Raw genomic sequence first — 57,067 nt, forward strand, 5'->3', positions numbered from 1 at the left:
CCGCAGCGCCGAGGCCAGCGGCCGGCCATCGGTCTGCAGGCGCCGCACCAGGGCCGTGATGGTGTCGACATGGGGGATGCCGGGCGGCAACAGCGAGCGCTCGGTGTCGTAGCGGCGGCGCACGCGCTGGACGAAGCGGCTGTGCTCGGCGGCGGCCGTGGGCAAGGGGGTCACAGCTTGTAAGGAACCCATCGGGCAGTCATGGGGTCTGTGCTAGATTGAAATGAGCAGGCCAGCGCGTCCGCCGGGCGTCTGGGCAGCGTACGCCGGGCGGTTGGAAGTGGTCTGGTGAGTTGATGTCAGCGTCCCCCTCCGTCCCGTCGCCGTCTGGTGTGCATGTCAGCCCCCCCGCCTGGAAGCGGTGGCTGGGCCGTGGCCTGCGTGTCCTACTGTACGCCGTGCTGGCGCTGTGGGGCGTGCTGCTGCTGGCGTGGCTGACTCTGCACTGGGGGATATTGCCGCGCATCGGCGACTGGCGGCCGCAGATCGAGCAGGCCGCCAGCCGCGCGCTGGGGTTGCCGGTGCGCATCGGCGCGCTGCAAGTGGCGTCCAACAGCTGGGTGCCGGTGCTGGAGCTGCGCGAGGTCGAGCTGCACGACGCGCGCGGCCAGCGCGCGCTGCGCCTGCCGCGGGTGGTGGCCGCGGTCTCGCCCAGCTCGCTGCTGACCTGGCAGCTGCGCCTGAGCCAGCTGCATCTGGACGGGCCGGAGGCCGTGGTGCGGCGCGACGCCCAGGGTCGCTGGCATGTCGCCGGCCAAGGCCTGGACGACGGGCCGGCGCTGCAGGGCGAGGCCGCCGCCGACTGGCTGTTCGAGCAGCCCGAGGTGGTCATCCAGCACGGCCGGCTGCAGCTGATCGACGAGCTGCGCGGCACACCACCGCTGGTGCTGGACCAACTCAGCGCCGTGCTGCGCAACGGCCTGCGCGACCACCAGTGGCGCATCGACGCCCTGCCCCCGGCCCACTGGGGCGAGCAGATCAGCCTGCGCGGGCGCTTCCAGCAGCCGCTGCTGGCCCGCGCCGGTGACTGGAAACGCTGGAGCGGCACGCTCTACGCCCAGGGGCCGCGCATCGAGGGCGCGGTGGTGCTGGCCGACCTGCGCGTGCCGCTGGCGCTGCAGGGCGGCTCGGGCCACTGGCGGGCCTGGCTGGAGGCCCGCCAGGGCCAGTGGCAGCAGGCCACGCTGGACGTGGCACTGGGCGCCACCTCGGTGCCGCTGCAGGCCCAAGGCGCGCCGCTGGCGCTGGCCCGCCTGGAGACCCGGCTGCAGCTGGAACACCGCGACGACGGCTGGCGCCTGGGGCTGGAGGGCCTGCGCTTTGACACCGCCGACGGTCTGCACTGGCCCGCCAGCCGCCTGGCCCTGCACTGGCGGCCCCGCAGCGGCCAACCCGACCTGGCCAGCCTCGACCTGGGCACCCCCGGCGCCGGCGAGCTCGACGGCGACCGCCTCGATCTGGGCGCGCTGGCCACGCTGGCCGAGCACCTGCCGCTGTCCGCCGCCTGGCGCCAGAGCCTGGCCGAGCTGGAGCCGCGCGGCCAGGTGCTGGGCCTGCAGGCGCGCTGGAGCGGCCCGCTGCAGCAACCCGAGCATTACCGCGTCAAGGCGCGGCTGACCGACCTGGCGATCGCCTCGCGCGCCTCGCCCGAGGCCGGCGGCGTGGGCCGACCCGGCTGGCGCGGCGTCGGCCTGACCCTGGATGCCGACGAGCGTGGCGGCCAGGCCCAGCTGAACCTGCGCCAGGGCGCGCTGCTGCTGCCGGGCATCTTCGAGGACCCGTCGCTGGCGCTGGACGAGTTCGACGCCCGGCTGGTCTGGAGCGTGCAGCCGCGGCGCCAGGGCGGGCCGCCTCAGATCGAGCTGCGCGTGCAGGACGGCCGCTTCGCCAACGCCGATGCGCGCGGCGAGCTGCAGCTGCGCTGGCGCACCGGCGACGGCGCAGCCGGCACCCCGGGCCGCGGCCAGCGCTACCCGGGCACGCTGGAGCTCAGCGGCCAGCTGGTGCAGGCGCGCGCCGCCGCGGTGGCGCGCTACCTGCCACTGGGGGTGGCGGCGTCGGCTCGGCGCTATGTCGAGGCGGCCGTGCGCGAGGGCGCGGTGCCGCGCGCCAGCTTCCGCGTGCGCGGCGACCTGTGGGACTTCCCCTTCGCCGGCCGCAGCGACGGCGAATTCCACGTCGCCGCCCAGGTCGAGCGCGCGGTGCTGGACTACGCGCCCGCCGCGCTGGTCGGGCCCGGCCCGGGCTGGCCGGCTTTCACCGACGTGGCCGGCGAGCTGGTGTTCGATCGTGGCTCGATGGCCATCCGCCGCGCCAAGGCGCGGCTGTGGGGCGTGGCGCTGCACGACGTGAATGGCCGCATCGACGACCTGATCGAGCGGCCGCGCCTGCGCATCGACGGCGCCGGCCGCGGCCCGCTGACCGATGCGCTGCGCTTTGTCGACGCCTCGCCGGTGGCCGGCTGGACCCGCCACGCGCTGGGCCAGGCGGTGGGCAGCGGTGCGGCCGACCTGACGCTGGCGCTGGACATCCCGCTGGACGACGCCAGCCGCGCCAGCGTCCAGGGCAGCGTGCTGCTGGGCGGCAACGACGTGCGGCTGCGGCGCGACCTGCCGCTGCTGCGCCAGGCGCGCGCGCGCATCGACTTCAGCGACAGCGGTTTCTCGATCAGCGGTGGCCAGGCCCAGGCGCTGGGCGGCGAGGCCCGCTTTGAAGCCGCCAGCCAGCCCGACGGCCGCGTGCAGGTCAAGGTGCAGGGCCAGGCCAGCGCCGAGGGCCTGCGCCAGGCCAGCGAGCTGGGCGCGCTGGCCCGCCTGGGCCAGTTGGCCAGCGGCAGCACGCCCTACCAGCTGCAGCTGGGTTTCACCGGTGAGCGCACCGAGGCGCTGTTCACCAGCCCCTTGAGCGGCCTGGCGATCGAGCTGCCGGCGCCACTGCGCAAGCCGGCCGCCGAGAGCTGGCCGCTGCGCGTGCAGCTGAGCCCGCTGGACAACCGCGGTGGCCCGCCGCGCGAGACGCTGCGCGTCGACCTGGGCCCGGTGCTGCACGCCGAGTACCAGCGCGAGCTGGCGGCCGATGGCGCGCGCGTGCTGCGCGGCAGCCTGGGCCTGGGCGAGGCCGCGCCGCCGCTGCCCGCCAGCGGCGTGCTGGCCAGCCTGAAACTGGGCCGCGTGGATGCCGACGAATGGTGGGCCTGGGCCCGCACCCAGGCCGGCGAGGCCGGCGTCGGTGGCGCCGCCAGCGGCCTGCTGCCCACCGAGCTGCGCGCCAGCGCGCAGGCCTTGCACAACGCCGCACTGCCGCTCAGCCAGGTGCAGCTGTCGGGCAGCCGCCGGCCCACCGACGGCCCCTGGCAGTGGCGCCTGCAGTCCGACCAGGCGCAGGGCCAGCTCGAGTGGCGCGCCGGCACACCCGCGCTGCCCGGCGGCCAGATCGTCGCTCGCCTGAACCGGCTGGCGGTGCCCGACAGCCCCGCGGCCGAGGCCCGCCCGGGCCCGGCCCCCGAGCCGGTGCGCAGCGCTGGTGGCCTGCCGGCGCTGGACCTGACCGTGGCCGAGCTGGACTGGAAGGGCAAGCGCCTGGGCCGGCTGGAGCTGGAGAGCCCGGCCACCGCACCCGACGCGCGCGAGTGGCCGATCACCCGGCTGCTGCTGCAGCGGCCCGAGGCGCGCCTGCAGGCCCAGGGCCGCTGGAGCGCCCAGCCCCAACCCGGCACGCGCCTGGACCTGACGCTGCAACTGGCCGACAGCGGCGCACTGCTCGAGCAATGGGGCCTGGGCCGTGTGCTCAAGGGCGGCAAGGGCGAGATCAGCGGCCAGCTGCGCTGGCCCGGCGGCCCGATGGAGCCACCGGGTGCGCTGCTCAGCGGCGAGCTGAAGCTGGCGCTGGGCGAGGGCCAGATCCTCAAGGTCGAGCCCGGCGCCGGCCGGCTGCTGGGCATCCTCAGCCTGCAGTCGCTGCCGCGCCGGCTGACGCTGGACTTCCGCGACATCTTCCAGGAGGGCTTCTCCTTCGACGACATCAGCGGCGACATCCGCCTGGCCGACGGCGTGGCACGCACCAGCAACCTGCGCCTGCGCGGCCTGCAGGCCGCGGTGCTGGTGGAGGGCAGCGCCGACATGCGCAAGGAAACCCAGGACCTGCACATGCTGGTGGTGCCCGAGCTCAATGCCGGTGCCGCGTCACTGGCCTATGCGGCGGTGAACCCGGCGATCGCACTGGGCACCTTCATCGCCCAGTACCTGCTGCGCGAGCCGCTGCAGCAGGCCGGCACGCGCGAGTTCCGGGTGCGCGGCAGCTGGGACCAGCCGCAGGTCGAGGCCATCGAGCGCGCGGCCGCAGCCGCATCCGCCCCGGGCCAGACGGCCCAGCGCTGAGGACTATGCTTGCGGTCATGAAGATCGCCGCGCTGCAGACCGTTGCCACGCCCGACGTGGCCCGCAACCTCGCCACCGCCGAGCGGCTGCTGGCCGACGCCGCCGCCCAGGGCGTGCGCCTGGCCGCGCTGCCCGAGTACTTTTGCCTGATGGGCCGGCGCGACGAGGACAAGCTGGCCATCGCCGAAGACGACGGCGCCGGCCCGATCCAGGACTTCCTGGCCGCGCAGGCGCGCCGCCACGGCCTGTGGATCATCGGCGGCACGCTGCCGATCAAGGCAGCCACGCCGGGCCGCGTGCGCAACGCCTGCTGCGCCTGGAACCCGTTGGGTGAGCGCGTGGCGCGCTACGACAAGATCCACCTGTTCGCCTTCGACAACGGCGGCGAGCGCTACGACGAGGCCCGCGTGCTGGAGGCCGGCGACACCCCCGTGGCCTTCGAGGCCGAGGGCTGGCGCATCGGCCTGTCGGTCTGCTATGACCTGCGCTTTCCCGAGCTCTACCGCGCGCTGATGCAGCCGCCCTGTGACCTGCTGGTGGTGCCGGCGGCCTTCACTCACACCACCGGCCAGGCGCACTGGGACCTGCTGCTGCGCGCCCGCGCGGTCGAGAACCAGTGCTTCGTGCTGGCCCCCGCCCAGGGCGGCCGCCACGAGAACGGCCGCCGCACCTGGGGCCACAGCCAGGTCATCGACCCCTGGGGCCAGGTGCTGGCCTGCCAGGACGAGGGCGAGGCGGTGGTGGCCGCCGAGGCCGAGCCCGCCGTGCGCGACCGCGTGCGTCAGCAGCTGCCGGCGCTGGCGCACCGGCGGCTGTGACGCGGCCCGCTCAGGGCTGGTCGATGCCGAAGCCGAAGAAGCGGGCCTTGGCGGGGTCGCTGCTTTCCCAGCCGAAGACGCTGAAGCCCAGGCCGGTGCCCAGCGCGTGGACCGCATTGAGGTTCACCGTCTGGCCGGTGCAGTTGGTGCCGGTGCCCTTCTCCCGGTAGGTCACGCCGGCGTGGCCCTGGTTGATGAACCAGGTCTGCTGCACGCAGCTGTCGAGCGAGCGGCGCACGAAGCTCTGGCTGACCGCATCCACCGACACCACCTCGCGGTGCTCGAAGTTCAGCGCGCTGGTCGTGCCCTGCGGGTTCTGCGACAGGCTCCAGTTGTTGGGCAGCGGGCCCACCGCCGGCAGTGTGCGAGCCAGCGCCGGCGTGGCGACATGGATCTGGTCCTGCCCCACCACCACAGCCACCAGGCCGTCCCGGTTCTTGAAGGCAAACAGGCGCTCGGTGTAGCTGCTGTCCTTGAAGGCCATGTCGAAGCCGCCCGCCGGGTTGGGCGTCAGGGTAGCGAACAGCTTGTCCGTCGGACCGCAGGCGCCGATGCCGCCGTCGCCACAGCCGGCCGAGCGCACGCGGCCGCGCCGGTCGATCGAGATCTGGCCGGCATCGGTGTGCATCAAGCCATCTTCCTGCTTGCCGGCGCCCAGGAAGTTGTGCAGCCCGACCAGGGCCTTCAGGTCGAGGGCCATCTCGGGCAGGCCCAGGGCCATGGCGCCGTTGGTCGCATCGCGCACCACCAGGATGCCGCTGCGCGACACCACCAACTGGACGTTGCCGCCGTCGCCGGAGTAGGCGCACTTCTCGGCCGCGGGGGTGAGCGTGAAGGTCCCGCCGGTGAAGTCGGTAAAGGTCAGGCTGGCAGCATCGAACTGCATGACGTGGTGGCGCCAGTCCGGGTCCGCCTCGCGGTGGTTGATCAGGCGGTAGTCACCGCTTTTGAGACTGGCACAGTTGGGTGCTGCATGGGCGCCCAGGCAGGCGCAGGCCAGCAGGCCGAGAATGGCGGGGCGGAAAAAACGGGACATCGGTACTCCACAGGTATCGGGCAATCTGGCCCGAGTCTATCCAGCCGGGGCAGTGACGGGCATCGTCCAGATGGGCGATGGCGCGGTCACCTTGCGCTGCAACAGGCTGGTGTCAGCCAGGGCTGACCACAATCAAGCTTCCGCCACCGCCGCGAGCGCCTCTGTGCCCAACGCCTTCAACTTCGGCATCTCGCCCTTTGACTGCCTCGGCAACGACGAGCGGCAGTTGGTGCGCGACCACCTGGACATTGCCTACTTCCGCGCCGGTGACACGGTGCTGGACCCGGCCACCGCGCCCACCCACCTGTTCATCGTGATCAAGGGCACGGTCGAGCAGCGCGACGGCGACGAGCTGGTCGATCGCTACGGCCCCGAGGACAGCTTTGATGGCCGCGCGCTGGTGGCCGGCAAGGTGTCCAGCCGCTTCGTCGCGGCCGAAGAGGTGCTGGCCTACCAGCTGGCGCGCCAGGCGGTGGCCGAGCTGATCTCGCGCAACGCCACCTTCGGCGCGCTGCTGTTTGCAGACCTGTCGAAGAAGCTCTCGGCGCTGTCGGCGCGCGGCAGCCAGCACGAGATGCAGTCGCTCAGCATGGCCCGCGTCGGCCAGGCCAGCGTGCGGCCGGTGCAGACGGTGGACGCCGGCACCGACATCGTCTCGGTGGTGCGCGTCTTCAGCGACAGCCGCACCGACCACGTGCTGGTGCGCGACACGCTGAGCACGCCGCCGCGCCTGGGCATCTTCACCACCACCGGCCTGCAGCGCGCCATCCTGCACGGCACGCCGCTGGACCAGCTGCCAGTGCGCGAGCTGGCCACCTTCAAGCTGGTCAGTGTCTCGCCCGACGACTACCTGTTCGACGCCCAGGCGGTGATGATCCGCCACAAGGTGCGCCGGGTGGTGGTGGCCCATCGCCACGAGTCCGGCGACGAGGCCGGCAGCGAGATCATCCTGGGCACACTGGACCAGCTCGACCTGCTGAGCTTCCTGTCCAACCACAGCTACCTGATCACCCGGCAGATCCTGGAAGCCACCGACCTGGACGGCCTGAAGACCGCCGCCGGCCAGATCAACGGCCTGATCAGCCTGCTCTACCGCGGCGGCACGCCGGTGGCACTGGTGGCGCGGGTGGTGCAGGAGCTCAATGCGCAGCTGTTCGAGCGCGCCTGGCGCCTGATCGCACCGGACGAGCTGGTCGACAACAGCTGCCTGTTCGTCATGGGCAGCGAGGGCCGCGGCGAGCAGTTGCTGAAGACCGACCAGGACAACGCGCTGATCCTGCGCGACGGCTACGCGCCGCCGGCGGACCTGGCGGACATCTGCCAGCGCTTTTCCGAGGCGCTGACCGACTTCGGCTACCCCGAATGCCCGGGCCGCATCATGCTGAGCAACCCCGAGTGGCGCCACTCGGCCAGCGAGTTCGGCCAGACCGTGCGCCGCTGGCTGGTGATGCCCACGCCCGAGAGCCTGATGGCACTGGCCATCTTCATCGACGCCCACGCCGTGTGTGGCGATGCCCACCTGCTCGAGGACGTGCGCGCCGAGGTCTTCAAGCTGGTCACCGACAACGACGCGCTGATGGCCCGCTTTGCCGCCGCGATCAACGCCTTCGAGTCCAGCCAGGGCTGGTGGAACCGCCTGCTGGCGCTGGGCGACGAGGACCAGCTGCTCGACCTGAAGAAGGCCGGCACCTTCCCGCTGGTGCACGGCGTGCGCGCGCTGGCGCTGGCCCACCGCATCCCGGCCACCGGCACCGTGGCGCGCATCGAGGCCCTGGCCGCCGACAGCCGCCTGCCGCCCGACCTGGCCACCAGCCTGGTCGACAGCCTGCACTTCTTCATGGGCCTGAAGCTCAAGACGGGGCTGGAGGCACTGGAGCGCGGCGAGCGCGCCGGCGGCATCCCGCTGAACCAGCTCAGCAGCCTGGACCGCGACCTGCTGAAGGACGCACTGGGCGTGGTCAAGCGCTTCCGCACCATGCTGCACCAGCGCTTCCGCCTGGACATGGTCTGACAGACATGGTGCCCCCACGCTTCCTGCCGGTCGCGCCTTGCAGGCCGCGACCGATCTTCCGATCGGTCTCCTCGACAGGCCTGGGCCGTCCACTGGACGCCCCAGGTCCGGCCTCAGCCCCCCAAGGGGGCTCTGGCAGCGGACCGGCGAAGCCGGATCCGCGCCAGCGGCTTGGTCATCTCTGCATTGCCACTCTGGTTCCATGAGTTCTGCACCAAGTAAGGCGCTGCCTCAGGCGCCGACGATCTGGAACCTGCCGTGGCTGAAGCTCAAGCGCGAGTGGATGCTCTACCACCTGGGCGACCAGCGTTTTCGCTTCATCTATGACGAGCCGCCACCCGACGAGTGGGTGTCGGTGGACTGCGAGACCACCGGCCTGAACCCAGCCAAGGACGACATCATCTCGATCGGCGCGGTGCGCATTGCCGGCAACCGCGTGATGACCAGCGAGAAGCTGCAGCTGCTGGTCAAGCCCAGCAAGGCGGTGTCGGCCGAGGCGATCAAGGTACACGGCCTGCGCGAGCAGGATGTGGCGCAAGGCCTGGACATTGACGACGCGATGCACCAGTTGCTGCGCTTCATCGGCCCGCGGCCGCTGGTGGGCTACTACCTGGAGTTTGACGCGGCGCTGATCAACCGCGCGATCTTCCCGATGCTGGGCGTGCGGCTGCCGCAAGCGCAGGTCGAGATCTCGGCGCTCTACTACGACTGGAAGCAGCGCACGCTGCCGCCGTACCAGCACGGCGCCAGCATCGACCTGCGCCTGGCGACGATGATGGCCGACCTGGACCTGCCCACTCGCCACGCGCACGACGCAGTGAACGACGCCATCATGGCCGCGCTGGCCTTTCTCAAGCTCAAGGCCCTGCTGCAGGCCGACTGAGCCCGGCGCGCGCTACAGTGCAGCGCATGTCGTCCCTGTCCCGCGCACGCTTCATCGGCCTGCTGCTGGCATGGGTCAGCGCCGCCCAGGGCCAGCAGTTGGACCGCTACCTGGCGCCGATCGACGAGCGCCGCCTGGACGATGGCCGACAGGCGGTGGCCTGGATCCGCCGGGCCGCCCACCCGATCGCCGAGCTCGCGCCGCTGGCCGCCCGCCTGGCCGAGGCCGAGGTCATCGGCCTTGGCGAGATCACCCACGGCAGCCAGGAGGACATGGCGCTGAAGGCCCAGCTGCTGCGCCTGCTGGTGGAGCGCCACGGCCTGCGCCTGATCGCGCTGGAAGCCAACCGCGCGGTGGGCCTGCGCCTGCAGCGCTTCATTGACGCCGGCAGCACCGAGACCGACGTGGCCGCGGCCCTGCGCGATTCGGGCATCTTCAGCGTCTACCGCTGCGAGGCCCTGGGCGCGCTGCTGCTGTGGCTGCGCGACTGGAACCGCGAGCACACGCCGGCCGTGCGCCTGGTGGGCATCGACGTGCAAGACCCCGGCCGCGACGCCCAGGCCGCGATGCAGGCGCTGCGCCGCCTGGACCCCGCCCGCGCCGCCGCGCTGGAGGCGCCGCTGGCCGAGCTGCTGGCCGAGCGCGTGCCGCATGTGTCGGTGCTGTTTCCCAACGCCCGGCGGCCACAGTGGCAGCGCTGGAGCAGCGCGGCCGCGGCACTGGAGAACGCGCTGCGCGACCGGCCCGATGCCGACGAGGCACAGGAGGCCGCCTGGTCACTGCGCATGGCGCTGCAGACCTTTGAGTTCGACGTGGGCACGGCCGGCGCCCCGGTGGACCTGCCGCCCGAGGCCTTCTCGCGCCGCGACACCGCCATGGCCGAGCGCCTGCTGCGCGCGCGCCGCGGCAACGAACGCGCCGCGCTGTGGGCCCACGACACCCATGTGGCCGCCAATGGCTACGACATGTTCTCGCCCTCCGCGCCCACCGTGGGCAAGGTGCTGCGCGAGCGGCTGGGCGCCGACGGCTATCTGGCGCTGAACTTCAGCTTCCGCCATGCCAGCTTCCATGCGCACGGCGTGGCCGCCGACGGCAGCGTGGACCTGCGCGGCGCGTTCAAGGTCTGGCGCATCACCGCCGGTCCGGGCGCGCTGGGCCATGCGCTGGCCAGCACCGGCCTGCACAGCTTCTGGGTCGACCTGCGCGAGCTGCCCGGCGAGCGCTGGGCGCTGGCGTTCCGTCAGGAGCCGTGGCGGCGCTTGGCTTTCGGTGACGGCGTCGCGCCCGAGCAGCTGGCCGCCGCCGATGTGGGCTGGCCGCTGGCCTGGGGCACCGATCTGCTGGTGCACCTGGACACGCTGACCCCCTCGCGCCTGTACGGCCCGGCTCAGCCGCCGGCCACGCCGGCCAGCAACCCCACCACGCCGGCCAGCACGAAGTAGGCGAGCGACACGCCCACCGCAATCAGCAGCACCCGGCCCCAGGCGCGGCGCACATAGGCGTTGCCATGGCGCGCGCGCACCAGGCGGACCTGCTCCAGGCCCGGGCCCAGGTACCAGGCCAGCAGGTACGCAAAGCCGGTGGCCGAGCTGACGCGGCCGGCGATCAGCTCATCGCGCCAGGTCAACTGCACCACCACGTAGAACACGCCGATCGCCAGGCCCACCAGCATCCAGCGCGCCGAGCGGCGCTGTCGGGCCGGGTCGCCCAGCGCGCGCCAGTTCAGCGCATGCAGCCAGGCGCCAAAGACCGGCGAAAACAGCAGGCTCCACAGCGCGGCAGCCTGCGGGTTCCACAGCGCTGGTGCGCTGCCGGGTACAGCAGAGGGTTCAAGCAGCTCGTCGCTCATGGCGGGACGCTCCATGAATAAAGCCGGGCGCGGGCCCGGCTTGTCGTGTCGGGGGGCGAGCCGCAGCCCGCCCCGGCCGGGTCGGTCAGTGGCCCGAGGCGCCAGCGGCACCCAGGCCGGTCTCCGAGCGCACCTGCTGCGCTTCGAAGTCGGCACGCTCCTTCTTGGCCTGGTCGCTGTTGTCCAGGATGGAGAACAGCCACACGCCAACGAAGCCGATGGTCATCGAGAACAGCGCGGGCGAGCTGTACTGGAACCAGGCCGAGCCCTTCGGGTAGCCCAGCGTGGCTTCCCACACCGCGGGCGAGACGACCGTCAGGCCGACCGAGGAGATCAGGCCCAGGAAGCCACCGATCACCGCGCCCTTGGTGGTGCAGCCCTTCCACAGCATGCTCAGGAAGAGCACCGGGAAGTTGGCCGACGCGGCGATCGCGAAGGCCAGCGCCACCATGAAGGCGATGTTCTGCTTCTCGAAGGCAATGCCCAGGGCCACCGCGACGACGCCCAGCGCCAGCGTGGTGATGCGCGAGACGCGCAGCTCGGCCGTGCTGTCGGCCTTGCCCTTCTTGAACACCGTGGCGTACAGGTCGTGCGACACCGCCGATGCGCCCGACAGCGTCAGGCCGGCCACCACCGCCAGGATGGTCGCGAAGGCCACCGCCGAGATGAAGCCGAAGAACACGTCGCCGCCCACCACCTTGGCCACCAGCACGGCCGCCATGTTGGCGCCACCGGCCTTGATCGTGCCCTTGGCCACGTCCGCGTACTCGGGGTTGGTCAGCACCAGGGTGATCGCGCCGAAGCCGATGATGAAGATCAGCACGTAGAAGTAGCCGATCCAGGTGGTCGCCCAGAACACGCTCTTGCGGGCTTCCTTGGCATCAGGCACCGTGAAGAAGCGCATCAGGATGTGCGGCAGGCCGGCGGTACCGAACATCAGCGCCATGCCGAAGCTGATCGCCGAGATCGGGTCCTTGATGAAGCCGCCCGGGCCCATGATGGCCAGGCCCACCTTGGCGGGGTCGATGGCTTCGGCCTTGGCCAGCGCGGCAGCCGCGCTGGCGGCCGCTTCCGGCGAAGACGCCGCCGAGGCCGCCGCAGCGAACTTGGCGATGTCGGCGCTCTTGCCGGCCGCGGCGATCGCGGTCTTCACTTCCACGCCCTTGGCGAACAGCGCTTCCGGCGAGAAGCCGAACTGCGCCATCACCATGAAGGCCATGAAGGTCACGCCGCACAGCAGCATGATGGCCTTGATGATCTGCACCCAGGTGGTGGCGGTCATGCCACCGAAGAGCACGTAGATCATCATCAGCGCACCGACCAGCACCACCGCGACCCAGTAGTCCAGGCCGAACAGCAGCTTGATCAGCGAGCCCGCGCCCACCATCTGCGCGATCAGGTAGAAGGCCACGACGACCAGCGTGCCCGAGGCCGCGAAGGCGCGGATGGGCGTCTGCTTGAAGCGGTAGCCGGCCACGTCGGCAAAGGTGAACTTGCCCAGGTTGCGCAGACGCTCGGCCATCAAGAAGGTGATGACGGGCCAGCCGACCAGGAAGCCGATGGAGTAGATCAGGCCGTCATAGCCCGAGGCCATCACGGCGGCGGAGATGCCCAGGAACGAGGCCGCCGACATGTAGTCGCCAGCGATCGCCAGACCGTTCTGGAAACCGGTGATGCCACCGCCGGCGGTGTAGAAGTCAGCGGCGGAGCGGGTCTTGGCGGCGGCCCACTTGGTGATCCACAGCGTGGCGGCCACGAAGATCGCGAACATCACGATCGCGGTCCAGTTGGTGGCCTGCTTGGTGGTCTGACCCAGGTCAGCGCCAGCGGCCAGCGCGGTGCCGGCCACAGCGGCCAGCGCGCCGAAGGCGGCGAGTTGCTTGAGGGCGCGCATCACTTCACCTCCTCTTCGAGGATCTGTTTGGTCAGCGCGTCGAACTCGCTGTTGGCACGGCGCACGTAGATGCCCGTGATCACGATGGTGAAGATGATCACGCCCATGCCCAGCGGCACGCCCAGCGTGGTCACGCCCGCGCCCAGCGGCGTGGCCAGGAAGGGCTTGTTGAACGCGATCAGCGCGATGTAGCCGTAGTACACGACCAGCATCAGGATGGCGAGCAGCCAGCCGAAGCTGTTGCGCTTGCTCTTGAGTTCCCGGTATTTCGGGTTGGCCTGGATGCGGGCCACGACAGGATCCGTCATGGGTCTCACTCCTTGGTAGTTGAAGGGCAGGCGCACCTGGCAGGGCACCGGATTGGCGGCAGTGTGGAATTCGTCCCTGACCCTCCGCTGACCCTGGGTATTGGTGCTTACCCCGTGTTTGTCGTTGCCCATGACAATTCGACCGGCGGGGCGCCCGCCACACCGATGGTGGGCGCTTGACGAGGCTGCCGCCACAATCAAGGGACCCACCGCGTCGGCCCCATGGCATCCACGACCTGCTATTCCTTTGGCGCCTGCCAAGTCCAGCTTGAGCGCTGCCAGTTGCTGCTCGCCGGCCAACGGCAATCCGTACCTCCTCGGGTATTTGATCTGCTGGTCTATCTGATTGACCACCGTGACCGCGTTGTCACCAAGGACGAGCTGCTGGCCAAGGTCTGGCGCGGCGCCGAGGTCTCCGACAGCATGATCGCCCGCACCGTGATGAAGGCGCGCCGGGCCATTGGCGACCCCGCCGACGCGCCGGTGCTGATCCGCACGGTGCACCGCCTGGGCTATCGCTTCATCGGCGAAGTGAGCTGCAGCCAACAGCCGACCGAAGAGCGGCCGGCGCAGCGCCTGCGCCTGGGGCTGATGCCCTTTGTCAATGCCACAGGCCGCGCCGACCTCGACTGGGTGGGATTGGGCCTGGCGGCCTGGGTGGCTCGGGCACTGGACCATGACAAACGCCTGGCGGTGAACGGCCCGAGCACGCTGACGACCGCCCTGGCCAGCGTGAGCAGCGACGGTGCATCGACCTCTCGCGAGGCGACCGCCATGGCGCTGCTCGGACTGCACAGTCTGGTACACGCGGAGCTGCGAACGAGTGGTGCGCGCCTGCGGCTGGACTACCGCACCGTGGGCAGCCGGCGCCTGCGCGGCAGTCTGCAGGGCGACGACCCGGTCGCGCTGGGAGAGCGCCTGGCGCGCGCCCTGGCGGCCGGGCTGTTCCCGCGCGAGCCCTGGCCCTTGCCGCTGGCGCCGCGCCATGCCCTGGCCGCGCAGGCCTACGCCCAGGCGCTGGAGATGGAGCAACGCCTCGACTGGAACGCTGCCGCGGAACTGCTGCGCGGCGTGCTTCAGCTGGAGCCCGACAGCATGGCGGTGCGCCTGCTCTACCTGCGCATGCTGGCCAACCTGGGCGACCCCCGCGCAGTGGCCATGGGCGGCGAGCTGTTGGTCCAAGCACAAGCCCAGGCAGAGCCGCAGTTGCTGGCCATGGTGCACCACACCCTGGCCCGCGTGCACTTCCAGCGCGGTGATCCCTCCGACCTGGCGCACGCCGGCGAACACCTCGCCCAGGCCCTGCGCCTGGCCGCACCCCATGGCGACGAGGAGTGGGTGCTGCGCCTGTACCTGGAGACCGCCATCCAGCACCACGCTGCGCGCGAGCTTCAGCGCGCACGCCGCTTCTATGCGCTGGCCCGGCGCGGCAACGAGCGCAGTGGCAGCCCGATCCGCCAGGCGATCATCCTGAACAACTGGGCCGCCCTGGAACTGCACAGCGCCAACCCCATCGCGGCGCGGGAGCTGTCTGCCGACGCCCTGTCGCTGTGCAGGCAGCAGGCAATGCACGCCAGTGCGCTCAATGCGCTGGTCAACCTGGCCATGGCCGATGCCGCGCTGGGCCTGTGCGGGCGGGCCACCCGCCATCTGGAGCAAGGCGTGGGCCTGATCGCGACCCTGCCCGACAGCGCCTGGGATTCCCCGGCCTCGCTGGCCGCTGTGGCCGGCGACCTGGCGCTGGACAACCGCCAGCACGGTCCGCTGGACCAGATCCTGGAGCAGCTGGCGCTGCGCCCATCGACGGCACCGCTGCGGGCTCAGGTGGTGCTGGATTTCGCCCGCGCCTACCGCGAGCCCCGGACCGAGCAGGCAGCAGCCACGATGCGGTCATCGATCGCGGCGTTGCGGTCCCGCGGCCACATGCTGTTCGCCCATGCGCTGGCCGGCCAGTTGCTGAGGGCACAGCTGCGCTGGCAACTGTGCACCGACGAGATGGCTGCGGAGCTGGCCACCTGGCCCACCCTGGCCGATGACGACGAACTGCAGTGCGCGCTGGTCTACCTGGGCGCTGTGGCGCGCCATGCCCAGGGCCAGATCCCGGCCACCATCAAGGCCTTGCAGGAATGCCTGTCGCGGGCACCCCTGTGCCGCTGGCAGGCGCGCGCCCGGCTCGACCTGATCTGGCTGCACCTGGAGCAAGGCGATCTGGCGTCAACCCGGGTGATGGTGCGCGACGCCGGCCCGTGGCTGGCTGAGCATCCGATGGGCCGCGTGGTCGCGGCCCGCTGGGCCCTGGCCCATGGCCAGCTGGACGAAGCGGTCGACAGCCTGCAGGCCGGGCTTGACGGGCTGGACGGCCCCTGGCCGGCGGAGCTGGCTGCGCTGCTGCCGCTGTGGCAGTCCGCCCAGGCAGCGGGGCGGATGCCGCCGCAGCCGGCGCCGGCACCGAGGCTGCTCAGCCAGTGGTAGGTCGCCGGGGTCGGGGCGCAGCGCGGTCCGGCAGGTCATGATTTGGTCAGGACTTGGTGCCCGCACTTGCCTATGCTGCGTCCGTTTTGGTCTGGGGCTCCGGCGCTGCGGCGCCTCGACCGATTCGCTTTATCCCTTAGGAAGTACCCATCACCATGAACACCTGTTCCACCGTCCCCACCGCCAACCCGTCCCGCCATGGCCACTGCCGCCGGGGGGTCGCCACACTGGCCTTGAGTGCCAGCGCCCTGTTCGCTTCGCCCCTCGCGTTGGCCGGCGACAGCGGCGTTGCACTGTGGGACCAGATCAACGGCCTCACCGGCTGGACCATTGCGTCCACCGACCGTGTCATCGTCGACCTGCAGCCCTTCAGCACACAGGCGGCAGACGACCTGGCGGTGCCCGCCGGCCGGACCTGGCGAATCACTGACGTGCGGGTTCTGGGCGAGTTCCTGGGGCGAGGCATCGGCACCTTCGCGATCACCGTCTGGAAGGACCGGCCGTTTCACAAGTCCACCCAGGTGGCCTTCTATGACCGTCAGTTCACCACCTCCCAGACCGGCTCGATGACGCTGACCCTGCCCACCCCGCTTGAACTGCCGGCGGGCCGGTACTGGATCTCGGTGCAGTCGCAGAGCTTCGAGTCCGTCTGGCAGTGGTCGACGAGCAAGCACCGCCACGGCGCGTCTGCCCGCTGGGTCAACCCGGGCGACGGCTACCAGACCGGCTGCACACGGCCCAGCCGCGTGGTGGACTGCACGGACGTCCCGACGCCTGGCCGGGACTTGGCCTTCGCGCTGTACGGCACCGAGCAGTAAGGGCGCGCCGCGGCCGGGTGGACCCGCACAGTGTGCGGGTGGCGGCGGGCGGGCTGGCTATGATGCGCCGCCTCGCCCAGGAAGCCCATGTCCGCACCCGCACCGTCCACGCTCAACCCCGCCCAGATGGAGGCCGTTCACCATCTGGCCGGGCCCTGTCTGGTGCTGGCCGGCGCCGGCTCGGGCAAGACGCGCGTGATCACGCACAAGATCGCGCGGCTGCTGCAGGTGGGCATGGCTTCGAAGCGCATTGCGGCCATCACCTTCACCAACAAGGCCGCGCTGGAAATGCGCGAACGCGCCCGCGCGCTGGTGGGCCCCAAGGCCGCCAAGGACCTGGTGATCAGCACCTTCCACTCGCTGGGCGTGCGCCTGCTGCGCGAGGACGGCGGCCTGCTGGGCCTGAAGCCGCAGTTCAGCATCCTGGACGCCGACGACGTGCTGGGCGTGCTGCGCGACGCCGGCAGCTGCAGCGACAACAAGATCGCCCGCCAGTGGCAATGGACCATCAGCCTGTGGAAGAACCAGGGCCTGAACAGCAGCACCGCGCTGGCCGCCGCCAGCAATGACGAAGAGCTGCTGGCCGCCAAGGTGATGCGCCTGTACGAAGAGCGCCTGATCGCCTACCAGGCGGTGGACTTTGATGACCTGATCGGCCTGCCGCTGAAGCTGCTGAGCACCCGCGAGGAAGCGCGCAGCAAGTGGCAGAAGGCCTTTGGCCATGTGCTGGTGGACGAGTACCAGGACACCAACGCCGTGCAGTACGAACTGCTCAAGGCCCTGGTGGGCCCGGCCGACCACCCGGCGCGCGTGCCCTTCACCGCGGTGGGTGACGACGACCAGAGCATCTACGGCTGGCGCGGCGCCACGATTGAAAACCTCAAGCGCCTGCCCGAGGACTTCCCCGACCTCAAGGTCATCCCGCTGGAGCAGAACTACCGCTCCACCGGCGCCATCCTGCGCGCCGCCAACGCGGTGATCGCCGGCAACCCCAAGCTCTTCGAGAAGAAGCTGTGGTCCGACCTGGGCGACGGCGAGCCGGTGCGCGTGATCGAGTGCGACGGCGAAGACCACGAGGCCGAGCGCGCCGTGGCCTTCATCCAGGGCCTGCGCGCGCAGGGCGCCAGCGGCGGCACCGACTTCGCCCACTTCGCCATCCTCTACCGCACCAACTTTCAGTCCAAGGTGCTGGAGCACAAGCTGCGCGCGGCGCAGATCCCGTACAAGGTGAGCGGCGGCCAGAGCTTCTTCGACAAGGCCGAGATCAAGGACCTGTGCGCCTGGCTGCGCCTGCTGGTGAACCAGGACGACGACCCCGCCTTCCTGCGCGCCGCCACCACGCCCAAGCGCGGCATCGGCCACACCACGCTGGGCAAGCTGGGCGAGTTCTCGGCGCAGTGGAAGGTCAGCATGTTCGAGGCCCTGTTCGCCGAGAGCCTGGCCGCCGCACTGGGCGCCAAGGCGATTGCCACGCTGCATGAGTTCGGCCGCGCGGTGAATGAGCTGGAATACAAGGCCCGCAGCACCGTGGGCCATGACGATGCCCGCGCACTGCTGATGGGCTGGCTGACCGACATCGGCTACGAGCAGCACCTCTACGACAACGAGGACTCCGAGAAGGTGGCCGCCGCGCGCTGGAACAACGTGATCGACTTTGTCGACTGGGTCTCCAGGCGCTGCGGCGGCGAGATCCGCAACGAGGGCGGCATCGTCGAGGAAACCGAGAAGCAGAGCGTGCTGGACGTGGCGCAGACCATCAGCGTGATCCTCAGCCTGGCCGAGCGCGGCGAGGAGACCGACCAGGTCACCCTCACCACGCTGCACGCCAGCAAGGGCCTGGAGTGGCCGCACGTGATGCTGGCCGGCGTGAACGAAGGCATCCTGCCCTTCAAGAGCGACGGCGAGGACATGACGCCTGAGCGTCTGGAGGAAGAGCGCCGCCTGATGTACGTGGGCATCACCCGCGCCCAGCGCACGCTGGTGGTCAGCACGCTGCGCCGCCGCAAGAAGGGCCGCGACACCGTGCAGGGCGTGCCCAGCCGCTTCATCGCCGAGATGAAGCTCTCCGAAGCCGGCAGTGGCGAAGACCCCAAGGAGCGCCTGAAGAAGCTGCGCGCCGCGCTGGCCGCCAAAGCAGCGGGCGCTTGATCTGGGTTAAGCGCTGCGGTTTGCCGCGCGCAGGCATCGGCGTAGAGTGGTTTGCAGGCGGCCCCCTTCAGCGGTGGGCCACTGACAGACCCCCACCAAACACCCAGGAGAGCCCTGCATGTTTCCCGAGTACCGCGACCTGATCACCCAGCTCAAGACCACCGACCACCACTTCATCCACCTGTTCGACCAGCACAACGCGCTGGACCAGAAGATCAAGAACATGGAAGCCCACATCGAGCCGGGCACGCATGAGGAGATCGAGGCGCTGAAGAAGGAGAAGCTGCACCTGAAGGATCAGCTGTATGCGATCTTGCGCAAGGCGAGTGCGGCTGCGTGAGGGATTGAGTTCAGGTCTACGGCGGCTGGCTGAAACAGTTGCCGGCAGCGCCCGCAGCACCCACCCAGTAGCAGCCCGCTGAAGCTGCTAGACTGTCCAAAATATTGGACATTTGAAATCAAGCTGTGGACCTCTCCCTGCTCGGCACCGTCATCCGTGAGCGCCGCGAAGCGCTGGGGTTAACGCAGTCACGGCTGGCGCAACTGAGCGGTCTGTCGCGGCAGACCCTGGTCGGCCTGGAGGCCGGCGCACTGAGCGATCTGGGCTTCAACCGGGTGGCCCAGGTGCTGGCCGTGCTGGGGCTGGACCTGGATCCTCCCAGCCCTGCAGCGCGCGCCCGCAAGCGCGGCCTGTGGATGGCCGCCAAGACCGCCAGCGTCAGCTACACCCAGGAGGTGACGCCCACCACCTTGGGCCACGCGCTGGTCTGTGGCGAGGTGCCCCAACACTACGCGGCCCATCTGACCCACCTGCTGGACGAGGCACCCGTGCCCCTGGTGGTGATGGCCGTGGAGGAAGCCGCCGCGAACGAGGGCGTGGCGCCCAAGGCGGTGTGGCGCAATGTGGCGAAGCTGGCCAGGTCATTGGCCGTGCACCGGCAGGACTTGTGGGCCTGAGTTTCGTGTGATGAAGCCACTGCCACCCGGCCCTTGGGAAGTGCTGTTCGAGCGAGCGCTGCGGCTGGTCGACGACATTCAGCAGCATGGGGGACTGGCCGATCCGTTCTGGACCTTCGGTGGCGGCACCGTGCTGATGTTCCGGTACGGACACCGGCTCAGCAAGGACATCGACATCTTCGTGCCCGACCCGCAGTACCTGGGCTACGTGACACCCCGCCTCAGCGACACGGCCGCTGCCCTGACCGAGGACTACACTGAGATGCCCGGTGCCTTCGTCAAGCTGCAGTTCGACGAAGGCGAGATCGACTTCGTGGCCGCACCGAACCTGACGCAGGCGGCGTGGGAGTGGTGGGAGATCCAGGGGCGGCCCGTGCGAGTCGAGACGGCGGCGGAGGTCATGGCCAAAAAGATGTTCCACCGTGGGGACCGGGCCACGGCGCGTGACCTGTTCGATCTGGCCATGGTGGTGGAGCGCGAGCCTGACGCGCTGGCGGCTTCGGCACCTTTTCTCAAGCGCCACCTTGACCAGTTCCTGGCGCAGATCAGGCAACCCGGACCGGGGTTTGTGGCGAGCTTCGAGGCGATTGCTGCGACGGGCTATCGGCCAAGCCTGGAACGCTGTGTGCAGATGGCTACCAGGTATCTGTCAGAGCTGAAGCCCTGATAGGCGCCGCGGGACACGCCGTCGCTAGGGAGGCGGTCGGGACAGGGGATGGCCGGTGCACGCTGCTGCAGAGCTGCCTGTCGCATCCAGCATCTCGCCGCAACCGGCTGCCTACGGGCCCTCGCGGCTTGACCTTGCCCACCCGGCCCGGATGCCCCTGCGTCAGTCCCCATCCAACGCCAAGAGGCCCTGCGGCGACTCTGGCGGCCACTGCCCCGCCGCCACACGCGCCTGAAACCAGCGGTGCATGGCCGCGTCCTCCACGGCGTATTCGCCGTGGGCCGACTTCCACACCAGCGCAGGGGTGCGCTGTCGCAGCGCGTCCAGCGCTTTTTGCGCCTGGGCCACGCTGACCGGGCGGCCCAGGTGGTCGCGGTAGAAGCGCAGGGCTTCGGCGTCGTAGGGGCGGTAGCGTGGGCCCTGGTCCAGCATGCGCCACAGCACCACCTGCTCGGTGGGCTTGAGGCCCAGGTACTCGGATGCCATTTGCGCTTGGTCCTGGGCCTGCTGGTCCTGGGCGGCCTGCAGCAGCGCGGGTTCAAAGCGCCCGGTGTGGCCGGCCAAGGGACTGAGCACGGCGCCCATGGCGGCCATGAAGAACTGCGGACGGTGTCCGAAGGCGGCGAAGGCCTGCTGCAGCGCGGCGCGGTCCACCGGCAGCAGGTCGGGCCGCTGCGCCTCGACCAGGTGGGCAATGTGGGCGATGAAGTCGGTGTCCAGCGGCGGCAGGGCCTGGATCTGTGAGCCATAGAACGGCGCGCCCGCGCTGACCACCAGGCGCAGCAGCTTGTCGCGGTCGGAACCCGACATCACCAGCATCAGGCTGACCTGGCCGGGCTGGTTCATCTGGTCGCGCGCCGATTTCAGCGCGGTCATGGCGGCCTCGCCGGCCTCGCTGGTCAGGGCATGCTGGGCCTCGTCGATGATCAACGCCACCGGGCTGTCGGCCGCTTGCTGCAGGCTGCGCAGGGCGTCCACCAGGGTCAGGCCGTCGATCTGGCCGATGCGGCTGGTGTCGATGTCCAGCGCACCGGCCAGCTTCACGGCCTTGACGCCGGCTTTTTTGGCGGTGCGCGCCACCAGCCCCAGGTGGGCCTGCAGGGCGCGGGCGATGGCTTCGGCGATCAGCGTGCCCGGGTCGCGGCGGGTGTCGGCCCACAGGTCAACGTACACCACCTCAACGCCGGCCTGGCGCAAGGCCGGCGCCAAGTCGGCCTGCAGGAAGGTGCTTTTGCCGGTTCGGCGGGGTGCCGCCAGGAACAGGCCGTTGTGGGCGTCGCCCAGCAACAGGCGCCCTTGCAGGGCCTGCACCATCTCGTCTGCCAGCTGGGTGCGGCGGTACGGGATCATGGAACTATCCCTTCTTATCCGTCAGATGGATATTTTATCTGAAATTGGATAGAAGTCGATAATTCAGTCTCAGCGCCCGCGCCTCAGCTTGGCATAGGCCCGCCAGAACCCCGCATCCTGACTGTTCGCACAGTTGATGCGCATCAGCGTCGTCGGCTGGCGCCGCGCATGGAACAGGTGCCCCGGGGCCAGCAGCCAGCCGTCGTCGTGTAGGGCCTGGGCCTAGGTGTCGGTGCCGGTGCCCACCCAGCCGAACAGGCCGGCGGGTGGGGTGACGAGGCGGCAGCCGTGGGCATCAGCCCCTTGCACGGTGCGCTGGCGGGGGCCGTCGGGGCCGTCGGGGATTCGAGGCACGGGCAGCAGGCGCGCGCCGCTGGCAGAGAGCGAGGCCTCTTCGGGCGCGAGATTTGTCATGGACAAATCGGCTTTCTCGTGAATTCCTGACGGCAAGACTGCGTACAGACTGCCGATACGGGCTTATGTCTGTCCAAGACAAAGTGCCAGTTGGCTTGATCCGCTGGGATGAGCCCAGGCGCTGATCCCAACCCCCACATCCCAAGCAGATCCCATGCGTCAGAACCTCCCCGTGTCGCAACGCGAGTACCCGATGGCCGACGGCGAAACGCTGGTGTCGACCACTGACCTGGACAGCATCATCACCTACTGCAACCCGGCCTTCGTGCGAATCTCCGGCTTCGACAAGGATGAGTTGATCGGGCAGCCGCACAACCTGGTTCGACATCCCGACATGCCGGAGGAGGCGTTTCGGGACCTGTGGGCGACGGTCAAGTCGGGGCGCACCTGGAGTGCTTGTGTCAAGAACCGGCGCAAGGACGGCGACCACTACTGGGTGCTGGCGAACGTGACGCCGATCGTGCGCGACGGCCGTACGGTGGGCTACATGTCGGTGCGCACCAAGCCCAGTGCCGACCAGGTGCGCGAGGCCGAGGCCCTGTATGCGCGCATGCGCGACGAGAAGCGCGCCGGCCGTCTGGACACGGTGCTCAAGGGTGCCGAGGTCACCCGCGCCGGCTGGCGCGGCGCCGTCCGGCAGGCAACGCGCATCGGTCTTCGGGGCCGCATCGCCATGGCCACGTTGATGCCCGCCTGTCTGGCCGTGGCACTGGGCCAGCGGGACCTTGGTCATGACTGGGTGGCCTGGGTCGCGGCGCTGGCGGCGCTCTCGCTGGCCGCTGTCATGGCGTGGTGGTTGACGACCAGCATCCGCCGGCCGCTTGAACAGGTGACCGCCATCGCCGCGCGCATCGCCGCGGGCGATCTGACCCAGACGGTGCCGACATCGCGCGCCGACGAGATCGGGCTCTTGCTGCGCGCGGTCAACCAGCTCAACGTCAATCTGCAGGCCATCGTGGGCGATGTGCGGCGAGAGGTGGATGGCATCGGCCACGCCTCGCGCGATGTGGCCGCCGGCAGCCAGGACCTGTCGCAGCGCACCGAATCGCAGGCCAGCAGTCTGCAGCAGACCGCGGCTTCAGTGGAGCAGCTCGACGGCACGGTCAAGAACAACGCCGAGTCGGCGCGCGCCGCGAATCGACTGGCCCATGACGCCGCCCGTGTCGCGGACGCTGGAGGCGCGGAGATGGACGAGGTCGTCGCCACGATGGGGCGCATCGACCTGGCCTCGCGACGCATCGCCGACATCATCCAGGTGATCGATGGCATTGCATTCCAGACCAACATCCTGGCACTCAACGCGGCTGTCGAGGCGGCGCGTGCCGGTGAGCAGGGACGCGGCTTTGCGGTCGTGGCGGCCGAGGTGCGCAGCCTGGCCCAGCGCAGCGCGGAGGCCGCCAAGGAAATCAAGGGGCTGATCTCCCAGTCCGGCGATCAGGTGGCCGAGGGCAGCCGCACCGTGGCCAGCGCGGGCGAGACGATGAAGCAGATCGTCGCCTCGGTAGACCGCGTGTCCAAGCTGATTGCCGAGATCGCCACCGGCACGGAACAACAGGCCTGCGGCATCACCCAGGTGAACCAGGCCGTCGCGCTGCTCGACACCGCGACGCAGCAGAACGCCGCCCTGGTCGAACAGTCGGCCGCCGCCGCCGGGATGCTCAACCAGCAAGCGGCCGTGCTGACCGAGTCCGTGCGCATCTTCCATCTGCGCTGACAACCGAGTTGGCTGCGCGATGCGTCCGCCAGGGTCAGGCCGATGGGCCGGGTCAGCCCTGGCGAATCAACGCGCGCATCAGCGCGTTGAAGCACTCGGGCTGCTCCAGCTGCGGTGTGTGGCCGCAGCGCTCGATCACCTCCAGCTGCAGGTGAGGATGGCGCGCAGCGGTGTTCTGCGAATGCGCGGCCGGGATGACGACATCCTGCCGGCCGTGCAGCAGCAGCGTGGGCACGCGGCTCATGGCCAGCGAGGCCTGGGCCTGCTCGACCAGCGCGGCGCGCTGGCCGCGCAGCTGGGTCATCTGCCGCACGCAGCCCAGGAAGGCCTGCTGGGCGCCGGGGCGCATCACGTTGCGGCGGATGAGCTCGCGCAGCTCCGGCGTGACCACGAAGTCCGGGCCGAAGATGGCCTGGATCTGCCGGGCCACCGCCCCCTCGCCCGGTCGCGACATCAGCTCGCCCAGGCCTGGCAGCGTCATCAGCCTGAACGGCAGCGGCGCGGCGGCTCCCAGGTTGGCGCTGGCCGCCAGCAGCATGCTGCGCACGCGTGCCGGCTGGCGGCGGTGCATCTGCAGGCAGATCGCGCCGCCCAGGGAGTTGCCCACCAGATGCACCTGGTGGATGGCCAGCGCGTCCAGCAGTGCCCACAGCGTGTGCGCGAATCGGGGCGGTGAGTCGGCCTGGGCGCTGAAGTCGGACAGGCCGTGGCCGGGCAGGTCCACCGCCAGCAGGCGCAGATCCTGGTGGGCCGCCGCGAACTGCGCCGACCACAGCTCCAACGAGCCGCCCACGCCGTGCAGCAGCAGCACGGCGGGCCCGGTGCCACCGGCATCGCGGCAGCGGATCGTCAGGCCATCGAGGTTCACACAGACATCGTTCATGGCGTTCTTTCCTTGTGGTCGCCGGACGGGCCGGTGGCCGCTCAGGGCTGTGCCGGGGCACCGGCCTCCAGCCTGAAGCGGCCTTGCCTCACGGCGATCTCCTGCTCGCTCTCCAGCGCGTCGCGCAGCGCCTGGCGTCAGACGGGCGGACCGCGCTGGCCGGGTCGAGCTGTTCGGCCACCATGCGCGCCGCCAGCACCTGCGACGGCGGTGGCGTACAACCGCGCGGCGACGCCCAGGCGTCGGATGTCATGGACCATGGGGCGCTCCGTGGGCGAGGCGCCGCCGCGCCACAGCGTGCGGCGGGCGCAAGGCTCAGGTCGCAGGGCTCATGGTGGGATCACAGGTAGGTCGAGGCCAAGCCGCCGTCCACCGGCAGGTTGATGCCGCTGACCCAGCGCGAGGCATCGCTGCACAGGAAGGCGATCACCGGCGCCACCTCGTCGCTGAAGGCCGGCCGCTTCATGCGGTGGGCATCCTTCTGCACGCGCTCCTGGCCCAGCATCTGCACGAAGTCGCCCAGGATGGGCGTGAACACCGGGCCGGGCGCCACGCAGTTCATGCGCACGCCGCGCTCGAGGAAGATCTTCTGCGACTGCGTGATGGTCCAGACGATCAGTGCCTCCTTGAAGTACTGGTAGCAGCTCTCCTGGGGCACCGGGTGGTCGCGCAGCCAGTGCGCGCCGTCGGCAAAGCTGTGCGTGGCGCCCAGTGCGCGGTGCAGTTCCAGCCGCGCCGGCCACTCCGCGCCCAGAATGGACGAGATGTTGACCACCGAGCCGCCCTCGCCCATGCGCGGCAGCACGGCCTGGGTCAGGTGGCGCAGGCCCAGGTAGTTGACGCGGGCCACCAGCTCGGCGGGCGCGGTGCCCGGCACACCGGCGATGTTGGCCAGCGCGTCGATGTGGGCGGGCAGCTGGGCCACCGCCGCGTCGATGGCGGCAGCCTCGCCCAGGTCGACCTTGACGAAGCCGTCCAGCGTCAGCGTGGGGTCGTTGCGGTCCATGCCGATGACGCGCGCGCCAAGGTGGCGGGCCAGCTTGGCGACGTCAGCGCCGATGCCCGAGCAGCAGCCGGTGACCACCATGGTCTTGCCTTGCAGATTCATGAGGTGCTCCTGCGGGTTCTTCAGAAGGGGAAGGCCGGCGGGGCGGCCTTGATGGTGAGCCACTGCCAGCGCGTGTACTCGTCGATGTCCGCCGGCCCGCCCACGGCGCTGCCATTGCCCCCCAGGCCCGGGCCGCCGAAGGGGTTGGTGCACTCGTCGTTGACGGTCTGGTCGTTGATGTGGACCATGCCGGCATTGAGCTGCTCGCCAATGGCCATGGCCCGCGCCACATCGCGGCCGATCACCGCGGCGGCCAGGCCGCCCTGGCTGGTGTTGGCCAGGGCCACGGCCTCCTCGTCGCTGGCAAAGCTCACCAGGTTGACCACCGGACCGAAGGGCTCCTCGTCAAAGGCGCGCATGCCCGGCTTGACACCCGACAGCACGGTGGGGCGGTAGCACAGGCCCTCGTGGGTGCCGCCGGCCTCCAGCGTCGCGCCCTGCGCCACGCTGTCCTTCACCACGCTGTCGAAGCGCTGCAGCTGCCGGGCGTCGATCATCGGGCCCAGGGCCACCTGGCCGCTGGCGCCGTCGCCCACCGGCAGATGGCGGGCCTTGCCCACCAGGCGCTCGCGGAGGCCGGCGGCCACCGCCTCGTGCACCAGCACGCGGTTGCTGGCCATGCAGATCTGGCCCTGGTGGAACCAGGCGCCGAAGGCGGCGGCGCTGGCCGCGGCGTCCAGGTCGGCGTCGTCGAGGATGATCAGGTTGTTGGCGCCGCCCAGTTCCAGCGAGACCTTCTTCAGGTGCCGGCCCGCCAGCTCGCCGATGCGCCGCCCCACCGCGGGCGAGCCGGTGAAGGCGATCATCGGCACGCGCGGGTCGCTCACCAGCGCCTCGCCGGCCTCGGCATCGCCGGGCAGCACCTGCAGCACGCCGGCCGGCAGGCCGGCGTGCTGGAACGCCTCGGCCACGATCACACCGCCGGACAGCGGGGTGCGCGGATCGGGCTTGAGCACCACCGCATTGCCCAGGGCCAGTGCCGGGGCCACCGAGCGGATGCCCAGGATGAGCGGGAAGTTGAAGGGCGAGATCACCCCCACCACGCCATGCGGCACACGCTTGGCCAGCGACAGGCACCCGGGGGCGGCCGGCAACACCTGGCCCTGGGCCTGCATCGGCAAGCCGGCCGCGATCTGGCAGATCTGGATTGCCTCCTTCACCTCGTGCTGGCCTTTGGGCACGATGCCGCCGGTCTCGCGGGCGATGGCCAGGGCCAGCGCGTCGAAGTGCGCCTGCAGCCACTGCGCGGCACGCAGCAGCACCGCGGCACGTTCACGCGCCCCGGTGGCGGCCCAGGCGCGCTGTGCGCTGTGGGCATGGCCGATCGCCTCGTGCATGTCCTCGGCATTGGCGATGCCGGCGTGCGTCAGGACCGCGCCGGTGGCGGGCTCGTGGACGGCGCGTGAGCCGCCGCGCGCCGGGCGCCATTGGCCGCGGTCGAACACATGGCCGCTGGCCGGGGCGGCTTCGAACAGGCTGAGGGTCTCGGGGGCTCCCATGGTCGGGTCTCCTGGTTGGTGAAAGGGGATGCAGCCGGGCAAGCGGCCCGTCGTGCCTTGCAAACCGCGGGCCCTGCGGCGTGCCGGGCCGCCGCGCCTGGGTGCCGCGGTGCTGGCGCGTCCCAGGAGAACCTCGGACTTTCCCGGCCCCCTCGGAGGGGTTGGGCTGGACCCCCGACGATCGGGATTAACCCTGGACATGGCTTGATGAATTGATCAGTTCAAGCCCACACTGGCGCCCTTTGCCTGCTGAAATCCGCATGCCCAAGCCCTCCTCGTCCCGCGTCTCCCTGGCCGAGGTCTCGCGCAGCACCGGGGCGCTGATGCGGCGCGGCGACGCCGCCGCCGTGCAGGACCGGCCGCAGCTGTCGGACATCACCGAGTGCCTGTTCTTCTCACCGGGCGATGGCCGGATCTGGCTGAACGACCAGCGCATGGTGCTGATGCACACCCGCTCGCTGGGCACGCTGCGGCGCGAGCTGATCGACACCTTGGGACTGGAGCGCGCGCGCGGGCTGCTCACGCGCACCGGCTACCAGTCGGGCGAGCGTGATGCGCAGCTGGTGCGCGAGCGCTGGCCCGACGGCGACATGACCAGCGTGTTCATGGCCGGCACCCGCCTGCATGCGCTGGAGGGCGTGGTGAAGGTCGAGCCGGTGGAGTTCGAGATCGACCCCGCACGCGGCCACTACCACGGCGAGTTCATCTGGCACCACTCAACCGAAGACGACGAACACATCAGCGCCTACGGCGTGGGCACCGAGCCGGCCTGCTGGATGCAGCTGGGCTACGCGATGGGCTATGTCACCGGCATGATGGGTTGCCTGGTGGTGTTCCGTGAGGTCGAGTGCCGCTCGATGGGTTCGTCGATCTGCCGCGTGATCGGCAAGACCGCGCAGGCCTGGGGCGATGTGAGCGAGGACCTGCGCCACCTGAATGCACAGGACTTCCTGGCCACCCGCAGCCATGGCAGCGCGCCGCGCGCGGTGCTGGGCTCGACCGCGCTGGCCGATGGCCGGGGCGACGAGATGGTGGGCGTGTCGTCGGCCTTCAAGGCCGCCTGCCACATGCTCACGCGGGTGGCGTCGACACGCGCCACCGTGCTGTTCACCGGCGAGTCGGGCGTGGGCAAGGAGATGTTCGCCTCGACGCTGCACCGCATCAGTCCACGGCGCGACCAGCCCTTCGTGGCCATCAACTGCGCCGCCATTCCCGAAACCCTGGTGGAGTCGGAGCTGTTCGGGGTCGAGCGCGGCGCGTTCACCGGCGCCAGCGCCTCGCGCCCCGGCCGCTTCGAGCGCGCCGATGGCGGCACGCTGTTCCTCGACGAGATTGGCACGCTCAGCCTGGTCAGCCAGGGCAAGCTGCTGAGAGCGCTGCAGCAGGGCGAGATCGAGCGTGTGGGCGGCACGCGGGCGATCCCGGTGGACGTGCGGGTGGTCGCTGCCACGAATGTGGACCTGCGCGCCGAGGTGCAGGCCGGGCGCTTCCGTGAGGACCTGTTCTACCGGCTCGACGTCTACCCGATCCACCTGCCGCCACTGCGCGAGCGGCGCGAGGACATCCCGCTGCTGCTGAGCCACTTCCTGCATGTCTACGCGCAGCGGCACGGCCGGCAGCTGTCGGGCTACGCACCGCGCGCCGTGCGCGCGCTGATGGCCTATGGTTTTCCGGGCAACATCCGCGAGCTGCAGAACATGGTCGAGCGCGGTGTGATCAGCGCCGACGAGGGAGGCGTCATCGACCTGCCGCACCTGCTGCGCAAGGAACAGTTGGGCGAGGGCACGCTGCTGGCGCTGGGCGCCCATGGCGCGCTGGCCGAACCGGCGCCGGCCGAGCCAGCCGCCGGCCTGTTCGAGCGCGTGGCGGGGCCGCAGGCCGACTCGATCGACCTGGCGGCGGTGGAGCGGCAACTGCTGGCCGAGGCCGTGGCGCGTTGCGAGGGCAACCTGAGCGCCGCCGCGCGCCTGCTGGGCCTGAGCCGCGCCCAGCTCGCCTACCGGCTGCGGCGCGGTGGCTGATCAGCGACCGCGCCGCAGCTTCGCATAGGCCCGCCAGAACCCCGCATCCTGACTGGTCGCAAAGTTGATGCGCATCAGCGTGGTCGGCTGCCGCCGCGCATGGAACAGGTGGCCCGAGGCGAGCAGCCAGCCGTCGTCGTGCATGGCCTGGGCCAGGGCTTCGGTGTCGGTGCCGGTGTCCACCCAGCCGAACAGGCCGGCGGGTGGGGTGACGAAGCGGCAGCCGTGGGCTTCGGCCAGTTGCACGGTGCGCTGGCGGGCGCCGTCCAGGCGCTGCACCACGCGCTCGGCGTGGCGGCGCAGCGCGCCCTGCTCCAGGCACAGCGCCATGGCCTGCTCCAGCAGTGCGGGCGTGGTGAGGGTGGACAGCAGCTTGGTGTCGACCAGGCGCTCCACCAACGCCTGCGGTGCGGCCAGGAAGCCCACGCGCCAGCCGGGCGACAGGATCTTCGAGAAGCCTGAGACATAGAGCGTGCGCTGCAGGCCGTCGAGTGCGGCCATGCGCGGCAGGTGCGGTGGCGCCAGGTGGGCGTAGGTGTCGTCCTCCACCACCCAGAAGTCGTGCGCCTCGGCCAGCTTCAGCACCTGGTGGGCGGTGCCCAGGCTGAGTGAGCCGCCGGTGGGGTTGTGCAGCACCGACACGGTCACGTACAGGCGCGGCTGGTGGGCCTGCACCAGCGCGGCCATCACCGCCAGGTCGGGGCCGTCGGGGGTGCGGGGCACGGGCAGCAGGCGCACGCCCAATTGCGTGAGGCGGGCGTATTCCACCGCCCAGGCGGGCTCGTCCACCAGCACCGCATCGCCGGGGCGCAGCAGGGTGCGCGAGATGATGTCCAGCGCATGCGTGGCACCGGTGGCGGTGATGATCTGGCGCGGCTCGGCGCGCACGCCGAAGTCGGCCAGGCGCACGGCCAGCGCGTTGCGCAGCCGCGGATCGCCGGACGGGTGGCCGTACTGCAGCGCGGCCACCGGGTCGGCCTGGGTCAGCACGCGGCGCAGCGTGCTGGTCAGCAGCGGCAGGTCCAGCCAGTCGGGCGGCAGCGTGCCCAGGCCGGGCGCGGGGCGGTCACCGGCACCGGCGAACATGCCGCGGATCAGCGCGGTGGCATCCACCGGCGGCGTCAGCGCGGGGGCGCTGCTGGGGGCGGCGGGGCGGTGCTGGGCGTCGCGCACGAAGAAGCCGCGCTGGCGGCGCGCTTCCACCAGGCCCTGGGCCAGCAGCTGGTCGTAGGCGGCCACCACGGTGTGAGGGCTGACGCCCTGGCGGCGCGCGCATTCGCGCACCGACGGCAGGCGCGCGCCGGGCGCCAGCAGGCGCTGGCGGATGCGCTCGGCGAACTGCGCGGCCAGTTGCTCGGCGAGGGTCTGGCCGGCGTGGCGGGCCAGGGTGCCGGGGCTGGCGGGCGGGGGGGCGGTGGTGGGATCGAACTCGCGGGCGGCCATGGCGGTGTGCGGGAGAACCCTGGCTGTAGCGATCGACCGACCGATACAGATCATGCGGGTGCGCTGGACAACTGTACTGGTACTGTATCGGTAGGCTGCCTACACTGTCCAGCATGGACGCGCTGCCCTGGACCGACTTCATCGCCCTGCTGGGCGTGGTCACGGCCATGGCCTTCACGCCGGGGCCCAACACCCTGCTGTCGGCCGCGCTGGCGGTGAACCGCGGTCTGCCGGCGGCGCTGCGCTTTTGCCTGGCGGTGCCGGTGGGCTGGTGCGGGATGCTGCTGGCCTGCGCGCTGGGCCTGGGCGCACTGATCCAGGCCTGGCCGGCGCTGCGCGGCGCGATCACCGTGGCCGGCCTGGGCTATCTGCTGTGGCTGGCCTGGAAGCTGTGGCGCAGCGGCAGCTTGGGCGAGGCCGATGCGGCGCGGCTGCAGGTGGGTTTCTGGCAGGGCGTGGCGCTGCAGTTCGTCAACATCAAGGCCTGGATGGCGGCGCTGATGGTGGTGGCCGGCTGGGTGGCGCCTGGCGCGGCGGAGGCCTTCTGGGCCCGGCTGGCGGTGGTGCTGCCAGTGATGGCGGCCTATGCCTTTGCCAGCAATGCCAGCTACGCCCTGCTGGGCGGCCTGCTGCGCGGCTGGCTGGCGCAGGGCGCGCGGCTGCTGTGGTTCAACCGCACGATGGCGCTGCTGCTGCTGGCCACGGCGGTGTGGATGGCGAGGTCGGCATGAACTCGGGCGACGCTGAACAAGTCGCCGCGGATGGGCGCGCCCTGATTCGGGATGGGCTGCAAGGCGCACACCACAGCCATAGCCCGGGCTATGGCGAGGATGTGCAACGCCGCAGACCGCCCGAATCAGGGATGCGCACGCCGCGAGGGACTTGTTCAGTGTTGCCCTCGGCCAACAAGGGCTTGATGATCGGCGCGCTGGGCGTGCTGATCTTTGCGATGACGCTGCCGATGACGCGGCTGGCGGTGGGCCCGCTGGAGGCGCCGCAGCTGCCGCCGGCCTTTGTCACCGCGGGCCGCGCGGCCGGCGCGGGGCTGCTGAGCGTGGTCTACCTGTGGGCGGTGGGCGCGGCGCGGCCGCGCGGCGCGCAGTGGGGCCTGCTGGGCGTGAGCGCGCTGGGCACGGTGCTGGGCTTTCCGCTGGGGCTGGCGCTGGCGCTGCGGCAGGTGCCGTCGATGCATGCGGCCGTGATCACCGGCCTGCTGCCGCTGACCACCGCGGCCATCGCCGCGCTGGCGCTGCGCCAGCGCGCGTCGCTGGGCTTCTGGGTGTGTGCGGTGCTGGGCTGCGCGCTGGTGCTGGCCTTTGCTGCGCATGAAGGTGGCGGCGCGCTGGTGGCCGCCGACGGCTGGCTGCTGATGGCGATGCTGTGCGCCTCGGGCGGCTATGTGGCGGGCGCACGCCTGAGCGCGCAGATGCCGGCCGAGCAGGTGATCAGCTGGGTGCTGGTGATGAGCCTGCCGCTGACGCTGCCGGCGGCGTGGTGGAGCGCGCCCGACACCTTCGCCAGTGTGCAGGCCGCGTCCTGGGGCGCGTTCGCCTATGTCACGGTGTTCTCGATGTGGTTGGGCTTCTTTGCCTGGTACCGCGGGCTGGCGCTGGGTGGCGCGCTGCGGGTGAGCCAGGTGCAGCTGATCCAGCCCTTCCTGTCGCTGCTGCTGGCGGTGCCGGTGCTGGGCGAGGCGCTCAAGCCCGCGACGCTGGGGTTTTCGGTGGCGGTGATCGCCGTGGTGTTCGTGGGCAAGCGCATGCCCGTGGGGAGATGAGATGAGGACGATGGGGCTGCTGGGCGGCATGAGCTGGGAATCGACCGCGGTGTACTACCGCCTGATGAACCAGGGCGTGGCCGCGCGCCGTGGTGGGCTGCACAGCGCGCCGCTGCGCCTGGCCAGCGTGGACTTTGCCGAGGTGGCCGCGCTGCAGCGCGCCGGCGCCTGGCAGCAGGCCGGCGAACTGCTGGGCCGCACCGGCGCCGGGCTGCGCGCCGCCGGCGCGCAGGCGCTGCTGATCGCCACCAACACCATGCACAAGGTGGCCGACACCGTGGTGCGCGAAAGCGGCCTGCCGCTGCTGCACATTGGCGATGCCACCGGCCAGGCGCTGCGCGCCGCGGGCGTGCGCCGCGCCGGCCTGCTGGGCACGCGCTTCACGATGGAAGACGGCTTCCTGGCGCGCCACCTGAACGAGGGCTACGGCATCGAGGTGGCCGTGCCGCCCGAGCCCGACCGCGCCGAGGTGCACCGCATCATCTTCGACGAGCTGTGCCGCGGCGTGCAGCACGACTCGTCACGCGCCGCGTTCGCGCGCATCATCGGTGCGCTGGCCGAGTCCGGCTGCGACGCGGTGATCCTGGGCTGCACCGAGATCTCGCTGCTGGTGGACCCGGCCGCGCCCGGCTGGCCCGTGCCCCTGTTCGACACCACCGCGCTGCATGCGCAGGCCGCGGTGGACTGGATGCTGCAAGAGGAGACCGCATGAACACCCCGTGGACTTTGGCGCGCCGCGCCGACCGCCTGAACCCGTCGATCATCCGCGAGATCCTCAAGGTCACCGAGCAGCCCGGCGTGCTGTCCTTGGCCGGCGGCCTGCCCTCGGCCGAGACCTTTCCGATCGAGGCGATGCGCGAAGCCTGCGCCCAGGTGCTGACCGACACGCCGAAAGAGGCGCTGCAATACGCCGCCAGCGAGGGTTACGGCCCGCTGCGCGAATGGGTGGCAGCCACGCTGAACGCGCAAGGCCAGCAGGTGAACGCGGCGCAGGTGCTGATCACCACCGGCTCGCAGCAGGGGCTGGACCTGGTGGCCAAGGTGCTGGTCGATGCCGGCGCGCCGGTCGCCGTGGAAACGCCCACCTACCTGGGCGCGCTGCAGGCCTTCGCGCCCTTCGAGCCGATCTTCGCCAGCGTGGCCAGCGACCACGAGGGCCCGCTGCCCGGCGCGATCGAGGCGCTGCGCCACGACGCGCCCGGCTGCCGCTTCCTGTACGTGCTGCCCAACTTCCAGAACCCCTCGGGCCGCGTGATGCCCGAGGCGCGCCGCCAGGCGGTGGTGGCCGCGGCCCAGGCGGCGCGCGTGCCGCTGGTGGAGGACAACCCCTACGGCGACCTGTGGTTCGACGCGCCGCCCGCGCGCCCGCTGGCCGCGCGCTGGGCCGAGGGCACGGTCTACCTGGGCTCGTTCTCCAAGGTGCTGGCGCCGGGTCTGCGCCTGGGCTATGTGGTGGCGCCACCCGCGCTGCACCCCAAGCTGCTGCAGGCCAAGCAGGCGGCCGACCTGCACACGCCGGGCTTCAACCAGCGCGTGGTGCACCAGGTCATCAAGGACGGCTTCCTGGACCAGCACATCCCCACCATCCGCGCGCGCTACCGCGCCCAGCGCGATGCGATGGCCGCTGCGCTGACCGAGCACCTGCCCGCCGGCAGCGAGTGGAGTGCGCCGCAGGGCGGCATGTTCTTCTGGGTGCGCCTGCCCGCCGGCTGCCACGCGATGGCCATGCTCGACAGCGCCGTGAAGGCCGGCGTGGCCTATGTGCCGGGCGAGGCCTTCTACGCCCACGCGCCCGACCGCCGCACGATCCGCCTGTCCTTCGTGACGCTGGGTCCTGCGGAGATCCGCCAGGCCGTGGCGCTGCTGGGCGGCGTGATCCGCCGCCACCTGAACGAGGAGCTGCAGGAGGACACGCCGTGATCCACCGCTTCACGCAGCTGGATGTGTTCACCGCCGTGCCGCTGCGCGGCAACCCGCTGGCCGTGGTGCACGACGCCGACGGCCTGAGCGACGCGCAGATGGCCGCCTTCGCGCGCTGGACCAACCTGAGCGAAACCACCTTCCTGCTCACGCCCACGCAGGCCGAGGCCGACTACCGCGTGCGCATCTTCACCCCCGGCGGTGAGCTGCCCTTTGCCGGCCACCCCACGCTGGGCAGCGCCCACGCCTGGCTGGCCGCGGGCGGGGATGCCAAGCGCCCGGGGATGGTGGTGCAGGAATGCGGCGTGGGCCTGGTGCGCGTGAAGCGCGACGGCGCGCGCCTGGCGTTTGCGGCACCGCCGCTGCGGCGCACGGGCGCGGCCGATGCCATGGTGCGCGCGCAGGTGGCGGCGGCGCTGCGCCTGAGCGACGCCGATCTGCTGGCCGTGGAGTGGGTCGACAACGGCCCCGGCTGGGTCGCCGCACAGCTGGCCGACGCGGACGCCGTGCTGCGCCTGCAGCCCGACTTCGCCGCGATGCGCGGCCTGAAGCTGGGCGTGGTGGGCGCCTACCCGGCGGGCGCCGAATGCGCCTTCGAGGTGCGTGCCTTCGTGCCCGGCCTGGGCGTGCCCGAGGACCCGGTCACCGGCAGCCTCAACGCCGGCCTGGCGCAGTGGCTGATCGGCAGCGGCCGGGCGCCCGCGCGCTATGTGGCCTCGCAAGGCCTGGCGCTGGGCCGGGCCGGCCGGGTGCACGTGGCGCAGGACGGCGACACGGTGTGGATCGGCGGCGATGTGGCGCCGTGCATCAGCGGCACGGTCAGTCTCTGAGCCCCATCAAGCGATCGGCAACGCCAGGCTGCGCTTGAGCGGCTCGATCACCACCTGGGTGGTGATGCGGCTGAGCTGCGGCACCTCGGCCATCAGGCGTGCGCACAGCGCGTCGTAGGCCGGCATGTCGGGCGCCAGCACCAGTGCCACCAGGTCGGCCTCGCCGGTCACGTACCAGGCCTGCTGCACCGCCGGCTCGGCGGCCAGCCAGGCCCTCAGCCGCGGCAGCGCGGCGTAGTTGTCGCGGCCGATGGTCAGGCCGGCAATCAGCGTCAGGCCGCGGCCCATCACCGCGGGGTCGAGCACCGCCACCTCGGCCTGGATCACGCCGCGCTCACGCAGCCGCTTCAAGCGCCGCTGCACCGCCGAGGCCGACAGTCCGATCTCGGCGGCCAGCGTCTCGGCCTTGCAATGCGCATCGGCCTGCATGCGGGTCAGCAGGTGGCGGTCGAAGTCGTCCAGCTCGGGCAGGCTCATGGGCGCGCAGTCTAGCCGCGTGGTCGCGGCCCGGACTGCGGCCGGACCGCATCCGCTGGGCCCGCAACGCGGCCACGCCGCGTGCACGACGCCGACACTGTGGCGATGTCCGACCGACCCGCGATCGATCCCGCCTGGGGCCTGGCCACCACCGCGCTGCAAGCCCACCTGCAGCCCGACGCCGCCACCGGCGCGATTCAGCCGGGCATCGCGATGTCGGTCAACCACCTGTTCACGCCGGGCGAGGCCGCCTTCTCGGCCCAGGGCGTGGATGACCTGGCCCAGCTGCCTTACCTCTACGCCCGCTGGGGCAACCCCACGGTGCGACAGCTGGAGCAGCGCCTGGCCGCGCTGGAAGGCGCCGAGGACGCGCTGGCCACCGCCACCGGCGTGGCTGCGGTGGCCGCCGTCTGTTTCGGCCTGCTGCGCGCGGGCGACCATGTGCTGCTCAGCGACGTCTGCTATGCCGGCGCGCAGGAGCTGGTGCGCACGCTGCTGCCGGACTTTGGCGTGGCGGTCAGCGCGGTCAACCTGTCGGACCTGGAGGCCGTGCGCGCCGCGATGCGGCCCGCGACGCGGCTGGTCCATGCCGAGACGCCCTGCAACCCGCTGCTGCGCCTGACCGACCTGCGCGCGCTGGCCGACATCGCGCATGCGCAGGGCGCACTGCTGTCGGTGGACTCCACACTCGCCACGCCGGTGTTCAGCCGTCCGCTGGACCACGGTGCCGACCTGGTGCTGCACTCGCTGACCAAGTTCATCAACGGCCATGGCGACGCGCTGGGCGGCGCGGTGATCGGGCCGCGCGCGCTGATCGCCCGCCTGCGGGCGCGGGCCGGCGTGTACCTGGGCGCCACGCTGTCGGCGCACAACGCCTGGCTGATCCTGCGCGGCATCGACACTCTGGACGTGCGCCTGCGCCGCGCCGCCGAGTCGGCCGGCCAGATCGCCCGCTTCCTGCAACAGCACCCCGCCGTGCGCGCCGTCACCTGGCCCGGGCTGCCCGACCACCCGCAGCATGCGCTGGCGCAGCGCCAGATGCCGGGCTTCGGCGCGGTGCTGACCTTTCAGGTCCACGCGCCCGGCCCGCAGGTGGCCCAGCGCCTGGCGCGCCACCTGCGCGTGGCGCACTACGCCTTCTCGCTGGGCCACCAGCGCAGCCTGGTGGTCTGGCTGGGCACCGACGAGATGCTGACCAGCAGCTACCCGCTGCAGGGCGCCGCGCTGGCCGACTACCGGCGCTTTGCCGGCGACGGCGTGTTCCGCCTGAGCGTGGGCCTGGAAGACCCGGCCGACCTGATCGCCGACCTGGACCAGGCGCTGCGCGCCAGCGATGATCTCCCCCCGCACCCGAATCACACCGATGACCCTGCGCCCTGACCCCATCGCCGCCTAGCTGGAACGCCGGCCCCACCTGGTGCTCGACGGCGCGCTGGCCACCGAGCTGGAGCGCCGCGGCGCTGACCTGCGCGATGCGCTGTGGTCAGCGCGCCTGCTGATCGAGCAACCGGATCTGATCCGCGCGGTGCACCTGGACTATTTCCGCGCCGGGGCCGATGTGGCCACCACCGCCAGCTACCAGGCCAGCTTCGAAGGCTTCGCGCGGCGCGGGCTGTCGCACGACGACGCCGCGGCGCTGATGCGCCTGTCGGTGCGCCTGGCCACCGAAGCGCGTGACCAGGCGCTGGCCGAGCGCCCTGCCGACGATGCCCGGCCCGCACCGCTGGTGGCGGCCTCCATCGGCCCCTATGGCGCGGTGCTGGCCGACGGCTCCGAGTACCGCGGCCACTACGGCCTGGACGAGGCCGCGCTGATCGCCTTCCACCGCCCGCGCCTGCAGCTGCTGGCCGCCAGCGGCGCCGATCTGCTGGCCTGTGAGACCCTTCCCTGCATCGCCGAGGCGCGTGCGCTGGCGCGGCTGATGGACGAGGTGGGCGCGCGCGGCTGGATCAGCTTCAGCGCGCGCGACGGCGGCCACATCTGCGAGGGCGACGCCATCGAAGACGCGGTGGCCGCGGTGCAGGGCCATGACAGCGTGGTGGCCCTCGGCATCAACTGCACCGCCCCGCAGCACGTGGCCGAGCTGCTGGCGCGCGCCCGCACCCGCACGGCCAAACCACTGCTGGCCTACCCGAACGCCGGCGAGACCTGGGACGCCCAGGCCAAGCAATGGCTGCCCTCGGCCGAGTGCGCGCACCGGCCGTTTGAGGACATGGCCATGGACTGGGCCGCCGTCGGCGCGCGCCTGATTGGCGGCTGCTGCCGCACCGGGCCGGCGCAGATCGCGGCGCTGACCCGGCGTTGGTAAGACGCGGCGGCACAATCGCCGCATGCAGCACACTGAAGTCGACCATCTGGTGGTGGCCGCCGCCACGCTGGCCCAGGCCGCCGCCTGGGCCGAGACCACGCTGGGCGTGACGCCGCAGCCCGGCGGCCGCCACGCGCTGATGAGCACGCACAACCTGCTGCTCGGCCTGGCCGGCAGCGTGTACCCGCAGAGCTACCTGGAGCTGATCGCGATCGACCCCGAGGCCCCCGCACCCGGCCGCGCGCGTTGGTTCGGCCTGGACGATGGCGCGCTGCAGGCGCGCCTGGCCGCGCAGGGCCCCGAGTTGGTCGGCTTCGTCGCCCGCTCCGGCATGGTCGACATGCACCGCTGGGGCCTGATCAACGCGCGCTTCCAGCCCGGCCCGATCCTGTCGGCCAGCCGTGAGACGCCCGAGGGCCTGCTCAGCTGGAAGATCGTGGTGGCCGACGACGGCCGACCGCTGGCCGGTGGCGCGGTGCCCACGCTGATCCAGTGGTCCGGCACGCACCCCGCCGAGCGCCTCGCCCCCAGCGGACTGGACCTGACGGCGCTGACCGTGCGCGGCCTGCCCGATCTGGCGCACCAGGTGCTGCGCCTGCGCCCCCTCACCCGCGAACCGCTGCCCGGCCCGGCGCTGCAGGCCACGCTGATCACGCCGCGCGGCCCCGTCATCCTGACCACCGCGCAGCACGCGCCGGGCTGATCAGGCACACTGTCGCCCGATGACCCGCCCGACCCTGCTCCGCCACTGGCACCAGCGCCTCGCCGTGCTGGCGCTGGGCGCACTGCTGGGTCTGCAGTTGCTGGGGCTGTGGCACGGCATCGCCCATGCCCTGCCGGCGCCACCGCAGGCCACCCAGTCAACGGCCCACGCGCCGCACGACCCCTGGGGCCACACGGCGGGAGACCTGGCCTGCGAGCTGCTGGACCACCTGGCCCAGCTCACACCGCTGTCCGCCGCGCCAGTGGCACTGGCGGCAGCGCCACTGCCAGCCGCCGCCCCCGGCGCGCCCGCGCCCGCGGGCCGCGCGGCCGACACCCCGTCGGCCTTCCGCGCGCGCGCACCGCCACAGGCCTGAGCGTTCCCCACCCTTGTCCGCCGCCTGAGCCCCACGGCCCTGGTGGCGCCCTTGCTGTGGTCGCGCCCGCTCGCGGGCCGGCCGAACGTTCGAGTCTTCATGCGCCTCACCCTGATTGCTGCCGCCTGCGTCGCGGCCTGGCCCGCCTGGGCCCAAGATGCCTCCGTCGCCGCCCCCTCCCAACAAATCATCGTCACCGGCAACCCGCTGCGCCAGGCCGACCCGGCCGCGCCCGCGTCGGTGCTCAGCGAGGAGGCCCTGGCCACCCGCCGCAGCAGCACGCTGGGCGAAACGCTGGACGGCCTGCCGGGCGTGGCCGCCACCGGCTTCGGCCCCAATGCCAGCCGGCCGGTGATCCGCGGCCAGGACGGCGACCGCATCCGCATCCTCAGCAATGCCGGTGCGTCGCTGGACGCCTCCAGCCTGAGCTTCGACCACGCCGTGCCGCTGGACCCGCTGGTGATCGAGCGCATCGAGGTGCTGCGCGGCCCGGCGGCGCTGCTGTACGGCGGCAGCGCACTGGGCGGCGTGGTCAACGCGATCGACAACCGCATTCCGAAGTCGCCGCTGGCGCCGCTGTCGGGTGCGCTGGAGTTGCGCGGCGGCGGTGCGGCCAGCGAGCGTGCGCTCTCAGGCCTGGTCGAAGGCGGTGTCGACGGCCTGGCCTGGCATGCCGATGCCTTTGCCCGGCGCACCAGCGACCTGGCGGTGCCGCGCTTCACCGTGGACGGCGACAGCCGCACCCGTGTGATCAACTCGGCCAGTGACGCCAAAGGCGGCGCGCTGGGCGTGTCGCGGGTCTGGCAGGACGGCTATGTCGGCGCGAGCGTCGACACCTACCGCAACGACTATGGCGTGGTGGTGGAGGAAGACATCAGCATCTCGATGAAGCGCGACAAGCTGGCCCTGGCCGGCGAGTGGCGCGCGCTGCCCGGTCCGATCAGCACGGTGCGCGCGCAGGCCGCCTTCACCGACTACCAGCACCAGGAGATTGAAGGCACCGGCGAGGTGGGCACCACCTTTGCCACCAAGGGCAGTGACGCCCGCATCGAGGTCGTGCAGACCTCCACCGCGCTGGGCGCCGGCCGGCTCGACGGCGCCTGGGGCCTGCAGTGGGAGCGATCGCGCTTCTCGGCCCTGGGTGAGGAGGCCTTTGTACCGACGACGCGCACTCAGCAACTGGCGCTGTTCGGCCTGCAGCGCTGGAGCCTGAACAAGGAATGGCACCTCAGTGCCGGCCTGCGTGGCGAGCGGGTGCAGGTCGACTCCGATGGCGATGCCGATGGCGGCACGCCGCGCTTCGGTCCGGCGCGGCAGCGCCACTTCCACCCCTTGAACCTGTCGCTGGCCGCCGGCTGGCGTCTGGGCGAGGGCTGGGAGGCCAGCGCCAGCCTGGCGCGCTCGCAACGCGCGCCCACCTCCTACGAGCTGTACGCCGACGGCGTGCATGCTGCCACCGCGGCCTACGAGCGCGGCAACCTGAACCAGGCGGTGGAGAGCGGTCGCCAGTTCGATCTGGGCCTGGCCTGGCAGGGCGGCCCCCACAGTGCCCGTATCAGCCTGTTCCACAGCCGCTTCAGCAACTACATCGCGCTGGCCGCCACCGGCACCGACTTCACCACCGACGAGGGTGACCTGGTGCCGATCTACGAATTCCGCGGCGTGCCGGCGCGCCTGCACGGCCTGGAGGCCGAAGGCCGCTGGCAGGCCTGGTCACAGGCCGGCCAGACACTGACGCTGGAAGCCCAGGCCGACCTGGTGCGCGGCGAGCGCAGCGACACCGGCGAGCCGCTGCCGCGCCTGGCGCCCTGGCGCGTGTCGCTGGCGGCGGATTGGCAGAGCGGCCCCTGGGGCCTGCGCCTGGACGTGCAGCACGCCGCCCGCCAGGACCGCGTGGACGCCAACGACACGCCCACCCCCGGCTGGACCCTGGCCCACCTGCGCGCCAGCTGGACCACCCGCCTGGCCGGCCACGACACGGTGCTGTTCGCGCGCGTCAACAACCTGGGCAACACCCTGGCCACCTCGGCCAGCGCAATTCCCACGGTGCGCGCGCTGTCGCCGCTGCCGGGGCGCAGCCTGGCGGCGGGGGTGCGGGTGGCGTTCTGATCGGCACACACCGCGACAATGGGCATGGGCGGCCTGGAACAGGTAGGTGGCTAGGGCCAGCCCAGTCGGCAAGGTCTTCAATGGTTACCAACCAGAGGACCGGCGCCGCACTGTGACAGTCTGCTGTGGCAAGTAAATGGTCGAGACCTGATCGCCAATCTGAACCGCTGTGATCGCGTCGTCAGGTGGCCGGACGCAAGGCATCGAGACACAGGGCTCTTCGGTGTCGAGCCTGGCCAGCTGCCTGAGGCTGCGCCGATCTCGCACCGTCACGGCGGCCCCCAGGCGGCCATCCCTCAGCCAAAACTGCGCCTTGGCAACGTACGACGGCGAACACAACAGTGCCTTGCTGTCATGCCATTCCCGCGCGATGACCTCGCGTCCATCCCAATCTCGCACATCCTCTAGACCATAGAGATCGCTCTTACCTTTGGGGCACGGCGTCGCCGCCGTTTCGTCGCGGAGGTGGTTGTCCTGGGGAAGCTTCGGGGGCTTCACGGCCCGAAGCAACTGCTCATCAGGTCCGGTCATGTACTGGTGTCCAAGACGTTCACTATGGAAGGGACAGAGCTCCATGTAGCCACGGAACCCCGGCCGGGTGCGCAGTGTCTGCTCATACAGCACGGGCCCATGAGCCGTCGCCAACAGTCGGATCACCGCGCCACCCTGCGCCGCACGCACCTGCACCACCGGGATGTCTGCACTCGGGGTCAAGCGCTGCCAGAAGGCCATCCGTGAATCATCCTCCCAATCCACAACCCGCCATGCATGTCCTTCATGCATAGCGCCCAATTGGGCCGGCAGTGCGAAATGGACACGATCCTTGATCTCCGGGTCGAGCGCCGGGTCGACATCGACGATCAGCGCGCTGTTGGCTGGCACCAGGTGACCTTCCACCAGCGTGAGCGGGACGCCACACGGCGGCTTCAGCGTGAAGGCCAGGCCCAGGGCGAGATCACGCTGGCGTTCAGGCAGGTTGGCGTTCCAGTACTGCCATGCATTCACGCCGAGCAGGCCCATCAAGCTGACGGCGCCCAAGCCACCAAGCACCCTCAGGCCGCGAGGGCCAAGACGTCCTGACGCCACCGCTGATGCCGAGGCCAGCATCAACATGGACAGCACCCACAGGACCGCTCCCCACCCCCAGCTGGTGACGGCCAGCACCATGCCTGTTCCTTCGTCGCGCAGGACGCCTTGGAACCATGGCAGCGTCGCCGTCATCGCAAGCATCCACAGCACCGAAGAGCCAGGCCGACCTCCTTTCAGCAACTGAGTGCAGGCGTGTGCAAAGAACGCGTTGGCATAGACTGCGAAGCCCATGCTGGCCCAGCCGAAGAAGGGGCCAATCATCAAAACCTCGGCGCCCAGCCAGGGCTCTCGCTCACGAGTCTGGAACGCTGGAAGCAGCAGCGACAGGCACCACAGACCCAGCGCCCAGTTGGCAAGGCGCCCACTCAATCGTGGATCCTCATTGCTGAGGCACTCATCCTGTTCGTCTTCCGACGGCGCCATGGACTGATCGGTGGACGGCATGACCAACAGTGTCAATCCACACGGCGTCCGAAGGCTCTCCCCCAGAAGGGGGATCTGTCATGCAGCGGCGGCGGCCGGCATGCCTTCGCCCGCACTAGAGGCGACGGACGAACCCGGAAACGCGCTGCATCGCCTCCTGCAGCCGCTCCATCCCGGTGGCGTAGGTGAAGCGCACCCAGCGGTCGCGCTCATGCACGCCGAAGTCCATGCCGGGCACGACGCAGACGCCGGCTTCGTCGAGCAGGCGGTTGGCGAACTGCTCGCCCGGCAGGCCCCAGCGCGAGACATCGGCGTAGACGTAGAAGGCGCCGTCGGGCTCGGTGGGAATCTCGAAACCCATCGCCCGCAGCGCAGGCACGACATAGTCGCGCCGGCGGGCGAACTCCTGGCGGCGCTGCTCGTAGATCGCCAGGCTCTCGGGCTCGAAGCAGCCCAGCGCGGCGTACTGCGCGGTGGCGGGCGGGCAGATGAACAGGTTCATCGCCAGCTTCTCGGCCAGCGGCACCAGCGCCTCGGGCAGCACCAGCCAGCCCAGGCGCCAGCCGGTCATGCAGAAGTACTTGCTGAAGCTGTTGATGACGATGACGTCGTCGCCCAGCGCCAGCGCGCTCCTGGGCGTGGGGCCGCCGTAGGTGAGCTGGTTGTAGATCTCATCAAACACCAGGAAGCCGCGCCGCTCGCGCACCGCATCCAGCACGCGCTGCAGCGCCGCAGGCGCGATCGTGGTGCCGGTGGGGTTGGACGGCGAGGCCAGCATCACGCCGCGGGTGCGTGGGCCCCAGTGGGCGCGCACGTCGTCGCCATCGAGCTGGAAGCGTTGCTCGGGGCCGGCGGGGATCAGCCGCGTCGTGCCGTCGAAGGCGCTGACGAAGTGGCGGTTGCATGGGTAGGTGGGGTCGGGCATCAGCACCTCGTCGCCCACCCCCACCAGCAGCGCGCAGGCCAGCTGCAGCGCGCCGGAGGCGCCGGCGGTAGTGCGCCGAGATCGCCTCGCGCAGCGGCGTGATGCCGCTGTACGAGGTGTAGCGCGTGCGGCCCTCGGCCACCGCGCGGTTCAGCGCCTCGACCACTGCGGGCGGTGCGGTGAAGTCGGGCTCGCCCACGCTCATCTGGATGATCGGCCGGCCTTCGGCGGCCAGCGCGTCGGCGCGGCGGAACAGCGCCATCGCGTGGAAGGGGTCGATCGCGTCGACGCGGGCGGCGGTGGGGTAGGGCAGCATGGGTGGATCCAGGAGTGAGGGCCTCACGGCCACAGCAGGTTCATCCAGTCGGGCGCCGAGGTGTCGGCGTCCTCGTCGCGGTTGCTCAGCACCAGCAGGGCCTCGCCGGTGGCGGGGCGGCGCAGGCACAGCGCACGAAAGCCGGCATAGGCACCGCCGTGGAAGACCACGTCGTGCCCGCCACGCGGCAGCACCTCCAGGCCAAAGCGGTAGCTCTGGCCGGGCGGGGCAAAGCGGGCATCGTCGGCCATGGCGCGCGCCAGCAGGCTGTGCGGGCCGCGGGCCTGCCAGTCGGCCCACCACGCGGCCTCGGCGCGCTCCAGGTCGGCCAGCGTGGACCACAGGCCGCCGTCGCCCCAGCTGCCCAGCGGCACCGGCTGGTCGCGCCAGGCACCGGCCGGGTCGCGCGCATAGCTGCGGGCGCGGCGCGGCAGCACGCGCCAGGGGTCGCGCTCGAAGCCGGTGTCGCGCAGGCCCCAGGGGCCGAACAAGCGTTGCTGCGCCAGCTCGGCCAGGCTCAGCCCGCTGATCTGCTGCAGGCGCTCGGCCAGCAGCACGTAGTTGCTGTTGCTGTACTCGTAGCGCTCACCGGGCACGAAACGCGGGCCGCCGCTGCGGGCGATCAGCGCCAGCGCCTGGGCCTGATCGACCAGGTCGTTCTCGTGGTGGGCCAGTTGTGCGTGCCACAGCGCCAGGTAGTCGGGCAGGCCGCTGGTGTGGCGCAGCGCATGGCCGATGCGGACCGGGTGGTCGACCTCGGCCAGTGCCGGCAGCTGCGCGCGCAGGTCCTCCATCAGGTCCAGCTGCCCGTCGGCCACGGCCTGCAGCACCAGCGCCGCCACCCAGGGCTTGGCCTCGGAGGCCAGGTAGAAACGGGTGTGCTCGGTCAGCGGGGCGTCCCACTCCAGGTGAGCGCAGCCCTGCACCTGGCGGCGCAGCACCTGCCCCTGCTGCAGCCAGGCCAGCGCGAAGCCCGGCGCCTGCGGCGACACGGCGCGCTCGGCCAGCGCCCGGTCCAGCCGCGCCAGCGCGGGCGTGGGCTCAGACAGGGGATGGGGCGGGGGCGCAGACTCGGGCAGCATCGGGCGTCTTCTCAGCAGGACCTTGCATTGTCATGGACGGCACTGGCCACATCACGCGTCGCGATTTGATCCATGGGGCTGCGCTGTCCGCGCTGGGTGCGTCGGCGCAGGCCGGCGGCTTCGCGGGCCAGACCGACGCCGACAACGCCGTGGCCCACGCCTGGCGCGACCAGCCCAGCCGCTGGGACAACCAGGCCGTGCTGCGCGACGAGGACGAGCCCGACCTGCTGGTGGTGGGCGCGGGCATCAGCGGCCTGGCGGGCGCCTGGTGGTTTCGCGAACACGCCGGGCGGCCAGTGACGATCCGTGTGCTGGAGGCCGCCAGCGAGCTGGGCGGCCATGCGCGGCGCAACACGTTCACCAGCCGCAGCGGCGCCACGCTGATCGGCTATGGCGGCTCGCAGTCGCTGGATTCGCCCTCGCTGTTCTCGCCGGCGGTGCATGCGCTGCTGCGGGGCGTGGGCGTGGACCTGCAGCGCTTTGACACCGCCTTCGACCAGGGCTGGCACCAGCGCCACGGCCTGAGCAGCCAGGCCGTGCACTTCGGCCGCGCCGACTGGGGCCAGGCGCGCACGGTGTGGCGCGCACCGGGCGAGGCGCCCGCCGCCTGGCTGGCGCGCACACCGCTGGGTGCCAGGGCACAGCGGGTGCTGGCGCGGCTGTTCGACGAGACGTCCACCCACAACCCGCTGCCCGGCCTGCGCAGCCGCAGCGCACGCGCGGCGGTGCTGGCGCGGCAGACCTATGCACAGTTCCTGCGCCGCGGCTGGGGCGCCGATAGCGAGGCGCTGCGCTGGTTCCAGGTCTCGACCCAGGGCTATTTCGGCGTGGGCATCGACGCCACCACCGCACTCGACGCCTGGGCCGTCGGCCTGCCCGGCTTCCAGGCGCTGGACCTGGGCGAGCGACCCTTTGCCGCCAATTCGCCCAGCGGCCGGCAGCTCAGGCTCAGCACCGACGACTACATCCACCACTTCCCCGACGGCAATGCCGGCGTGGTGCGGGCACTGCTGCGCGCGCTGCTGCCCGCCGCGCTGCCCGGCGCCGAGGGCATGGATGGCCTGGTCGATGCGCCGCTGCTGCACGATCGCCTGGACGAGCCCGGCCAGCCGCTGCGCATCGGCCTGCGCCACACGGTGGTGGGCCTGCGCCACCTGGGCCCGCCGGGCGCAGCGCAGCGGGTGGAGCTGCGCTACCTGGACCCGCAGGGCCGTCTGCGCAGCGTGCGTGCCAAGCAGGTGCTGCTGGCCTGCTGGCACCGCGTGATCGCGCGTCTGACCGACGAGCTGCCCGCCGCGCAGCGCCGCGCGCTGGACGACCAGGTCAAGGTGCCGCTGCTCTACACCAATGTGCTGCTGTCGAACTGGCGCGCGTTCAAGGCGGCAGGCATCTCGGGCATCCGCTGCGTGGACGGCTTCTGGGGCGACGTGGCGCTGGACTTTCCGGTGGCGCTGGGCCGCCAGCGGCCGCCCGCATCGCCAGACGAGCCCATCCTGCTGCACCTGGGCAAGGTGGTGGTGCCGGGGGGCGGCGCCCCGGCGCGCGAGCAGGCCGCGGCGGGCCGCAAGCAACTGCTGGGCTGGGACTTCGGCTTCATCGAGGGCCAGGTCCGCACGCTGCTCGACGAGGCGCTGGGCGCGCACGGCTTTGACAGCGCACGCGACATCGAGGCCATCACCGTCAACCGCTGGGCCCACGGCTACGCCTACGAGTACATGCGCCCCTGGGACGCCTGGTGGCCGCGCGGCCCGCTGCCCTGCGAGACCGCGCGCCGCGGCTGGGGCCGGGTGGCGATTGCCAACAGCGATGCCGGCGCCTACGCCTATGCACACAGCGCGATCGATCAGGCCACGCGCGCAGTGCAGGAGCTGCTGCCCGCCGCGCGCCTGCCGGAGTGGCAGCGCTTTCCGGGCCCGGCCATGCCCAGCTGACACCCCAGGGAGACAACGATGGACGAACACTGCGACCTGGTCATGAAGGGCGGCATCACCAGCGGCGTGGTCTACCCGCGGCTGGTGGCCGAGCTGGCCACGCGCTACCGCTTCAAGAACATTGGCGGCACCTCGGCCGGGGCGATCGCGGCGGGGGCCTGCGCCGCGGCCGAGTATGGCCGCCGCCACGGCCACGACCAGGCCTTTGAGCAACTGGGCGAGCTGCCGCAGCAGCTGGGCGAACCGATCACGCCCGAGGGCCGCACGCGGCTGTTCTCGCTATTCCGTCCCACACCGGCGCTGCGTCGGCACTTTGCGGTGATGGTGGGCGCGCTCAACGCCGGCCCGCGCGACGCCGCCCGCGCCGTGCTGTGGAGCCTGGTGAAGATGCAGGCCGGTCTGGTGCTGCTGGCGCTGGCCCTGGGCAGTGTGCTGCTGTGGCCGCTGCTGCAGGCGGTGGCGCCGGCCCTGCCCACCGCCGCGATGGCCACCGGCGGTGCCACGGCCATGGCCGTCTGTGCCCTGGCCGCCGCGCTGGCCAGTCGCGCGCTGCTGCACGGTCATGCCTTGCGCGCGGCCGGCGTGGCCACGCTGGCGGTGGGCGCGCTGGCGGTCTTCCTGCGCCTGCTGGCGCCGGACACCGGCTGGCCGGCCGCGCTGGGCCACGGCCTGGCCGTGTGGCTGGTGGCGCTGCTGTGGATGCTGCCGGTGCTGGGCGTGGTGGGCTGGCGCTTCGGCCGCGGCCTGCTGGCCGGGCTGCATGCCAACGGCTACGGGCTGTGCAGCGGCCAGGGCGACGAGCGCACGCCCACCGATCAGCCGGCGCTGACCGACTGGCTCACCGGCTACTTCAACACCCTGGCCGGCAAGGCGCCCGACGGGCCGCCGCTGCGCTTTGGCGAGCTGTGGGGCCATGACGACCCCGAGCAGCCGCGCGAGATCAACCTCGAGGTGATGACCAGCGCGGTGAGCCAGCAGATGGTCTACGGCATCCCGCTGCGCCCCGGCACGCCGCGCTTCTTCTATGACCCGGTGGAGTGGGCGCGGCTGTTCCCGCCCGCGGTGATGCAGGCGCTGGACGAGGCCCTGCGCGCCCACCCCGAAGGCGATGGCAGCGAGCCGCTGCGCGAGGGCAGCCGCGTGCTGGGCCCCGAGGGCCGGCCGCTGCGCCCGCTGCCACGCCGCGCCGACTGGCCGGTGGTGGTGGCGGTGCGCATGAGCCTGAGCTTTCCGGTGCTGCTGTCGGCGGTGCCGCTGTACGCGATCGACTGGAGCCTGAAGAGCAATGCGCAGTGCCGCCAGGCGATCGACGCCGCCGCCACGCCCGACGAGCGCGCCGCCCACCCGCTGCAGGCCAAGCGCATCTGGTTCTCGGACGGCGGCATCGGCAGCAACATGCCGCTGCACCTGTTCGACGCGCTGCTGCCCGGCCACCCCACCTTTGCCGTCAACCTGAAGACCGCCCACCCCGACTACCCGATCCACGACCAGGTGCCGGGCAACGAGGGCGGCCGCGTCTACCTGCCCGTGGACAACCGCGGGGGCAGCCAGCGCTTCTGGAACGCCCCGAACGATGCCGCGCCGCTGGGCGGGCTGGTCGGCTTCCTGGCCTCGATCGTCGACACCATGCAGAACTGGCGCGACGAGATCCAGTTCCCCTACCCGGGCTTTCGCGACCGCATCGTGCAGATCAGCCAGCGCCCCGACGAGGGCGGCCTGAACCTGGACATGCCGCCGAAGAACATCGAGGCGCTGTCGGGCGCCGGGGCCATGGCCGCGGCGCGCCTGATCGACCGCTTCCACCCGGCCGGGGCCGAGGGCGGCGAAGGCTGGCGCAACCACGAGCAGGTGCGGCTGGGCACCTTCCTGGGCACGGTGCAGCCGGGCAGCGCGTCGCTGGCGCCGTCGCTGGCCTCGGGCGAATGGACCCCGCTGCTAAAGAACCTGCGCTACGACGCGCCGCAACGCGCGCTGGCTGGCGAGTTCATGGATGTGCTGAACCAGCTGGCCCAGCTGGGCCCAGACAGCGGCCTGTCGCTGGAAAGCGGCGCGCTCAAGCCGCTGGCGCAGATCCGCATCACGCCACGGATCTGATCAGCGCCGGCTGGCCAGCCACACGCCGCCCAGCACCAGCACGCTGCCGCCCAGGAAGCGCGCCTCGATCGGCTCGCCCAGCAGGAACAGGCCCAGCACCACGCCGAACACCGGCGTGAGAAAGCTGAACGCCCCCAGCGGCGCGGCCTGGTAGTGGCGCAGCAGCCAGAACCAGACCAGGAAGCTGGCGCTGGACACCACCAGGCTCTGGAACGCCAGGTGGGCCCAGGCCAGCGGCACCGGTGTGAAGCGCGCTTCACCCAGCAGCCATGCCGCCGGCAGCAGCAGCGCGCAGGCCAGGCCCAGCTGCCACATCAGCGTCTCGGCTGGCGGCGCGCTCGACAGGCTGGAGCAGCGGATGCACACCGTGGTCGCACCCCACGAGGCACCGGCCAGCAGGGCCAGCAGGTCACCCAGCAGCACCGCCGGGGCCTCGGGCATCGCGCCCTGCGGCGCGCGGCCCAGGAAGGCCAGCGCGATGCCCACGAAGGCCAGGCCGATGCCCAGCCACTGGCGCCGCACCAGGCGCTCGGCCGGCAGCCGCCAGTGCAGGCCCACGGCGGCGAAGATCGGCGAGGTGTAGAGCAGCACCACCACGTGCGAGGCGTGCGTGAGTTTCAGCGCCTGCGCCACCATCAGATATTCGATGGCGAACAGCGCGCCGGCCAGCACCCCGGGGCGCCAGCGCGTCAGGCCCGATTGCCGCCACGCGGCCCAGCCGCCGCCCAGCGCCATGATCAACACGAGCGCGATGCCCGAGCGCAGGCCGATCATCGTGGCCGGGCTGACCAGCGGCGCCGCGGCCTTCAGCGAGATCTGCTGCAGGCCCCAGGTCAGACACAGCAGCAGCATCAGGCCGCTGGCACGGCCATCGAGGGGAAGTCGTCGATCCATCGGGCTGGATTGTCGGGGCAGACCCGGGCCTGGGCCGGGGCCGTGGCGGGCTACAGTCGGCGCGCCTGCGTTCCGACCACCGTGCCTCCATGAGCTCACCCCGCCAGCCCCTGCGCCGCCGCTTTCTCCAGGCCGCGGCCGCGTTGCTGGCGGCGCGCAGTGCCGCGGCGCGTCCCAGCGCGAAGGACGCTGCCGCGATCGAGCGCCTGCTGCGCCGCATGACGCTGGAGGAGAAGGCCGGCCAGCTGAGCCTGTTCTTCGACGACGCGCGCGAGGATGCGGTGAACGCGAACCCGGCGCAGGTCGAGCGGGCGATGGCCGACCTCAGCGCCGAGATCGCCGCCGGGCGCGTCGGTGGCCTGTTCAACGGCATCGGCGTGGCCAGCGGGCGGGCGCTGCAGCGCATCGCGGTGGAGCGCTCGCGGCTGGGCATTCCGCTGCTGTTCGCGGCCGATGTGATCCATGGCCTGCGCACCGTCTTCCCGGTGCCGCTGGGCGAGGCCGCCGCCTTTGATGCCGACCTGGCCGAGCGCACCGCCCGCGCCGCCGCCGAAGAGGCCACCGCCGTGGGCATCCACTGGACCTTCGCGCCGATGGTGGACGTGGCGCGCGACCAGCGCTGGGGCCGCGTCGTCGAGGGCGCTGGCGAGGACAGCTGGTGGGGGCAGCAACTGGCTGCGGCGCGCGTGCGCGGCTTCCAGGGGCGCTCGCTGCGCGACGACGACAGCCTGCTGGCCACCGTCAAGCACTTCGCCGGCTACGGCGCCGTGGCCGGCGGCATGGACTACAACAGCGTGGAGCTGTCCGACGCCACGCTGCACGATGTGCACCTGCCGCCCTTTCGCGCCGGCCTGGAGGCGGGCGCGCTGGCGGTGATGACGGCCTTCCACGACCTGAACGGCATCCCCGCCACCGCCCACCACGGTCTGCTGACCGGCGTGCTGCGCCGGCAATGGGGCTTCGAGGGCCTGGTGGTGTCGGACTTCGCGTCCGATGTCGAACTGGTGACCCATGGCCTGGCGGCCGACGACAAGGATGCGGCGCGGCGCGCGATTCTGGCCGGCTGCGACATGTCGATGGCCAGCGCGCTCTACAACCGCCACCTGCCGGCGCTGGTGCGCGAGGGCGCGGTGCCGATGGCGGTGCTGGACCGCTCGGTGCGGCGCGTGCTGCGGGTGAAGCAGGCGCTGGGTCTGTTCGAGCGGCCCTACCGCTCGCTCGACCCGGCGCGCGAGCGCAGCGCGCTGCGCCGCCCGCAGACGGTGGCGCTGGCGCGCGAAGCGGCGCGCCGCTCGGTGGTGCTGCTGAAGAACGAGGGCCACCTGCTGCCGCTGCCGGCACAAGGGCAGCGCATCGCGCTGATCGGGCCCTTCGCGCAGGACCGGGTGCACCTGATGGGGCCCTGGGCGCTGTGGAACGAGCCGGCGCAGGGTGTGAGCCTGGAAGACGGCCTGCGCGCTGCACTGGCCGACCCGGCCGCGCTGCAGGTGGTGCCGGGCTGCGGCATCGAGACACCGCTGGACGGCGGCATCGCGGCGGCCGTGGCCGCGGCGCGTGCGGCCGATGTGGTGATCCTGTCGGTGGGCGAGAGCGACGCGCTGTCGGGCGAATCGGCCTCACGCACCGACATCGGTCTGCCGCCGGTGCAGCAGGCCCTGGCCGAGGCGGTGGCCGCCACCGGCAGGCCGATGGTGGTGGTGCTGCAGCATGGCCGTGCGCTGGCCCTGAGCGGCGCGGTGCGCGCCGCCCCCGCGATCCTGGCCGGCTGGTACCTGGGCCAGCAGTCCGGCCATGCGCTGGCCGACCTGCTGTTGGGCCGACACGCCCCCTCAGGCCGCCTGCCGGTGAGCTTTCCGCAGGCCTCGGGCCAGCAACCCTTCTTCTACAACCACCGCAACACCGGCCGGCCGCAGGAACGTGCCGACGAGACGCGCTTCAGGTCGCGCTACCTGGAGGTGACGAACGAGGCGCTCTACCCCTTCGGCCACGGCCTGGGCTACGGCGAGATCGTCTACGAGGCGCTGAGCCTGGACACCGACACCCTGGCCTGGGACGGCCGTTGCCAGGTGCGTGTGCGCGTGCGCAATGTGGGGCCGCGCGCGATGCGCGAGGTGGTGCAGCTCTACATCCACCAGCGCGTGGCCAGCCCGGTGCGGCCGGTGCGCGAACTGCGCGGCGTGCAGGCGGTGGAGCTGGCCGCCGGCGAGGCGGCCAGTGTGGCCTTCACGCTGAGCCGCCACGACCTGGCGCACCGCGATGGCCAGGGGCGCGAGCGGGTGGAGGCCGGCTGGTTCGACCTCTGGCTGGCGCCGTCGGCGGCGGCCGGCACGCCGGTGGCCTTGCGCCTGCTCGGGCCTACTCCTTCACCGCGCTGAGGTTGTCCTCCGAGTTGCGATCGATGCGCTTGTTGTACGGATCAATACCCACGTAGGCCGGCTTTCGGGCCACTGTCAGCGTGATCTGCTGGCTGCCGCTGGTCAGGCGCTGGCGCTGCATCGCCAGCACCGACTGGGCGGTGTAGCCTTTCTTGCCGGGCTCCACCGTGAAGGCGCCGATGTCGGCCTCCTCGTCCAGCGGCGCCTCGGTCTCGACGCCCTTGCCGTCGGCATACAGCTTGCGCGCGTCCACGGTGAAGCGCACGTCCCAGCGGCCGTCGGGGCGGCGGGTGGCGCTGGCGTCGCGGGCCTTCAGGTCGAGCAGGGTGATCTTCTCGAAGAGGTCGGTGATCAGGGCCTGGTGGGCGGCGTTGTCGGGGCCGGCCTCGGCGCGCAGCAGGCGCAGGAAGTCGGTGCTGTTGGCGTAGGGCGCGGGCTTGAAGGCGAACTGCTGCAGCAGCTTGGCCAGCGTGCGGTTGACCACCTCCACGCCCAGCGCCTCCTTGGCCCACCACATGGCCAGCGAGCCCTTCTGGTAGTGGATGTAGGGCTGGTTCTCCACCCGGGCCAGCGGCATCTCCTCGACCACCTCGCCACCGCGCGAGCGCAGGTAGCGGTCCAGCTCGTACTTCAGGAAACGGCGCATCTGCTCGGGGCCGTAGAGCTGCTCCATGACCAGCAGCGCCGAGTACTGCGCAAAGCTCTCGACCAGCAGCGTGTTGCCCTGCTGCGGGCTGGGGGCCAGCTGGTGGCCCCACCACTGGTGGGCGATCTCGTGCGCGGTGACATAGGTCACCACGTCGATCTTCTCGGGATCGTCCAGCCTGGTCAGGAACCCGATGTTCTCGCTGTAGGGAATGGTGTTGGCAAAGCTCTGCGCGAAATTGGCGTAGCTGGGGAACTCCAGGATGCGCGCCTGGCGGAACTGGTAGGTCGAGAACTGCTGGCCGAACAGCTGCAGCGAGGCCTTCATCGCCGCCAGCATGCGCGGCACGTTGTAGTCGTGCCCCGGGTGGTGGTAGACGGCCAGCTCGATCGCCCCCAGCCGGTCGGTCTTCACCGCGTAGCGCGCCGACTGGATGCTGAAGAAGTGGTTGATCGGTGCATCGGTCTTGAAGCGCACGGTACGGCGGCCGTTCTGGGTCACGTCGCTGACGGTGTAGCCGGGGGCGATCGGGGTCTGGTCGGCGTCGGTGCCCACCGTGATCTCGGCCTGCACCCAGTCGCTGTCACCGCGCAGGCCGTTGAAGGCGCGGGCCGATTCGTCCTCCAGCGTGGGCGGCCGCAGGTCGGCCGGCAGGCCCTGCTTGCGGCGCTTGGCGCGGTCCTTCAAGAAGCCCTCGCGCGAGACGCCCAGGCCCGGCGCGATGTCGCCGTTGTCGACGAAGCTGCCGTTCTCGACGATGCGGGTGAGCGGCGCGCCATTGACGAAGCCGCGCTCTTGCAGCGTGGTGGTAAAGCCGATCTGGCGCACCTCGCCGGGCTGCATCGGCGTGTCCAGGCGGTAGCGCCGGAAGCCCCAGTCCGGGTGGTCGGCGGTGAGCGTGGCGCCAGGGATGTCCAGACGGTCGATCTGCAGCCGCGGCGCCCAGCCCAGCACCAGCTCGGTGATCGGGCCGCCGCTGCGGTTTTCCACCTGGTAGCGGCCGGTGGTGACGGCGCGCGCTTCGCGCGGGTAGAGCTGCACGTCCAGCGTGACCGCGGTGATGCGCGGCTGCGGCAGTTTCTCCAGCGGCAGCAGCGCGCGCTCGGCATCGGCCAGCAATTGCTCCTGCTCAGGGACCGGCTGGTAGCGGTTGAGGACGTTGGTGTTCCAGAAGATCCAGCCGCCCAGGCCCACCCAGGCGAGGGTCGCGCCCAGCGCCAGCCCACCGGCCGGGCCGCGCAGGCGCGCGCGCGCCTGCGGCCAGCGCTGGCGCAGCGTGCTGCCGGCGCCGCGCTGCCAGAAGGCAAAGGCCCCCACCGCCAGCAGCAGCGCGCAGGCGCTCCAGTACAGCTGGTACCAGACCATGCCTATCCAGAAGCGCGACATGCCGCCCATGTCTGACAGCGGCACCGGCGGCGTGCCGGTGTAGTTGTACAGGTTGTGCTCGAAGCCGGCCGAGGCCAGCGCGATCGCCGCCACCACCTGCAGCAGCATCAGGCCCCAGCCGATGAACTTCTGCGGCACCAGCACCTGCACGAACACCGACAGCACCGCCAGCTGCAGCGACAGCAGCACCGTGGGCAGCACGAACCACATCAGGTAGGACAGCGGCTGCAGCTGCGTGAAGCCCTTGGCCAGCTGCACCGCCATGCCGGTCAGCGCTGCCACCAGCGAGGTGGCCAGCAGCACCAGCGCGATCGCGGCGATCTTGGGCAGCAGGTGCGCCCAGCCGGGGGCGGCGGTGGCGTCGACGATCTCGTGCATGCGGCGCTCGCGGTCGCGCCAGACCAGCTCACCGCCGTAGTAGATCGCGATGATGATGGGCATCAGCGTGAACGCGCCCTGCAGCGCTTCCACCATCAGCCGCGTGACCGGGTAGCTGCCGCTGCCGTACCACTCGTTGCTGAACCAGGCCCCGCCGCCAGCGTTGAGCACGCCGATGAACAGCAGCACGAAGAAGGCCGGGCTGCGGAACACGAAGGCCATGTCAAAGCGCGCCAGCGCCATGAACTGTGCGCGGCGGGTGGCGGCGTCGGCGCGTGGCGCGGCCAGCGGCCGCAGCGCTGCAACCGGTGCCGCGGCCACGGCCACCGGCGCGGCAGCAGTCACCTTGGCCGCGCGCTGCTCGAAGCGGAAGCGCCAGGCCGTGAGCGCAAACACCAGCGCGCCCACGCCCAGCCACAGCAGGCGGTTGGCCAGAAACAGGCCTGACAGCTCGGGCAGCCGGGTGTTGCGATCGGCCGCGGTCCAGTATTTGGTGGCAATGCTCAGCGCCGACAGGCCGAAGGGATCGGACAGCGCCGAGACCACATCGCGCTCCATGTTGCGCAGCAGCCCGCGCGAGACGAGGTACAGCACCAGCAGCGCCACCGCCCCCACATAGGACCACATCATCGAGCGGGTGCTGGTGGCCAGCGCGAAGAAGGCGCTGCCGATGATCACCAGCGTGGGCAGCGCGAAGACGAACAGCGCCCAGAGGTAGTCGCCCGGGCGGAAGGGGCCGATCTTCTCGGGGTCCAGCCAGGGCATCAGCGCGCCCACGCCGATGCCCAGCGGCACCGCGGCCAGCACCAGCAGCGCCGCGGCCAGCGCGCCGCTGAAGCGCCCACCCAGGTAGGCGCCCTTGCCCAGCCGGGTGCTGCGCAGGATGGGGGCGAAGCCGGTCTCGTCGTCGCGCAGCACCGTGCCGGCCACCATGGCCACCACCACGAAGATCGCGAACAGGCTCATCACCGCCAGCGTCTGCACGATCGCGAAGGGCGAGTTCAGGTTGACGTTGCCCTTGCTGCCGATCTGGATCTGGTCCACCGTGGTGGCGCCGAAGGCCAGCAGGAAGAACAACGCGAAGCCGACCCAGAACACCGGGCTGCGCAACTGGTAGCGCCACTCGAAGCGCGCCACCGTGCTGAAGAAGGAGCCGCCCATCTCAGGCTCCTTGCGCGGCGGCGGCGGCGACGCTGGCGCGGTGGCGGTGCAGCGTGGCGAAGTAGACGTCTTCCAGCGTGGCCTCTGCAGGCGTGAAGCCGGGGCCCGGCGCGCCCTCGCCCGGCGCGCTGAGCACGCGGATGACCGTGCGCCCGGCGCGCAGCCGGGTGGCGATCACCGCGTGGCGCTCGCGCGCAGCGGGCAGCTCGGTCTTGTCCAGGTCGGCCTGCCAGATGCGGCCGGCGAGCTGCGCGATCAGCGCGCTGGGCGTGCCGCTCTCGACGATGCGCCCGCCCACCAGGATCGCAGTGCGCGGGCACAGGTCGGTGACGTCGTCGACGATGTGGGTGGACAGGATCACCACCACCTGCTCGCCGATCTCGGCCAGCAGGTTGTTGAAGCGGTTGCGCTCCTCGGGGTCGAGGCCGGCGGTGGGCTCGTCGACGATGATCAACCGCGGCTGGCCGATCAGCGCCTGCGCAATGCCGAAGCGCTGGCGCATGCCCCCTGAGTAGCCGGCCACCGCCTTCTTGCGCGCCTCCCACAGGTTGACCTGGCGCAGCAGCGATTCGACCGTGTCGCGCCGCTCGCCGCGGCCCGCCACGCCCTTGAGCACCGCCAGGTGGTCCAGCAGGTCCTCGGCCGACACGCGCGGGTAGACGCCGAAATCCTGCGGCAGGTAGCCCAGCGTGGCGCGCAGCGCCTCGGGCTGGGCCAGCACATCGATGTCGCCAAAGCCAATGGCGCCCTGGCTGGGAATCTGCAGCGTGGCCAGGCAGCGCATCAGACTGCTCTTGCCGGCGCCATTGGGTCCGAGCAGGCCGAACATGCCGGCCGGGATGTCGAGCGAGACCCCATCGAGCGCGCGCACTCCGTTGGGGTAGACGTGGGTGAGGTCGCGGATGTTCAGCATGGGGCACATGCTGCCTCAACCCCAGCCTCTGGCGAGCTGGCGGCCGACGAAGTGCCCAAGCAGGCGACGAAACGCATCCGGCGTGCGACGGGCCGCGGAACTTTCTTGGGCGCGCCAGAAACGACAAAGCCCGCTGGGTGCGGGCTTCATGCTGGGGCTCAGTGGTTGCGGGGGCAGGATTTGAACCTGCGACCTTTGGGTTATGAGCCCAACGAGCTACCAGACTGCTCCACCCCGCGACTGAAGCTAGCAGTGTAGCACGGATTCGCGCGAATCGTCCAGCAG

Annotated in this window: 43 protein-coding genes, 1 tRNA gene and 1 pseudogene (1 of these 45 running past the window's edge); 26 read left to right on the plus strand and 19 right to left on the minus strand. The window is 71.4% G+C overall.

What is annotated here, in order from left to right; translation table 11 throughout:
* Nucleotides 1-192, minus strand: partial view of a bifunctional [glutamate--ammonia ligase]-adenylyl-L-tyrosine phosphorylase/[glutamate--ammonia-ligase] adenylyltransferase gene (gene glnE / locus KAK06_RS09070; protein WP_210801628.1) — the 5' end (the start) only. It extends 2,562 nt beyond the left edge of the window; only the first 192 of its 2,754 coding nucleotides appear in the window; it begins with the start codon at nt 190-192; its stop codon lies beyond the left edge, outside the window.
* 104 nt (nt 193-296) lie between these two features.
* Between glnE and KAK06_RS09075 the strand changes: the two genes are divergently transcribed.
* Both KAK06_RS09075 and KAK06_RS09080 read left to right on the plus strand, forming a co-directional pair.
* On the plus strand, nt 297-4,376 hold the full coding sequence (locus tag KAK06_RS09075) for a YhdP family protein (RefSeq protein WP_259373610.1): 4,080 nt from the start codon (nt 297-299) through the stop codon (nt 4,374-4,376).
* 17 nt (nt 4,377-4,393) lie between these two features.
* Nucleotides 4,394-5,194, plus strand: coding sequence for a carbon-nitrogen hydrolase family protein (locus KAK06_RS09080; RefSeq protein WP_210801630.1), 801 nt, complete (start codon nt 4,394-4,396; stop codon nt 5,192-5,194).
* Between the two features lie 10 nt (nt 5,195-5,204).
* Here KAK06_RS09080 and KAK06_RS09085 read toward each other — a convergent pair whose 3' ends face one another.
* Nucleotides 5,205-6,230 carry a hypothetical protein gene (locus tag KAK06_RS09085; RefSeq protein WP_210801631.1) on the minus strand — a complete coding sequence of 342 codons (1,026 nt, stop codon included), beginning with the start codon at nt 6,228-6,230 and terminating at the stop codon, nt 5,205-5,207.
* A gap of 163 nt (nt 6,231-6,393) precedes the next feature.
* Between KAK06_RS09085 and KAK06_RS09090 the strand changes: the two genes are divergently transcribed.
* The 3 genes from KAK06_RS09090 (at nt 6,394) to KAK06_RS09100 (ending at nt 10,566) form a co-directional block, all read left to right on the plus strand.
* Nucleotides 6,394-8,241 (plus strand): DUF294 nucleotidyltransferase-like domain-containing protein, encoded by a 1,848-nt coding sequence (locus KAK06_RS09090; protein WP_210801632.1) that lies wholly within the window; start codon nt 6,394-6,396, stop codon nt 8,239-8,241.
* 202 nt (nt 8,242-8,443) lie between these two features.
* Nucleotides 8,444-9,124: a 3'-5' exonuclease gene (locus KAK06_RS09095; protein WP_210801633.1), complete on the plus strand. Its 681-nt coding sequence runs from the start codon at nt 8,444-8,446 to the stop codon at nt 9,122-9,124.
* Nucleotides 9,125-9,150: 26 nt separating this feature from the next.
* Nucleotides 9,151-10,566 (plus strand): erythromycin esterase family protein, encoded by a 1,416-nt coding sequence (locus KAK06_RS09100; protein ID WP_210801634.1) that lies wholly within the window; start codon nt 9,151-9,153, stop codon nt 10,564-10,566.
* Here the strand turns inward: KAK06_RS09100 and KAK06_RS09105 are convergent.
* From KAK06_RS09105 to KAK06_RS09115, 3 genes are all read right to left on the minus strand, one after another.
* A complete protein-coding gene (locus KAK06_RS09105; RefSeq protein WP_210801635.1) occupies nt 10,512-10,973 on the minus strand; it encodes a hypothetical protein in 462 nt (153 codons plus the stop codon). The two genes, KAK06_RS09100 and KAK06_RS09105, sit on opposite strands and share 55 nt — an antisense overlap.
* 85 nt (nt 10,974-11,058) lie before the next feature.
* Nucleotides 11,059-12,867, minus strand: coding sequence for a cation acetate symporter (locus tag KAK06_RS09110; protein WP_210801636.1), 1,809 nt, complete (start codon nt 12,865-12,867; stop codon nt 11,059-11,061).
* On the minus strand, nt 12,867-13,175 hold the full coding sequence (locus KAK06_RS09115; protein ID WP_210801637.1) for a DUF485 domain-containing protein: 309 nt from the start codon (nt 13,173-13,175) through the stop codon (nt 12,867-12,869). The genes KAK06_RS09110 and KAK06_RS09115 overlap by 1 nt, the downstream gene beginning before the upstream one ends.
* Nucleotides 13,176-13,397: 222 nt before the next feature.
* Here KAK06_RS09115 and KAK06_RS09120 point away from each other — a divergent pair, with 222 nt between their 5' ends.
* From KAK06_RS09120 to KAK06_RS09145, 6 genes are all read left to right on the plus strand, one after another.
* Nucleotides 13,398-15,647: a winged helix-turn-helix domain-containing protein gene (locus tag KAK06_RS09120; protein ID WP_210801638.1), complete on the plus strand. Its 2,250-nt coding sequence runs from the start codon at nt 13,398-13,400 to the stop codon at nt 15,645-15,647.
* Nucleotides 15,648-15,802: 155 nt separating this feature from the next.
* A complete protein-coding gene (locus KAK06_RS09125; RefSeq protein ID WP_210801639.1) occupies nt 15,803-16,465 on the plus strand; it encodes a hypothetical protein in 663 nt (220 codons plus the stop codon).
* An 87-nt stretch (nt 16,466-16,552) separates the two neighbouring features.
* The gene (locus tag KAK06_RS09130; RefSeq protein ID WP_210801640.1) at nt 16,553-18,613 is read left to right on the plus strand and encodes an ATP-dependent helicase; all 2,061 of its coding nucleotides are present in this window, start codon (nt 16,553-16,555) and stop codon (nt 18,611-18,613) included.
* Nucleotides 18,614-18,731: 118 nt separating this feature from the next.
* Nucleotides 18,732-18,953 (plus strand): HP1242/YdcH family protein, encoded by a 222-nt coding sequence (locus KAK06_RS09135; protein WP_210801641.1) that lies wholly within the window; start codon nt 18,732-18,734, stop codon nt 18,951-18,953.
* 125 nt (nt 18,954-19,078) lie between these two features.
* Nucleotides 19,079-19,570 carry a helix-turn-helix domain-containing protein gene (locus tag KAK06_RS09140; protein WP_210801642.1) on the plus strand — a complete coding sequence of 164 codons (492 nt, stop codon included), beginning with the start codon at nt 19,079-19,081 and terminating at the stop codon, nt 19,568-19,570.
* Nucleotides 19,571-19,580: 10 nt separating this feature from the next.
* Nucleotides 19,581-20,237: a nucleotidyl transferase AbiEii/AbiGii toxin family protein gene (locus KAK06_RS09145; protein ID WP_210801643.1), complete on the plus strand. Its 657-nt coding sequence runs from the start codon at nt 19,581-19,583 to the stop codon at nt 20,235-20,237.
* A 162-nt stretch (nt 20,238-20,399) separates the two neighbouring features.
* On the opposite strand, the gene KAK06_RS09150 is transcribed toward KAK06_RS09145, so the two are convergent.
* Nucleotides 20,400-21,587 carry an AAA family ATPase gene (locus tag KAK06_RS09150; RefSeq protein WP_210801644.1) on the minus strand — a complete coding sequence of 396 codons (1,188 nt, stop codon included), beginning with the start codon at nt 21,585-21,587 and terminating at the stop codon, nt 20,400-20,402.
* Nucleotides 21,588-21,809: 222 nt separating this feature from the next.
* Nucleotides 21,810-22,001, minus strand: coding sequence for a hypothetical protein (locus tag KAK06_RS24655; RefSeq protein WP_210801645.1), 192 nt, complete (start codon nt 21,999-22,001; stop codon nt 21,810-21,812).
* A gap of 193 nt (nt 22,002-22,194) precedes the next feature.
* Between KAK06_RS24655 and KAK06_RS09160 the strand changes: the two genes are divergently transcribed.
* Entirely contained in the window at nt 22,195-23,715 is a 1,521-nt protein-coding gene (locus KAK06_RS09160) for a methyl-accepting chemotaxis protein (RefSeq protein ID WP_247652744.1), read from the plus strand.
* 52 nt (nt 23,716-23,767) lie between these two features.
* On the opposite strand, the gene KAK06_RS09165 is transcribed toward KAK06_RS09160, so the two are convergent.
* From KAK06_RS09165 to KAK06_RS09175, 3 genes are all read right to left on the minus strand, one after another.
* Complete coding sequence (locus tag KAK06_RS09165) at nt 23,768-24,598, minus strand: alpha/beta fold hydrolase (protein WP_210801647.1); 831 nt, start codon at nt 24,596-24,598, stop codon at nt 23,768-23,770.
* A gap of 340 nt (nt 24,599-24,938) precedes the next feature.
* Entirely contained in the window at nt 24,939-25,706 is a 768-nt protein-coding gene (locus KAK06_RS09170; RefSeq protein ID WP_210801648.1) for a coniferyl-alcohol dehydrogenase, read from the minus strand.
* 20 nt (nt 25,707-25,726) lie between these two features.
* Complete coding sequence (locus KAK06_RS09175; RefSeq protein ID WP_210801649.1) at nt 25,727-27,205, minus strand: benzaldehyde dehydrogenase; 1,479 nt, start codon at nt 27,203-27,205, stop codon at nt 25,727-25,729.
* A 260-nt stretch (nt 27,206-27,465) separates the two neighbouring features.
* On the opposite strand from KAK06_RS09175, the gene KAK06_RS09180 reads away from it, so the two are divergent.
* A complete protein-coding gene (locus KAK06_RS09180) occupies nt 27,466-29,226 on the plus strand; it encodes a sigma-54-dependent Fis family transcriptional regulator (protein WP_210801650.1) in 1,761 nt (586 codons plus the stop codon).
* Here the strand turns inward: KAK06_RS09180 and KAK06_RS09185 are convergent, their stop codons facing one another.
* Entirely contained in the window at nt 29,227-30,669 is a 1,443-nt protein-coding gene (locus KAK06_RS09185; RefSeq protein ID WP_210801651.1) for an aminotransferase-like domain-containing protein, read from the minus strand.
* Nucleotides 30,670-30,782: 113 nt separating this feature from the next.
* Between KAK06_RS09185 and KAK06_RS09190 the strand changes: the two genes are divergently transcribed.
* The 5 genes from KAK06_RS09190 to KAK06_RS09210 all read left to right on the plus strand — a co-directional run bounded on the left by KAK06_RS09190 (nt 30,783) and on the right by KAK06_RS09210 (nt 35,196).
* Nucleotides 30,783-31,400 (plus strand): LysE family translocator, encoded by a 618-nt coding sequence (locus KAK06_RS09190; RefSeq protein WP_375140882.1) that lies wholly within the window; start codon nt 30,783-30,785, stop codon nt 31,398-31,400.
* A gap of 185 nt (nt 31,401-31,585) precedes the next feature.
* Nucleotides 31,586-32,446, plus strand: a complete 861-nt coding sequence (locus KAK06_RS09195) for a DMT family transporter (RefSeq protein WP_310741059.1) — start codon at nt 31,586-31,588, stop codon at nt 32,444-32,446.
* A 1-nt stretch (nt 32,447) separates the two neighbouring features.
* Nucleotides 32,448-33,158 (plus strand): aspartate/glutamate racemase family protein, encoded by a 711-nt coding sequence (locus tag KAK06_RS09200; RefSeq protein ID WP_210801653.1) that lies wholly within the window; start codon nt 32,448-32,450, stop codon nt 33,156-33,158.
* Nucleotides 33,155-34,366: an aminotransferase-like domain-containing protein gene (locus KAK06_RS09205; RefSeq protein WP_210801654.1), complete on the plus strand. Its 1,212-nt coding sequence runs from the start codon at nt 33,155-33,157 to the stop codon at nt 34,364-34,366. Before KAK06_RS09200 ends, KAK06_RS09205 begins: the two co-directional genes overlap by 4 nt.
* Complete coding sequence (locus KAK06_RS09210) at nt 34,363-35,196, plus strand: PhzF family protein (protein ID WP_210801655.1); 834 nt, start codon at nt 34,363-34,365, stop codon at nt 35,194-35,196. Before KAK06_RS09205 ends, KAK06_RS09210 begins: the two co-directional genes overlap by 4 nt.
* Nucleotides 35,197-35,202: 6 nt before the next feature.
* Here the strand turns inward: KAK06_RS09210 and KAK06_RS09215 are convergent, their stop codons facing one another.
* The gene (locus tag KAK06_RS09215) at nt 35,203-35,673 is read right to left on the minus strand and encodes an Lrp/AsnC family transcriptional regulator (protein ID WP_210801656.1); all 471 of its coding nucleotides are present in this window, start codon (nt 35,671-35,673) and stop codon (nt 35,203-35,205) included.
* A 105-nt stretch (nt 35,674-35,778) separates the two neighbouring features.
* On the opposite strand from KAK06_RS09215, the gene KAK06_RS09220 reads away from it, so the two are divergent.
* The 5 genes from KAK06_RS09220 to KAK06_RS09240 all read left to right on the plus strand — a co-directional run bounded on the left by KAK06_RS09220 (nt 35,779) and on the right by KAK06_RS09240 (nt 41,169).
* Nucleotides 35,779-37,053, plus strand: a complete 1,275-nt coding sequence (locus KAK06_RS09220; RefSeq protein ID WP_210801657.1) for a trans-sulfuration enzyme family protein — start codon at nt 35,779-35,781, stop codon at nt 37,051-37,053.
* 16 nt (nt 37,054-37,069) lie between these two features.
* The gene (gene mmuM, locus KAK06_RS09225; protein WP_210801720.1) at nt 37,070-37,981 is read left to right on the plus strand and encodes a homocysteine S-methyltransferase; all 912 of its coding nucleotides are present in this window, start codon (nt 37,070-37,072) and stop codon (nt 37,979-37,981) included.
* A 22-nt stretch (nt 37,982-38,003) separates the two neighbouring features.
* Complete coding sequence (locus KAK06_RS09230; RefSeq protein WP_210801658.1) at nt 38,004-38,684, plus strand: VOC family protein; 681 nt, start codon at nt 38,004-38,006, stop codon at nt 38,682-38,684.
* 19 nt (nt 38,685-38,703) lie between these two features.
* Entirely contained in the window at nt 38,704-39,060 is a 357-nt protein-coding gene (locus KAK06_RS09235; protein ID WP_210801659.1) for a hypothetical protein, read from the plus strand.
* Between the two features lie 99 nt (nt 39,061-39,159).
* On the plus strand, nt 39,160-41,169 hold the full coding sequence (locus KAK06_RS09240; RefSeq protein WP_247652745.1) for a TonB-dependent receptor: 2,010 nt from the start codon (nt 39,160-39,162) through the stop codon (nt 41,167-41,169).
* An 84-nt stretch (nt 41,170-41,253) separates the two neighbouring features.
* Here KAK06_RS09240 and KAK06_RS09245 read toward each other — a convergent pair whose 3' ends face one another.
* From KAK06_RS09245 to KAK06_RS09255, 3 genes and pseudogenes are all read right to left on the minus strand, one after another.
* A complete protein-coding gene (locus KAK06_RS09245; protein WP_210801660.1) occupies nt 41,254-42,702 on the minus strand; it encodes a hypothetical protein in 1,449 nt (482 codons plus the stop codon).
* Between the two features lie 94 nt (nt 42,703-42,796).
* Nucleotides 42,797-43,922: pseudogene (locus tag KAK06_RS09250) on the minus strand (pyridoxal phosphate-dependent aminotransferase).
* A 23-nt stretch (nt 43,923-43,945) separates the two neighbouring features.
* Nucleotides 43,946-45,004, minus strand: a complete 1,059-nt coding sequence (locus KAK06_RS09255) for a serine hydrolase domain-containing protein (RefSeq protein ID WP_210801661.1) — start codon at nt 45,002-45,004, stop codon at nt 43,946-43,948.
* A gap of 32 nt (nt 45,005-45,036) precedes the next feature.
* Between KAK06_RS09255 and KAK06_RS09260 the strand changes: the two genes are divergently transcribed.
* Together KAK06_RS09260 and KAK06_RS09265 are read left to right on the plus strand one after the other, a co-directional pair.
* Nucleotides 45,037-46,935, plus strand: a complete 1,899-nt coding sequence (locus KAK06_RS09260) for an NAD(P)-binding protein (protein ID WP_210801662.1) — start codon at nt 45,037-45,039, stop codon at nt 46,933-46,935.
* A gap of 18 nt (nt 46,936-46,953) precedes the next feature.
* The gene (locus KAK06_RS09265; protein ID WP_210801663.1) at nt 46,954-49,029 is read left to right on the plus strand and encodes a patatin-like phospholipase family protein; all 2,076 of its coding nucleotides are present in this window, start codon (nt 46,954-46,956) and stop codon (nt 49,027-49,029) included.
* Here the strand turns inward: KAK06_RS09265 and KAK06_RS09270 are convergent, their stop codons facing one another.
* On the minus strand, nt 49,030-49,923 hold the full coding sequence (locus KAK06_RS09270; protein ID WP_210801664.1) for a DMT family transporter: 894 nt from the start codon (nt 49,921-49,923) through the stop codon (nt 49,030-49,032). It abuts the gene before it with no gap.
* 89 nt (nt 49,924-50,012) lie between these two features.
* Here KAK06_RS09270 and KAK06_RS09275 point away from each other — a divergent pair, with 89 nt between their 5' ends.
* Nucleotides 50,013-52,298 (plus strand): glycoside hydrolase family 3 N-terminal domain-containing protein, encoded by a 2,286-nt coding sequence (locus KAK06_RS09275; protein ID WP_210801665.1) that lies wholly within the window; start codon nt 50,013-50,015, stop codon nt 52,296-52,298.
* On the opposite strand, the gene KAK06_RS09280 is transcribed toward KAK06_RS09275, so the two are convergent.
* The 3 genes from KAK06_RS09280 to KAK06_RS09290 all read right to left on the minus strand — a co-directional run bounded on the left by KAK06_RS09280 (nt 52,279) and on the right by KAK06_RS09290 (nt 57,021).
* On the minus strand, nt 52,279-55,869 hold the full coding sequence (locus KAK06_RS09280; protein ID WP_210801666.1) for an ABC transporter permease/M1 family aminopeptidase: 3,591 nt from the start codon (nt 55,867-55,869) through the stop codon (nt 52,279-52,281). The genes KAK06_RS09275 and KAK06_RS09280 overlap by 20 nt on opposite strands.
* 1 nt (nt 55,870) lies before the next feature.
* Nucleotides 55,871-56,782, minus strand: coding sequence for an ABC transporter ATP-binding protein (locus tag KAK06_RS09285; protein ID WP_210801667.1), 912 nt, complete (start codon nt 56,780-56,782; stop codon nt 55,871-55,873).
* A 162-nt stretch (nt 56,783-56,944) separates the two neighbouring features.
* Nucleotides 56,945-57,021, minus strand: a tRNA-Met gene (locus KAK06_RS09290).
* Nucleotides 57,022-57,067 lie beyond the last annotated feature (46 nt).

Source organism: Ideonella aquatica (genome assembly GCF_018069755.1).
Taxonomy (GTDB): domain Bacteria; phylum Pseudomonadota; class Gammaproteobacteria; order Burkholderiales; family Burkholderiaceae_C; genus Ideonella; species Ideonella aquatica.

What these genes read in the sequence shown, in the direction of transcription:
- KAK06_RS09095 (WP_210801633.1), top strand. Translation starts at nt 8,444, where the DNA reads ATGAGTTCTGCACCAAGTAAGGCGCTGCCTCAGGCGCCGACGATCTGG.
- KAK06_RS09195 (WP_310741059.1), top strand. Translation starts at nt 31,586, where the DNA reads ATGATCGGCGCGCTGGGCGTGCTGATCTTTGCGATGACGCTGCCGATG.
- KAK06_RS09285 (WP_210801667.1), bottom strand. Translation starts at nt 56,782, where the DNA reads ATGCTGAACATCCGCGACCTCACCCACGTCTACCCCAACGGAGTGCGC.
- KAK06_RS09160 (WP_247652744.1), top strand. Translation starts at nt 22,195, where the DNA reads ATGGCCGACGGCGAAACGCTGGTGTCGACCACTGACCTGGACAGCATC.
- KAK06_RS09240 (WP_247652745.1), top strand. Translation starts at nt 39,160, where the DNA reads ATGCGCCTCACCCTGATTGCTGCCGCCTGCGTCGCGGCCTGGCCCGCC.
- KAK06_RS09235 (WP_210801659.1), top strand. Translation starts at nt 38,704, where the DNA reads ATGACCCGCCCGACCCTGCTCCGCCACTGGCACCAGCGCCTCGCCGTG.
- KAK06_RS09270 (WP_210801664.1), bottom strand. Translation starts at nt 49,923, where the DNA reads ATGGATCGACGACTTCCCCTCGATGGCCGTGCCAGCGGCCTGATGCTG.
- KAK06_RS09135 (WP_210801641.1), top strand. Translation starts at nt 18,732, where the DNA reads ATGTTTCCCGAGTACCGCGACCTGATCACCCAGCTCAAGACCACCGAC.
- KAK06_RS09150 (WP_210801644.1), bottom strand. Translation starts at nt 21,587, where the DNA reads ATGATCCCGTACCGCCGCACCCAGCTGGCAGACGAGATGGTGCAGGCC.
- KAK06_RS09085 (WP_210801631.1), bottom strand. Translation starts at nt 6,230, where the DNA reads ATGTCCCGTTTTTTCCGCCCCGCCATTCTCGGCCTGCTGGCCTGCGCC.
- KAK06_RS09110 (WP_210801636.1), bottom strand. Translation starts at nt 12,867, where the DNA reads ATGCGCGCCCTCAAGCAACTCGCCGCCTTCGGCGCGCTGGCCGCTGTG.
- KAK06_RS09080 (WP_210801630.1), top strand. Translation starts at nt 4,394, where the DNA reads ATGAAGATCGCCGCGCTGCAGACCGTTGCCACGCCCGACGTGGCCCGC.
- KAK06_RS09275 (WP_210801665.1), top strand. Translation starts at nt 50,013, where the DNA reads ATGAGCTCACCCCGCCAGCCCCTGCGCCGCCGCTTTCTCCAGGCCGCG.
- KAK06_RS09255 (WP_210801661.1), bottom strand. Translation starts at nt 45,004, where the DNA reads ATGCTGCCCGAGTCTGCGCCCCCGCCCCATCCCCTGTCTGAGCCCACG.
- KAK06_RS09145 (WP_210801643.1), top strand. Translation starts at nt 19,581, where the DNA reads ATGAAGCCACTGCCACCCGGCCCTTGGGAAGTGCTGTTCGAGCGAGCG.
- KAK06_RS09280 (WP_210801666.1), bottom strand. Translation starts at nt 55,869, where the DNA reads ATGGGCGGCTCCTTCTTCAGCACGGTGGCGCGCTTCGAGTGGCGCTAC.
- KAK06_RS09165 (WP_210801647.1), bottom strand. Translation starts at nt 24,598, where the DNA reads ATGAACGATGTCTGTGTGAACCTCGATGGCCTGACGATCCGCTGCCGC.
- KAK06_RS09205 (WP_210801654.1), top strand. Translation starts at nt 33,155, where the DNA reads ATGAACACCCCGTGGACTTTGGCGCGCCGCGCCGACCGCCTGAACCCG.
- KAK06_RS09125 (WP_210801639.1), top strand. Translation starts at nt 15,803, where the DNA reads ATGAACACCTGTTCCACCGTCCCCACCGCCAACCCGTCCCGCCATGGC.
- KAK06_RS09215 (WP_210801656.1), bottom strand. Translation starts at nt 35,673, where the DNA reads ATGAGCCTGCCCGAGCTGGACGACTTCGACCGCCACCTGCTGACCCGC.
- KAK06_RS09120 (WP_210801638.1), top strand. Translation starts at nt 13,398, where the DNA reads ATGGCATCCACGACCTGCTATTCCTTTGGCGCCTGCCAAGTCCAGCTT.
- KAK06_RS09100 (WP_210801634.1), top strand. Translation starts at nt 9,151, where the DNA reads ATGTCGTCCCTGTCCCGCGCACGCTTCATCGGCCTGCTGCTGGCATGG.
- KAK06_RS09265 (WP_210801663.1), top strand. Translation starts at nt 46,954, where the DNA reads ATGGACGAACACTGCGACCTGGTCATGAAGGGCGGCATCACCAGCGGC.
- KAK06_RS09170 (WP_210801648.1), bottom strand. Translation starts at nt 25,706, where the DNA reads ATGAATCTGCAAGGCAAGACCATGGTGGTCACCGGCTGCTGCTCGGGC.
- KAK06_RS09200 (WP_210801653.1), top strand. Translation starts at nt 32,448, where the DNA reads ATGAGGACGATGGGGCTGCTGGGCGGCATGAGCTGGGAATCGACCGCG.
- KAK06_RS09230 (WP_210801658.1), top strand. Translation starts at nt 38,004, where the DNA reads ATGCAGCACACTGAAGTCGACCATCTGGTGGTGGCCGCCGCCACGCTG.
- KAK06_RS09115 (WP_210801637.1), bottom strand. Translation starts at nt 13,175, where the DNA reads ATGACGGATCCTGTCGTGGCCCGCATCCAGGCCAACCCGAAATACCGG.
- KAK06_RS09180 (WP_210801650.1), top strand. Translation starts at nt 27,466, where the DNA reads ATGCCCAAGCCCTCCTCGTCCCGCGTCTCCCTGGCCGAGGTCTCGCGC.
- KAK06_RS09130 (WP_210801640.1), top strand. Translation starts at nt 16,553, where the DNA reads ATGTCCGCACCCGCACCGTCCACGCTCAACCCCGCCCAGATGGAGGCC.
- KAK06_RS09220 (WP_210801657.1), top strand. Translation starts at nt 35,779, where the DNA reads ATGTCCGACCGACCCGCGATCGATCCCGCCTGGGGCCTGGCCACCACC.
- KAK06_RS09175 (WP_210801649.1), bottom strand. Translation starts at nt 27,205, where the DNA reads ATGGGAGCCCCCGAGACCCTCAGCCTGTTCGAAGCCGCCCCGGCCAGC.
- KAK06_RS09185 (WP_210801651.1), bottom strand. Translation starts at nt 30,669, where the DNA reads ATGGCCGCCCGCGAGTTCGATCCCACCACCGCCCCCCCGCCCGCCAGC.
- KAK06_RS09105 (WP_210801635.1), bottom strand. Translation starts at nt 10,973, where the DNA reads ATGAGCGACGAGCTGCTTGAACCCTCTGCTGTACCCGGCAGCGCACCA.
- KAK06_RS24655 (WP_210801645.1), bottom strand. Translation starts at nt 22,001, where the DNA reads ATGACAAATCTCGCGCCCGAAGAGGCCTCGCTCTCTGCCAGCGGCGCG.
- KAK06_RS09260 (WP_210801662.1), top strand. Translation starts at nt 45,037, where the DNA reads ATGGACGGCACTGGCCACATCACGCGTCGCGATTTGATCCATGGGGCT.
- KAK06_RS09075 (WP_259373610.1), top strand. Translation starts at nt 297, where the DNA reads ATGTCAGCGTCCCCCTCCGTCCCGTCGCCGTCTGGTGTGCATGTCAGC.
- KAK06_RS09190 (WP_375140882.1), top strand. Translation starts at nt 30,783, where the DNA reads ATGGACGCGCTGCCCTGGACCGACTTCATCGCCCTGCTGGGCGTGGTC.
- KAK06_RS09245 (WP_210801660.1), bottom strand. Translation starts at nt 42,702, where the DNA reads ATGCCGTCCACCGATCAGTCCATGGCGCCGTCGGAAGACGAACAGGAT.